Source organism: Phreatobacter sp. GW821-FHT04C01, assembly GCF_059420385.1.
Genome location: NZ_JBWKTP010000011.1, coordinates 56,140 through 111,477, shown reverse-complemented (window position 1 = coordinate 111,477; position 55,338 = coordinate 56,140). Strand labels below are relative to the sequence as shown.

The window sequence follows — 55,338 nt, the reverse complement described above, 5'->3', positions numbered from 1 at the left end:
AACTATTCGATCTTCTATACCTGCTACACCGCGGCGGTCATCGCCGGCCGGTTCCTGGTCAGCGGCTTCGTCAGCCGGCGCGAGCCGATGAAGATGACGATCCTGCTGCTGGCGGTGATGGTGCTGTCGATGCTGGCCTTCTCGGTCACCGCGGCCAATGTGCCGCTCTATGCCCTGAGCTCGCTGCTGTTCGGACTGAGTTACGGCCTGGTCTATCCGCTGATCCAGGCCCAGGCGGTCAATGCTTCGGACGCCAGCCTGCGGACGCGCACACTGGTCTATTTCTCCATGGCCTATTTCATCGGCTTTTTCGGCTTCCCGCTGATCGGCGGCCGGATCATCGTGACCGGCGGCTACCGGGTCCTGCTGCTCGTCCTGCTGATCATCGCCGGACTGGAGCTGGCCGTGGCCTGCTGGCGCTTCATGGCGGCCCGGCAAGGCGCCGCGGCACTCGCCGGGGCGGATCGTCCCAGTCCCGGCAAGGCCGAATGAGCGCGGTGTCCGCGGCTAGAGCCGCAGGTCCCGAAGGCGCGCCGGAAGGGTGGCGATCGCCGCCTCGTCGGCATTGGCGAAGGCGAAGCGCAAATGGCCGTCCTGCGCCGGGCCGAAATAGCTGCCGGGCAAACCCAGCACGCCGCGCCCGGTGGCGAGCGCCTCGGCGACGCGTTCGGCGCCGGCGCCTTCGAAGGGATGGCGGACATAAGCGAAATAGGCGCCGATCGACGAGATCGCCCAGCCCGGGCAGGCCTGCAGCACCGCCTGGAACGCGCCGATCCGGGCATTGATGGTGGTCCGCGTCTCGGCACGCCAGCCGGCCAGGCCCTCGATCGCCCAGGCGAGCGGCTCTTGCGCCGTTCGCGCCGGGCAGATCTGGAAGCTGTCGAGCACCTTCAGGACCTGGCCGAGCGCCGCAGGCCCCGCGGTGATGGCGCCGACCCGGTGGCCGGGGACCGCATAGGCCTTGGAGAAGGAATAGAGCTGGATCACCGTGTCGCGCCAGGCGGGATCGGTGAACAGGCCATGGGCGCGGTTGGTGCCGCTCGCCAGGAAGTCGCGATAGGTCTCGTCGATGATCAGCGCGATGCCATGCCGGCGCGCCAATGCGGCGAAGGCTGCAATGACGCCCTCCGGATAGATCGCGCCCGTCGGGTTGTTGGGGGTGACCAGGACGATCGCGCGGGTGCGCCCATCGATCAGGGCCTCCGCCACGGCCGGGTCCGGCACGAAGCCATCGGCCGCGTCGCAAGCGAGCGGCCGCGCCTCGATGCCGAGCATGTTCAGCGTCATCTGGTGGTTGAAATACCAGGGCGCGGGCAACAGCACGGCATCGCCTGCCTTGGCCACCGCCAGGACGGCGGCGAGGAAGGCGAGGTTGCAGCCGGCGGTGATCGCGACGTCGCCGGCCTCGATCCTTCCGCCATAGAGGCCGGTCATCTCGGCGGCGTAGCTTGCCCGCAGGGCGTCGTCGCCGAGGATCGGACCATAACGGGCGACATCGGGCCGTCCGGCGGCGGTGGCGAGCCGGTCGAGCAGGGCCTGCGGCGGAGGCGCCCCGGGGGCCGCCTGCGACAGGTCGATCGGCGCGCCAAAAGCACCGTCATAACGGGTCATCCAGGCGCGCGCCGCCGGGATCGGCGGCGTGCCGGTGTCGACGACATCGGGATTCAAAGCGAACAAAGGCTCACCAGGCGCCGGTATTGGGCATGGAGGCCCAGGGTTCGGCCGAAGGCTTGGCCTCGCCCTTCTGCAAGAGCTCGATCGAGATGTTGTCGGGCGAACGGACGAAGGCCATGACGCCGTCGCGCGGCGGGCGGTTGATCACCACCCCGGCCTGCTGCAGCTTGGCGCAGGTAGCGTAGATGTCGTCGACCTCATAGGCGAGATGGCCGAAGCTGCGGCCGCCGGTATAGGTTTCCGGGTCCCAGTTATAGGTCAGCTCGAGCAGCGGCGCGCCGCGGCTGCCGAAGGCCGCAGTCGTGGCCTCGGCGCCCTTCCGGTCGTCCGGGGCCGACAGAAAGACCAGGGTGAAGCGGCCTTTCTCGCTCTCGGTGCGGCGGACCTCAACAAGACCCAGCTTGTTGCAGTAGAAGTCCAGGGACTGGTCGAGATCGGTGACACGGACCATGGTGTGCAGGTAGCGCATGCGACCTCCCTTGAATGCAGAATGAGGGGTGAAGAATGGACGCGGAGTTGAAGACGGCGGCGCGCGATCTGGCAAGCCTTGTCAGGCAATCCAGCCGTGCACTGGCCTTCACCGGCGCGGGGCTTTCGACCGAATGCGGCATCCCGGATTTTCGCTCGCCGGGTGGCCTGTGGACGAAAAACAAACCGATCCCGTTCGAGGCCTTCCTGTCAAGCCGGGCCGCGCGCGCCGAGGCCTGGCGGCGCAAATTCGCCATGGACGAGAGCTTCCAGGCGGCGGTGCCCGGCCGCGGCCACCGGGCCTTGGCCGCCATGGTGCGGGCAGGGCAGCTCGCCGGCATCGTCACCCAGAATATCGACAACCTGCATCAGGATTCGGGCGTGCCCGGCGAGCAGTTGGTGGAACTGCACGGCAATGGCAGCTACGCGACCTGTCTCGCCTGCGCCAGGCGCTACGAATTGTCCTGGGTGCGCGCCAGGTTCGAGGCAGCGGACGGCGAGGCGCCGGACTGCACGGCGTGCGGCGGCCCGGTGAAGTCGGCGACGATTTCCTTCGGCCAGGCCATGCCGGAGGCCGAGATGCGCCGTGCGCTCGCCTGGACCATGGAAGCGGACCTGTTCATCGCGATCGGGTCCTCGCTGGTGGTCTACCCGGCCGCCGGCCTGCCGGCGACCGCCAAGCGCAACGGCGCGCGGCTGGTCATCGTCAACCGCGAGGAGACGCCGCTCGACGACATCGCCGATCTCGTGATCGCGGCCGACATCGGCACTTTGCTGCAATCGGTGATGGAACATCTGCCGATTGCGGGGGTTAACTGAACAATCGCAAGGTGGCATGCACCAAATGTGTTCGTAATCGGAACGCCACGCCATTTTGGGCTTTGCTGCCGCAGGGGCGATGTTATCCTTTTGTTAGAGAATCAGGCGGGGTGGGACCGGGGCCAACGGTTCCAGTAGAGCGGCGGTGAGCGTGATGACGTCGGACGGTTCCGATCCGGACGGCCAGGGCGGCAAGAACAATCTTCACGTGCGGGTCGACGCCCAGACGACCATTGATGAAGTGCCGGCTGATCTTGTCGAAATTTCCGGCACGATCAAATGGTTCGACGTGGCCAAGGGCTACGGCTTCATCGTGCCCGATGGTGGCGGCGCCGACGTGCTGCTGCATGTCACGAGCCTCCGGCGCGACGGTTTCCAGACGGCCTATGAAGGCGCGCGCATCGTGGTCGAGGCGACCGCCCGGCAGCGCGGCCTGCAGACCTTCCGCGTGCTGTCGATGGATGATTCGACGGCCATTCACCCCTCCCAGATGCCGCCGGCGCGCACCCATGTTTCGGTGACGCCGACCAGCGGGCTGGAGCGCGCCGAAGTGAAATGGTTCAACCGGCTGCGCGGCTTCGGCTTCCTGTCGCGCGGACCGGGCACGCCCGACATTTTCGTTCATATGGAAACCCTGCGTCGCTACGGCCTCACGGAATTGCGACCGGGGCAGTGGGTTCTCGTGCGTTATGGTGACGGCTCGAAAGGCCTGATGGCCGCGGAAGTCCGCCCCGATGGGACGCCTTTCCCGGTCTCGCATTGAGCTGAACGGGATAGCCCATGCTGATTGATCGCCGCGCGGTGCTGGCCACCGGGGTGATGATGGCGATCGCGCCGCGTCTTGCCGGGGCGCATGGCAAGCTGAACGAGCTGGTCATCGCCACACGGTCCGGGCAAAGGCATGGGTTCACGCTGGAATTGGCCAATTCGCCGGAGACGCGCGCGCGTGGCCTGATGTTCCGGCGCGAACTGGCGCTTGGCCGCGGCATGCTGTTCGACTTCGGGCCGGCCGAGTCCGATGTCAGCATGTGGATGAAGAACACCTATGTTTCTCTCGACATGGTCTTCATCCGTGCCGACGGCACGATTCGCCACATTGCCGAGAACACCACGCCTCTGTCGGAAGCGACGATTTCCGCGACCGGGCCGGTGAAGGGCGTGCTCGAGGTGGTGGCCGGCACGGCGCATCGCTTCGGCATCGCCGCCGGCGACTTGGTCGAACATCCCTATTTCGGCACGTGAGCGTGGCCGCGCTTGAACGGCGTGGCTTGCCGCGGCCCGGAGGCTCGGCTATTGCGAGGACGTCGGGGCGTAGCGCAGCCTGGTAGCGCGAGAGTTTTGGGTACTCTAGGTCGCTGGTTCGAATCCAGTCGCCCCGACCATTTCCGGCCCACTTGAGGAGGATTTCACGTGGTGGCCCGCATCTACCGACCCGCCAAGACCGCGATGCAGTCCGGCCAGGCCAAGACCAATGACTGGCGGCTCGATTTCGAGCCTGAGACGCCGCGTCTGGTCGAGCCCCTGATGGGCTATACCAGCTCGACCGACATGCGCCAGCAATTGCGCCTCGACTTCGCGACGAAGGAAGAGGCCATCGCCTATGCCGAGAAGAACGGCCTGGCCTACGAGGTCTCTGAGGCGGAAGACCCGAAGCGGCGGATCGCCGCCTATTCCGACAATTTCAAGTTCAACCGCGTCGGCGCCTGGACGCATTGAGCCTGCCAATACCGGCAGGACGCCGCAAGGGCGGTCTTGCCAAGCCGTTTCCGCGGGCCCATAGGGACCGCGCTCGCGCGTCGTTATCCGGTCCCGTAGCTCAGCTGGATAGAGCGACAGCCTTCTAAGCTGTTGGTCGCAGGTTCGAGCCCTGCCGGGATCGCCATCTACCTTCCAGCGTCTATTTGCCCTCGATTTTGCCCCGGGATTTGAGGCTTCGTTCATCCTGGCTATCGAATTGGCCCCCGATTTACTGGACAGCAGGCGGCGTCGCCTAGAATCCGGGAGCGTTTCCGGAGCCTTTCGCCATGTTGCCCAAGGCCTTCTATCTCCTGATGCTGCCGGTCGGCCTGGTGGCGGTCGCCAAGCCTGAGGCCTATTCGGTGTTGCTCGCCAAGGCCCTGCCGTCGCAGCAGCAATCGATGGCCGCGGCGCGCCCGCCGGCATCGCCTCCGAGCAGCGCCGCTGCGGTCAGCCCCAAGCGGCTCATTGCCAGCCGCGACGGCCATTTCCGGGCGCGTGCGCGGGCCGGCGGCCGCGATTTCGATGTGCTTGTCGACACCGGGGCCACCATCGTCGCGCTGACCTGGCAGACCGGACTGGACCTGAACCTGGTGCGGCCGGGCGAGATCATGGACGCCAGGATGCAGACGGCCAATGGCGTGGTTCTCGGCAAGCACGTCAATATCCCGCGTCTCGAGGTGGAGGGGCTGTCGGTCGCTTCGGTGCCGGCGGTGGTGCTGCCGCGGCAGGCGCTGACGACCAATCTGCTCGGCATGAGCTATCTGTCGCGGCTGCGCCGCTTCGAATTCGCCCAGAACGCGCTGATCCTGGAACAGTGACCGCGGCAATCCCGGTTCGGCGGGTTCGCCCGCCGACACCGGGCCCCCGGGCGGGCTCGCGGCGGCTCTCGCGCAAGGTCGGGCGCGGGGCGCCTCGTGGCGTCGATCGGGCGCGGCGCTATTCGGCCGCCAGCATCATCGGGGGCGCGATCCGGGCCAATTCATCGCCGAGCGCGGCGGCGGCTTCCCAGCAGAGGATGGCACAGGCATCCATGTCGCGCGCTTCGCAGTAGTCGGCGCAGGCCGCGCAGGCTTCGGCGCATTGGTGGACGAAATGCGGGGCAGCGCTGCCCCGCAGCGTCAAGATTTGCGCGGCCCGGCGGCAGAGCTCCGAACATTGCAAAAGGATGTGGCCGGTTTCGGACGGGTTCGAGCGAAGGATCTGCTTGATCGCTGCGGTTCGCGTCACGTTGAAGCAGTCGAAGCAGATGCGCGATACATCCGCCGCGCCGGTGTCTCTCGTTCGCATGTCTTGCGCTCGTATGTCTTGCGCTCGTAAGTCTTGGCGTAACATGGTCGCCTCCAGCATTGTGCAGAGCCAACGCGGGGTGCCGATGCCGGGTTCCATCGCGCCAGGCAGCGGGTATGCGGAGCGCTCTCGCGGGGCAGGGCGGGCGCGGGGCCGGGCGACGGCGGGATCACTGCCGCGGGCCGGTCGAAGACAAAGCGGGCCGGGCGCCCCGTTGGCTGGCGATCACTCTTTCGCGGCCGCGGCGGGCGTGGCTTCCTCGACCTTCAAAGGCGTCAGCCAGCGCAAGGTGACGACGGTAAACACCGTGACGACCAGGGCGACGTCATAGGCGCCGAGACCGACGGCGACGCCAATGGCACCGGTGGCCCAGAGGCTCGCGGCGGTCGCCGTGCCCTTCACCGAGTTCTTCAGCTTGAGGATCGCGCCGCCGCCAATGAAGCCGATGCCGGTGATCAGCCCCTCGATCACCTTGGACATGGCGTCGGGCGAGGCGCCGAGCTTGGCTTCGGCGGCCTGGATGAAGCCACAGCAGGCAATGGCGACGAGCGGGAAGGTGCGCAGGCCGGCGCTACGCTCCTCCTTCTCGCGGTCCCAGCCGATCGGCAGGGCCAGGAGATAGGCGGCGGCCAGCGCGGCGAGATGCGGGACCAGATCGAATTGCCCGGACGACAGGATCTTCTCGATCATCGGGCAGCCCCACGCGGAGACGTCCGCCCGGCCAGCTTCCGCGCCATCACTCGGAGACTTCCGAAAGCGCCTCGCGCATGTCCTGCAGCGCGGTCAGCTGCGTCTCGTGGTCCTCGATCTGCTGGGCGAGCGCCTCTTCCGAGGCCTGGCCGGAGACGGCCGAGGACCGGTTGGTCAGGTCGATGATCTCCTGGCGGAGCTTGGCGATGCGGTTGTCGATCTCGAACAGCTGGGCGGATTTGTCGGTCATCGTCGGCCTCCATTGGCCCGATAACAACGACGGTCCCGGCCAAACGGTTCCGCGATCGCCTGGCGGCGGCAGGCGGCTCCAGGCGCACGCGCCCGGATCAGCGCGGCCGGGCGGGCTCCGGTTCGAGGCGGGGCCAGCTCACGCGACGAATTTGACGCCGAGTTCGCCCGCAGCCCGCCGCGTCACCAGGCATTGCCGGGTGGTGTCGTCGACCTTGAGTTGGAACCGGTCGGGGACCTCGGCGGTGTTTTCCAGCACGAGCTTGGCGCCGCCGGCGGAGATATCGCGCACGCTGCATTCCAGCATCTTGCCGGCGCTGCCGACGATCCGGCCGGGCTTGATCACGCGGACGCGTTCGTCGAAGCGCCGCTCTTCCATGCCGACGATCCAGTTGTCGAGATTGCGCCCGACGCTGGCGACACCTTCGGCCGCCGTCTGCATGTTCAGCGAGATGTCGCGGGTCACCGCGCTCTGCTCCTCGATCGACCGGGTCGCCGAGCCGACGAAGCCCTGAACCGAACCGATCGCCGCGGTGATCGAGGCGAGCTTGCCGGCGACCTCGTTGGAGACGCCCTGCATCGCCACGATCTCGTCGGCGATGCGTGTCGTGGCCGATCGCGCCTGGTTCGCCAGGTTCTTCACCTCGGTCGCGACCACCGCGAAGCCGCGGCCGGCCTCGCCGGCGCGCGCCGATTCGATCGTCGCGTTGAGGGCCAGGAGGTTGATCTGCTCGGCCACCTTGGCGATCAGCTGGACCACCCCGTCCATCGACTGGGCGGCCTGCCGCAATTGGGCGGTGGCGCGGTCGGCGGCCTCGGTCTCGGCATGGATCTCGTCGACCGCCGCCTTGGACTGGTTCATGCCTTCGGCAATCTCCGAAATGGCGGCATTCATCTGTTCGGCCGCAGCCGCGACGGCTTCGACATTGCCCAGCGTCTCCTGCGCGGCGGCGACCGCGAGGGAGCGCGACGCCATGTTGGCGGTAATGTCGGTCGCATATTTCACCACCTTCACCGGCCGGCCGTCGAGGCCGAGGATCGGGCTGTAGATCGCCTGGAGCCAGACCATCTGGCCGGACTTGGTGAGCCGCTGGTAGATCGCCGACAGGGCTTCGCCACGGCCGAGCTTCTCCCAGAACGCCGCATAGTCCTTGCCTTGGGCGTAGCCCGGCTCGACGAACATGCGGTGATGGTGGCCACGCACCTCGTCGATCCGATAACCCATGGTCGCGAGGAAGTTGTCATTGGCTTCGAGCACGATGCCGTTGATGTCGAAGGCGATCACCGCCTGGGTCCGCCGGATGGCCGCGATCTGACCTTCGTAGTCGGCGTTGCGCCGCTTCTCCCCAGTCACGTCGACCGCGAACTTGACCACCCTGACCGGTTTGCCGTCGGCGCCGAGGATGGGATTGTAGGTTGCGCGGATCCAGGCTTCGTGGCCGCCCTTGCCGATGCGGCGATATTCGGCGGCCTGGAACTCGCCCCGGCCCAGCGCCGCCCAGAAGGCCCGATAGGCGGGTTGGTCGCGCTCTTCGGGGGCCAGGAAAATGCTGTGATGCTTGCCGACGATCTCGTCGCGGCGATACTTCACGACATCGAGGAAATTGTCGTTCGCGTCGAGGATCGTGCCGTCGAGATCGAAGGAGATGACCGCCTGGGAGCGATGGATCGCGCTGATCTGGCCGGCGTCGTCGAGCGCGCGGAGCTTTTCCGCGGTGATGTTGCTGGCGATCTTGACCACGCGAACCGGCCGTCCCCGCCGGTCGAGCACCGGATTGTAGGTCGCCCGCAACCAGATCGGCCGGCCCGATTTGCCGAGGCGGCGGTACTCCGCCGATTGAAATTCGCCGCGGCGGAGCTTTGCCCAGAAGGCCTCGTAGTCGGGCGACGCCGCGTCCTGCGGATCCATGAAGAGGCGGTGGTGCTTGCCGATCAGCTCCTGGCTGGAATAGCCGACGACCTCCCGGAAATTCTGATTGGCATCGAGAATGGTGCCGTCGAGGGCGAAGGTGATGACGGCAAGGGATTTGTCGACGGCATGCAATTGAGCGTCGGCATGGCTGGAAAGGAGCGAACGGAGCGGCACTGGTTCCATCCTCGTCAGGGGATGGCATCGACATACCGTTGCTTTGGTTAATCGACCCTTGTTATTCCCTAAGGTAATGATGGACCGCGCCAAATTCTTGTGCGGCGCAGCGTGCCACCGACGCGACAAGGAGGGCTTTGGCTCCCGGCTTGTCTGGCGTCAGTGTTCCCGGCGATCGCCGGCGGCGGTCTCGGCTTCGCGGCAGAGCTCGCGAAACCGGCGAACCACCTCTTCGAGCAACTGCGCGCGCGCAAGCGCCGGGTCCCTGGGCTTCTCGGACGGGGAGGTCCGGCTGAACTTGCTTGCCGCGTCGGCACAGCGCAGCCAGACCGCCTGGGCCACCGCCGGCAGGTCGTCGAAGCGACGAAAAGCGTGCGGGGGCTGGTCGGCGAAGCGCGCGACATAGATGGCCCGGGCGAGCGCCTGAGTGTCGGTCATCACTGTTCCCTCGCCAGTTCGCGCGCCGCAGCTTCGATCGCCAGGATCTCCCTCGTTCGACCGTGCCGGGTCAAGCGGTTTCGACGACCAGCCACAGGGGGCGGCGCGGCCGCGGCTCACGCGCTCGCGGTGGCCTGCAGCCTGCGGCGCGTCAGCCAGAGCACCAGGGTGGCGGCCCCGACCATCCAGACCTTGCCGAGCACCATGCCGGGAAGGAGGGCGACCGAGCCGAAGGCGAGCCAGAGGAACAGCGTGCTGTCGATCGCCGTGCCGACCAGGCTGGAGGCGACGACGGCGGTGATCAGCCGCCGCTTGGCAAGCGGGGTATAGACAGCGGTGTCGGCGAGTTCGGAGAACAGGAAGGCCGCGCCGGAGGCCAGCGCCAGCGCCGGCGGCGCGACGAACCAGGACAGCATGGCGCCGGCCACGACGCCGGCGAGCGACCAGCCGAGACCGAGCCAGCGCTGCACGAGGTCGCGCAGGACCAAGGCGAGGCCGACCATCAGCACGCCGCTCGGCGCCATCAGGCCGAAACCGACCGGGATGACGCAGGGGCCGCCGGGCACGCAGGTGGAGCCGACATTGCCGATGAGCCAGTTCGCCAGGGGAATGGTGGCGATGAAGCCGACGAGTGAGGCAATTCCGATCATGCGGGCCGGTTCCGTCTTCGGAAAAAGGATGTTCGGTGCAGCGCTTTACACCGCCGGCCAGGCCGCAGTCATGCCGGAAATGCCGAAGTCGCTGAAACGTGAGGTCTATTGCTGCCCGCTTCTCGCCGCCAGCGAGGATCGCGACTTGCACCAAGCGGCTGGTGGTCGCGAAGCGGGACGGCGTCGGTGACGCGATGCTGGCGGCAGGTTCCTGTCAGCATTCACTCTGCCGCTGCTTTGGGTTACGCGTGCGTCTCATGACCGTTCAGCAAAAGACCCTCGGAACGATGGGGCGGATTTTTCTTGTCGCCCTTGCTTTCTATCTCGGCGGCTATTTGGCGTTTCGCCAGATGCGGGCCGAAACATGGAGCAGGGACAGCCGACCTTATGTCATCTTTCCCGATGGGGCGGGGCGCGTGCTTTATTACCTTTGGCGGCCGCTTTCCTATCTTGATGGCCGAATGACCGGGATGGGGGCGCATATCGGCGTCCATCGCGACTGAGACGCCGCCTCGGGAGCGGACATGTTTCGCCATCTTCGCGCTCAATTAACCTTTCGCTGTTGCCATGCCACCAGTGACAGCAGTGATTCGTGAGAGCACACGCGTGGCCGAGATTATTCCGTTCCGACCCAAGCCCAAGGCCACCGAGGACGACAACGAGCTCGATCTGCTGTCCGCCGTGGACATCGCCATTCGCGATCTGCGCGACCTGTCGCGCCGGCTGCGCGGCAAGGCTTCGCGCCAGCAAGCGGAAGATTGCCGACAGATGCTCGAGCGCGCCTTCAACGCCGCCGTGTGATCTCGGCGGGCGGTTCGCGGGTGGTCGAACTCGCGCCGCACTTGCGTGACATCCCGGCGCGATCGGCGTAGGGAACTGCGCCCGATTTGAGAGTGACCGGCGCCGCCGTCCTGGCAGCCGGTTCTCAGGCGGAGACGCAATGAGCCCGATCGATACGCCGCCACTGACCGCCGAGCCCGCTTCGCGCCCGTCCCTGCGCGGGCGTTGGGAGGTCACGCGCGAAGCCTTCCTGGCCGGCATGCGGCGCCTCGGCCGGCCGGTCCGGCCGAATGCCGCTCCGGCCTTCCGGATCTTCGACAGCTGGGCGGTCTGGGCCTGCGCCGTCCTGGTCGGCGCCGCCGTGGTGCTGGCGGGCATGGCCTATGTCGACCCGGTCATCCAGAATGCCCAGCACGGCATTACCGGCTGGCCGGCGCGCTTCTTCGAAATCGTCACCGATATCGGCAAGTCGGGCTGGCTGCTCTGGCCGACCGGCATCGCCTTGATCGTCATCCTGGTCGTCCTGCCGCCGGTTCACAGCTTCGCCGACCGGGTGGTCCTGGCACTGGCGGCGCGGCTCGCCTTCCTGTTCATCGCGGTCGGCGGCTCGGGCCTGATCATCGCCGTCGTCAAGCGCCTCATCGGCCGTGCCCGGCCCCCTTATTTCGAGCAATTCGGCTCGCTGCATTTCGATCTGACCGCCTGGAAGGCGTCTTATGCGAGCTTTCCCTCCGGCCATTCCCAGACCGCCTTCGCCATTGCGGTCGCCTTTGCCTGCCTGTGGCCGCACTGGCGCAAGCTGCTGCTGACGGTGGCGGCCATCGTGGCGCTCAGCCGGATCGTGGTGGATGCGCATTATTTCACCGACATCGTGGTCGGCTCGGCCTGGGGCGCCTGGTTCACGCTGCAGACCCGCGACTGGTTCGCACGCCGCGGTTTCGTCTTCGCCCCCGGGCCGGAGCGCCGGCCATTCCCGATGCCGCGCCGGCGCGTCGTAGCCGCTCTCGCAACCCTCGGCCGCCGCCTGAAGCCGTGAGCGCGCCGGTCCAGTGGAACGATCTCGCGGCGAGCGCGGATGCGGCCTGGCAGGTGGTCGCCGCCGGCGTCGGCGATATCAGGGCCCCCTGGCACTTGCCAACCATCGCCACCGTCGACCGGCACGGCGCCGCCCGGCTCCGGACGGTGGTGTTGCGCGGCTGCGATCCGGCCATGCGGCGGATCCGCTTCCACACCGACAATCGCTCGGCCAAGGCCGGCGAGCTCGCCGCCGATCCGCGCATCGCCGTCCACGCCTATGACGCCGGCCTGAAGCTTCAGATCCAACTGGCGGGCAGGGCGGAGATCGTCTCGGCCGAGGGAGCGGGGCGGGCCGCATGGGACAGCGCCAGGCTCGGAAGCCGCGCCTGCTACGCGGTCGCGCCCGGCCCAGGCGCGACGATCGCCAGTGGCGGGGCCTATGCGATGCCGGCCGACGAAGCCGGCATCCTGGCGGGATCGGTGCATTTCGCCATGATCGAGGTAACCGTCGACCGGCTGGAATGGCTGCAGTTGCACGAGGCCGGCCACCGGCGCGCCATGTTCGGCTGGACCGGCGCCCGCTGGGACGGGCGCTGGCTGGTGCCTTAGCCGGCCGCCTTCATGCGGGCGAAACCGGCGGCGAGATCGGCCTGCAGATCGGCGACGTCCTCGAGCCCGATCTGGAAACGCAGCGGCGTGCCGCCAGGGTTCCAGGTCGTCGCGGTGCGGTATTGCGAGCAGTCGAAGGGCACCACGAGGCTTTCATAGCCGCCCCAGGAATAGCCCATGCCGAACAGCTCCAGGCCATCCAGGAAGGCGGCCAGGGCCTTTTCGGAAACCGGATGAAGAATCACCGAGAACAGCCCGGAAGCGCCTTTGAAATCGCGCTTCCAGATGGCGTGCCCGGGATGCGACGGGAAGGCTGGGTGCAGCAGCGTCTTGACCTCGGGGCGGGCCTGAAGCCAGGTCGCCATGGCCATGCCCTGGCGGCCGGCCTCGTCGAGCCGGAGCTTCATGGTGCGCAGGCCGCGCAGCGCCAGGAAGCAATCCTCCGGTGACGACAGGATGGCCATGGCGTCGAACGTCTCGCGCAGCGCCGGCCAGCAGCGCTCATTGGCCGTGACCAGGCCCATCAGCACATCCGAATGACCGCCGAGATATTTGGTGCCGGCTTCGATCGCGATGTCGGCGCCGCGCTCGTGCGGCGGGAACAGCAAGGGGGTTGCCCAGGTGTTGTCGACCAGCACGATGGCGCCGCGGGCATGGGCCACCTCGGCGATGGCCGGAATGTCCTGCATTTCGAAGCTCTGCGAGCCGGGCGCTTCCGTGAACACCGCCGTGGTGTTCGGACGCATCAGGTCGGCGATGCCGGCGCCGATCGTCGGATCGTAATAGGTGGTCTCGACGCCGAAACGCTTCAGCACCGTATCGCAATAGTTGCGGGTGGGCCGGTAGACGGAATCGGTGACCAGCAGGTGATCGCCGGCCTTCAGGCACGACTGCAGCGCCACCATGATGGCGGCGAGCCCCGAGGGCACCAGCACCGTGCCGGCGGCACCCGAAAGTTCGGTCCAGGCCTGTTCCAGCGACTGGCTGGTGGGCGTGCCCTTGGTGCCGTAGACGAAGCGCTGGCGGCGCGCCTTGAGCTCGTCATAGGTGGGGTAGAGCACGGTCGAGCCGCGATAGATCGGCGTGTTGACGAAACCGAACTGCTCGGAGGGGTCACGGCCGCCGAGGACGAGCCGCGTCCGCTCGGAGAAACGCTTGGTATCGGATGGGCCTGCCATGATCGCCTCGGGGAAAGCGAGCAAGGCCCGCGGAGGGTGGGAAGGCCCATTTCTCTGACCGCGATGATTGCCGTCAAGCCCTCGGCAAGCCCTTGACCCCCGTTCGGAGATGGCCTGTGATGCAGGAACGCGAGGTCTCCTGCGGTCTGGCCCCGAAATCGGGGCCGTTTCCGCGGGGAAGCGGGCGGCGGGGAGGGGAATGTCACGCCGGCCATTTTGCTCGCAAGCTCAACGACCGACCAATGAAAGAGTGGAAAGGCTGCCACCATGAAACGGATCGTCTCGACCCTCGCGCTTGGCGCGATTCTTGGATTTTCGGCAACCGCCGCGTTTGCTCAGGCGCCGGCGCCGAGCACGACGCTGCGCAATGTGCAGAACAAGGGTTATGTCCAGTGCGGCGTGACCCAGGGCCTGGCCGGCTTCTCGATGCCCGACAGCGCCGGCAACTGGACCGGGCTGGATGTCGACTTCTGCCGCGCGGTCGCCGCGGCCATTTTCAACGATCCGACCAAGGTGCGGTTCTCGCCGCTCTCCGCCAAGGACCGCTTCACCGCGCTGCAATCGGGTGAAATCGACATCCTGGCGCGCAACTCGACCTGGACGCTGCAGCGCGACACCGCGCTCGGCCTGAACTTCACCGGCATCAACTATTATGACGGCCAGGGCTTCATGGTGCGCAAGTCGCTCAACGTGAAGAGCGCGCGCGAATTGTCCGGCGCGTCCGTCTGCGTGCAGACCGGCACCACCACGGAACTGAACGTCGCCGACTATTTCCGCGCCAACAACCTGAAATACGAGCCTGTTGTGTTCGGCACGGCCGATGAAACGGTCAAGGCTTATGACGCCGGCCGGTGCGATGTGTTCACCACCGACGCTTCCGGCCTTTATGCCGAGCGCGTCAAGCTCGCCAAGCCCGATGATCACATCGTGCTGCCCGAAATCATCTCCAAGGAGCCGCTCGGTCCGGTCGTGCGCCATGGCGACGACCAGTGGTTCGACATCGTCAAATGGGTGCTCTACGCCCAGGTGACGGCGGAGGAACTGGGCATCACCAAGGCCAATCTCGACCAGATGCTGCAATCGACCAATCCGGAGATCCGGCGCGTGGTCGGCACCGAGGGCAATTTCGGCGAAGCCCTGGGCCTGACCAAGGACTGGGTCGTGCGCATCGTCCGGCATGTCGGCAATTACGGCGAGGTGTTCGACCGCAATGTCGGCCCGAACACGCGGCTGGGGATTTCGCGCGGCCTGAATGCGCTGTGGAACAAGGGCGGCCTGCAATACGCCCCGCCGATCCGTTAACAGCGCGCGATTACGACTGGACATGACAATCGTCCTGGGTCCACGATCCGGGACGGTTATCCGGTGAAGACAACCGACCCGCGGCGCCCCTGAACCGGGCGCCGGAAGGGTCCCTCACCGGGCCAGAGAAGGGGACGGCGAACATGACGGACGGCACATTGCCGGCTCGCGGGGTCGGTGCGCCCAAAGTGGCGTTCTTCAACAACCCGAAAATCCGCGGCACGATCTTTCAGGCCATCGCGCTCGGCCTGCTGCTGTTCCTGGCCTACAGGGGCATCACCAACGCCGCGACCAACCTGACCAATCAGCGCATCGCCGCCGGCTTCGGCTTCCTCGAGAATACCGCCGGTTTCGGCATTTCGCAGGCGTTGATCCCCTGGGCCGAGGCGATGTCCTATGGCCGGGCTTTCGTGGTCGGCCTGCTGAACACCTTGCTGGTCGCCGGCGTCGGCGTCATCCTGGCGACCTTGCTCGGCTTCGTGGTCGGCGTCGCCCGGCTGTCGCGCAACTGGGTGATCGCCAAGATCGCCTATTGGTATGTCGAGATCATCCGCAACCTGCCGCTGCTGTTCCAGATCCTGTTCTGGTATCTGGCCGTGTTGGCGGCCATGCCGGCGCCGCGCAATTCCCTGTCGATCTTCGGCACGGTCTTCCTCAACCAGCGCGGCATCACCATGCCGAAGCCGCTGTTCGAGCCGGGCGCCGGCTGGATCGGCATCGCGCTGATCATCGGCATCGTGGCCGCCTTCGTGGTCCGCTCCTGGGCGCGTAAGCGCCAGGACGCCACGGGCGAGCAATTCCCCGTCGTGCCGACCATGTGGGGCCTGATTCTCGGCCTGCCGCTGCTGGCCTATCTGGCGACCGGATTGCCGGTCGCCTTCGACCAGCCGGTCCAGGGCCGCTTCAATCTCCAGGGCGGCATGACCATCATCCCGGAATTCGTGGCGCTGCTGGTCGCGCTGGTCGCCTATACCGCGGCCTTCATCGGCGAGATCGTGCGCGCCGGCATCCAGGCGGTGAGCCACGGCCAGACCGAGGCCGGCCGCTCGCTCGGGCTGGCCGAGGGACGGATCCTCAACCTGATCGTCATTCCGCAGGCGCTCAGGGTGATCATTCCTCCGCTGACCAGCCAGTATCTCAACCTTGCCAAGAACTCGTCGCTGGCGGTGGGCATCGGCTATCCCGACATGGTGTCGGTCGGCGGCACGATCCTCAACCAGACCGGCCAGGCGATGGAGATCATCGCCATGTGGATGGGCTGCTACCTGACCATCTCGATCATCACGTCGCTGTTCATGAACTGGTACAACCGGCGCATCGCGCTGGTCGAACGCTGAGGGCCGGCCGATGACCTTGTCGACCACGACCTTCATTCGCTCGGAACTGGCGCAAGCGCTGCCGCCGCCGGCCTCCACCACCGGCGCCGTCGGCTGGCTGCGCACCAACCTGTTCTCGTCGATCCCGCATACGATCCTGACGCTCGTCGGCGGCTATATCGCCTTCCAGCTGCTCTGGATCTTCATCGACTTCACGCTGATCCGCGCCGTCTGGTCGGGCGCCGATCGGGACGCCTGCCTCGACGAGAAGGTCGGGCGCCATGTCGGCGCCTGCTGGCCCTTCGTGCAGGCGAAGTTCGCCCAGTTCATGTATGGCTTCTATCCGGTCGAGGAGCGCTGGCGGGTCAACCTGACCGGCATCGTCGCGCTGATCCTGCTGGTGCCGCTGCTGATCCCGTCGGTCGGCTACAAGGTGCTCAACGCGGTACTGTTCTTCGGCCTGTTCCCGATCCTCGCCTTCGTGCTCCTGCAGGGCGGCTCGCTGATCAATCCCTGGCTCGGCGTGATCGACTGGCTGATGATCCTGGCGGCCATCGGCCTGTTGATCGCCCACGTGCTCAGCCTGAGCGAGGCCGGCATGGACGAGCGCCTGCTGTTCGCCGGCTTCCTGGCGTTTATCGCGGGTGCAACCGCGATCTGGTACAGGCGGCCGGAATGGTTCGAACTGCACCGGCTGGTCGGGCTCGCCGTGCTGATCGGCTGCGGCCTGACCCTGGTCGAAGGCCGGGCCAACCTGCGCCTCCTGCTGTCGAGCGTCGCCGCGCTGGCGATCAGCTTCCTGATGTTCTTCATTCTGCAGCGAGGGACTTTCGACCTCCCGGCCTTGCCCGTGGTCGAGACCCGGCAATGGGGCGGGCTCCTGGTGACGCTGGTCGTGGCCGTCACCGGCATCGTCGCGGCCTTGCCCATCGGGATAGCGCTGGCGCTCGGCCGGCGTTCGAAACTGCCGATCATCCGCTTCCTGTCGGTCGGCCTGATCGAGCTGGTGCGCGGCGTGCCGCTGATCACCGTGCTGTTTTTCGCCACCTATATGCTGCCCTTGTTCCTGGAGCGCTCGCCCGATCCGCTGATGCGCGTGCTGGTCGGCGCCTCGATCTTCTCCGGCGCCTATATGGCCGAAGTCATCCGCGGCGGCCTGCAGGCGATCCCGAAAGGACAGTTCGAGGGCGCCCAGGCGCTCGGGCTGAACTATCCGCGCATGATGGGCCTGATCGTCCTGCCGCAGGCGCTGAAACTGGTCATTCCCGGCATCGTCAATTCGTTCATCGGGCTGTTCAAGGACACCACGCTGGTTTCGATCGTGGCGATCTTCGACCTGCTCGGCGGCATGCGCGCCGGCTTCACCGATCCGCAATGGGCGAGCCCGGTGACGCTCTATACCGGCTTCGCCTTTGCCGGGATCATCTATTTCTCGTTCTGCTATTTCATGTCCCGCTACTCGATCTTCGTCGAGAACCGTCTCAACAAGGGCCGCCGCCGCTAGGCCGCGCCGGTCCCGACAACAAAGTCTCCAGGAGTTCCGCATGGCCAGTCCCGCGCCCATGAAGATGCCGACGACGAGCAATGAAGTGGCCGTCGACCTGACCGGCGTGCACAAGTGGTATGGTGAGTTCCACGTCTTGAAGGACATCAACCTGACGGTCCGGCGCGGCGAGCGCATCGTCATCTGCGGGCCCTCGGGGTCGGGCAAGTCGACGATGATCCGCTGCATCAACCGGCTGGAGGAACATCAGCAGGGCAAGATCGTCGTCGACGGCATCGAGCTGACCAACGACCTCAAGAAGATCGACGAGATCCGTCGCGAGGTCGGCATGGTGTTCCAGCACTTCAACCTGTTCCCGCACCTGACCATCCTGGAGAACTGCACGCTGGCGCCGATCTGGGTGAAGAAAATGCCCAAGAAGGACGCCGAAGAGATCGCGATGCACTATCTCAAGCGCGTGCGCATCCCGGAACAGGCGCTGAAATATCCCGGCCAGCTCTCCGGCGGCCAGCAGCAGCGCGTCGCCATCGCGCGCGCGCTGTGCATGAGCCCGAAGATCATGCTGTTCGACGAGCCGACCTCGGCGCTCGATCCGGAAATGGTCAAGGAAGTGCTCGACACCATGGTGGGCCTGGCCGAAGAGGGCATGACCATGCTCTGCGTCACCCACGAAATGGGCTTTGCCCGCCAGGTCGCCAACCGGGTGATCTTCATGGATTTCGGCCAGATCATCGAGATGAACGAGCCGAACGAGTTCTTCTCGCACCCGCAGCACGAGCGCACCAAGCTGTTCCTCAGCCAGATCCTGCATTGAGGCGAGTGGCGAATAGCGAATAGGGAGTGGGGAAGGGCGGTCCGGCGAATTGGGCAGGTGATTGGCCTTGTCCCGCCAGCGAGCGAGCGCAGTCGCAACGAACCCTCTCCCATAGGGAGAGGGTGGCGCCGTCAGGCGCCGGGTGAGGGGCGTAAGCTCCGGGATTGCTGGCGGCGGGTGAGGTCCGCTCAGTGGCCGCGCGTCTGGTGTTCTGGCCGGTTCTGAGAGGGACGACCCCTCACCCGGCAGCTGACGTCAGGCAGAAGCAATTGCTTCTGCCGATGCCACCCTCTCCCTCTGGGAGAGGGTTGATTGACGCGCTCGCCGCTTCGGCCCCACTCGCCATTCGCCACTCACTATTCGCCCGTCTTCGCCGGCCCGGTCACGACCGGACAATCGTCGCGGCCGCCCCATTCGGCCCATGAGCCGTCATAGAGCCCGGCGGGCTGGCGGCCGACGGCATCCATGGCGAGCCAGAGGATGGCCGCCGAGACGCCCGAGCCGCAGCTGGTGATGACCGGCTTGTCGAGATCGACGCCGCCGGCTTCGAAGGCGGCCCTGATGGTTTCGGGCGAGGCGAGGCGGCCGTCCTTGACCACGGCGCCGAAGGGCACGTTGAGCGCGCCGGGCATATGACCGGATTTCAGGCCGGCGCGCGGCTCGGGCGTCTCGCCGCGGAAACGGTCGGCCGGGCGGGCATCGACCACCTGGACGCGGCCGGAGGCCAGCGCCTTCTTGATGTCGCCGAGATCGGCGACCGCGCCATGGTTGCGCCGGGCGGTGAAATGGCGCGGCGCACGCGCCCTGGCCGGTCCGGTCTCGACCGGGCGACCCTCGGCGAGCCATTTCGGCAAGCCGCCGTCCAGAATGAACACCCGCTCGATGCCGAAGGTGCGGAACATCCACCAGACCCTTGGCGCCGAGAACAGGCCGGCGCCGTCATAGATCAGCACCGACTGGCCGTCGCCGATGCCGAGCTTGCGCAGGGCCGCCGAGAAGGCCGCGGTCGGCGGCATCATGTGCGGCAGGTCGGAGTCCATGTCCTTGACGGTGTCGATATCGAAGCGCTGGGCACCGGGGATGTGGCCGCCGGCGAATTCCGCCTCGGCGTCGCGCTTCATCGTCGACAGGTAATAGGACCCGTCGATGATGACGAGGTCGGGCGCGTTGAGGCGCTCGGCGAGCCAGTCGGTCGAACGCAGCCAGGGCGAGGAAAGGGCGGTCATGCTGGGTTACTCCTTCAAGCGAACACGACGCGCACGCGCCGGTTCTGCTTGCCTTTTTTCTCGATTGCCGAAACGACCATGGGGCCGATTTCGCTTGTGCGCCGGACATGGGTGCCGCCGCAAGGCTGCAGGTCGAGGCCGGCAATGTCGACCAGGCGAACCTTGCCCGAGCCCATCGGCGGCTTCACCGACATGGTCTTGACCAGGCCCGGATTGGCCTCGAGCTCGGCATCGGTGATCCAGCGCTCGGTGACCGCCGCATCCTTGCCGATCAGCGCGTTCAATTTGGCCGTGATGTCGTCGCGGTCGAGGCCGGCCTCGGGAATGTCGAAATCGAGCCGGCCTTCGTCGGTGCCGACCGAGCCGCCGGTGACCGGATAGGGCAGCACCACCGACAGGAGATGCAGGCCGGTATGCATGCGCATGCGCCGGTGGCGAACCGCCCAATCGATCCGGGCGGTCACCGTGTCGCCGAGGGCGGGAGCCGCGGCGCCGGGCGCCAGGACATGGACAATGTCCTGCTTGGTTTCGCCATACACGGCGGTGACGACGGGCACCTCCTGGCCGGCCACCAGCAGAACGCCGGTATCGCCCGGCTGGCCGCCGCCGGTCGGATAGAACACGGTGCGATCGAGGGCGACGCCGATCGCGCCGTCTTTTTCGGTCAGGCCGGTCACCACCGCCTCGGCCTCGGTGCGATAGGCGTCGTCGCGAAACAGGAATTCAGTGGGCATCAGGGCACCGGAACCAGGTCGACCAGGGGAAGAGCCTTGCGCTCCAGCCATTCCGGCACCGCCAGCCCCTTCGACCGGAGGAAGGCCGGACTGTAGATCTTCGAGGCGTAGCGGAAGCCGTAATCGGCGAGAATGGTCACGATGGTATGGCCGGGTCCCAGATGGCGGGCGAGCCGGATCGCGCCGGCGACATTGACCCCGGTCGACGGCCCGACGCAGAGGCCCTCGTGGTCGAGCAAGTCGAACATGACGGGGATCGCCTCCTCGTCGGGGATCTGAAAGGCGATATCGACAGGCGCACCCTCGATATTCCGGGTCACCCGGCCCTGGCCGATGCCTTCGGTGATCGACGAGCCGGAGGATTTCAGTTCGCCATGGGTGAACCAGGAATACATCGCGGCGCCCATCGGGTCGGCGCAGCCGATGGTGACCTTGGCATCGAAGCCCTTGAGCGCCATGGCGATGCCGGCCAGCGTGCCGCCGGAGCCGATCGAACAGATGAAGCCGTCGATCCGGCCGGCGGTGTCGCGCCAGATCTCCGGGCCGGTGGTCTCGACATGGGCCTGCCGGTTGGCGACATTGTCGAACTGGTTGGCCCAGAACGCGCCGTTCGGGTTTTCCCGCGCCAGCCGCTCGGCGACCCGGCCGGAAACCTTCACGTAATTGTTCGGATTGGCATAAGGCACGGCCGGCACCTCGATCAGGCTGGCCCCGAGCTGCCTGAGCGCGTCCTTCTTCTCCTGCGACTGCGTTTCCGGAATCACGATGACGCAGCCGAGCCCGAGCGCGCGTCCGACCATGGCAAGCCCGATCCCGGTATTGCCGGCGGTGCCCTCGACGATCGTGCCGCCCGGCCGCACCAGCCCGCGGTCCATGGCATCCTTGATCAGGAACAGCGCGGCCCGGTCCTTGACCGACTGGCCGGGGTTCAGGAACTCCGCCTTGCCGAGAATGGTGCAGCCGGTGGCCGCGCTCGCGCGGTTGAGCTTGATCAGGGGCGTATTGCCGATGGCTTCGACAAGGGAGGCATGGATGGGCATGGCTGATATCCTGGGGATCGCTGGACGCTATCCGAGGCCCGGTCGCACCTCAACCCTGCCGGCCGGGTTATGTCCAAAGCGGTCAATGGCGGGTGTTGGCTGGCGTTTCGGGCCTTTTCAGCGTATGAGCACCGACCGTGGCCGGGGATGAAGAGCGCGCCTGTCGCGACTCGGCGATGGCGACGCACGGGATTTCGTGCAGGCGGTCGGATCGACATCGCCTGACGCCTCACGACGGGACGTGGTGCAAAATGACGCAGGCTGCCTGTGCATTTTCGACTGATCCGTGGCGTGTCCGATCTCGTAGCTCTGCCCATGGAACAAGGCGACGCGCATGCCCGATGGCAAGCGTGACGGCTGATCCGTAAGGAATTTGCCTTGATGATGCATTTCTTCGACGCCGAGGGTCGGCCGATCGACACGCTGCTTGCCGGTTATGTGGCGGGTACGCTGTCCCGCCCGCTCCACGTGCTGGTCGCGGCTCATCTGACGCTCGTGCCGCAAAGCAGGAGCTATGTCGACGCGCTGGAAATCCTCAAGGGCGACGCGCTGGAAGAGGCGGTGCCGGTGCCGGTCCGCGACCGGGACGCCAAGCTCGACGCGATCTTTGGGCGGCAGCCCGGCGAGGCGGCCGCGGATCTACCGCCCCAGGAGCCGGCCGACGACCTGCTGCCGGGCCCGCTGCGCGCCTTTGTCGGACGGCCCGGGCACGCGATACCCTGGAAGACCAAGCTCCCCGGCATCAAGGATCATGCCGTCGGCCCGAACCAGCGGGGCATGGCGCATCTGATCATGGTCAAGCCCGGCGGCACGATCCCCGGCCACACCCACGAGGGAACCGAAGTCACGCTGGTGCTGCGCGGCAGCTTCAGCGATGCCTCCGGCCTCTACCGGCGCGGCGATATCTGTTTCGCCGACGAGACGGTCGATCATCATCCGGTTGCCGACGCGGTCGAGGGCTGCGTCTGCTTCATCGTTTCCGACGCCCCCTTTCGCCTGACCGGCCGGTTCGGCCGGATCATCGAGCGGCTGTTCCGGCGCTGATGGCGGCCGGTTCCTCCGGCCTCCGGCTTCGAGCCGTCACGTCCTCGCATAGACGAGCTGGCGGACGTCGATGGTGCCGGCGCGAAAGCCGGCCTCGCAATAGGCGAGATAATAGGTCCACAACCGCTTGAAGCGCTCGTCGAAGCCGAGATGGGTGAGGTCCGGCCAGGTCGCGGTGAACTTGTCCGCCCATTCGCGCAATGTCCGCGCATAGTCGATGCCGAAAGCCCGCTCCTGCTGGAGATCCAGGCAGGCGTCACGCGGCAGCTCGCGCAGATGGGTGGCGGTCGGCAGCATGCCGCCGGGAAACACATAGGCCCTGATGAAGTCGATTTCGCGCAGGTAGTTCTGCCAGAGGCTCTCGGCCACGGTGATCACCTGCAGCCCGGCGCGGCCGCCGCTGTTCAGGCAGTCGCGCACCTTGGCGAAGAACGTGTTCCAATATTCGCGACCGACGGCCTCGAACATCTCGATCGAGGCGATGGCGTCGAACGAGCCGGTCTCGTCGCGATAGTCCTGCAGCTTGATGGTGACCCGGTCGGCAAGCCCGGCCTCCTGCATGCGCCGGGTGGCATAGGCGAATTGTTCCTCCGACAGGGTCAGGCCGGTGACACGCACGCCATATTCGGTGGCGGCGAGCTCGGCGAAGCCGCCCCAGCCACAGCCGATCTCCAGCACGTGGTCGCCGGGCTTCAGCTTGAGGGCATCGGCCAGCAAGCGGTATTTGGCCCGCTGGGCTTCCGGCAGGCTCGCGGCGCCGGCGCCGAAATAGGCCGAGGAATAGGTCATCGAGGGGTCGAGCCAGGCCCGGTAGAAGGTATTGCCCAGGTCGTAATGGGCCATGATGTTGCGCCGCGCCTGCGACTTGGTGTTGCGGTTGCGCCAGTGCCGGAAATGCTGCAGCAGGCGCGCCAGCGGGTTGTGCCGGGGCATATGGGCGACGGCGTCGATATTGACGCAGAAGATATAGAGCAGGCCCGCCGGATCGGGGCTGTCCCATTCGCCGCGAATGAAGGCCTCGGCGAAGCCGAGATCGCCGTCCAGCATCAGGCGCCGGGCGAAGCGATAGTCATGCACGATCATTTCGGCGCTCGGGCCGTCCTCGGTGCCCCGAAACAAGAGCCGCCGGCCATCGGGCAGGACCATGGTCAAGGTGCCCTGGCGGATCTTGAGCGGATAGCCGAGGGCGAAGCGGACGGCTGCCGGAAGCCCTTCGGTGGCCCGGCGCAAACTGTCGCGCGTGACTTCGATGGTCTGGCTCAGATCGGCGGGATAGCTGTCGATAGTCATAGGCCTGCTCGCTGCATGGCGGTGTCACAAGACGAACCGATCACGCCGCTAACGACGCTTGTCCGCTCGCTTCGGGCCTTTGGGAACGCAAGGCCGGCCCGAACGGATCGAGCGATGGCGGGGCAGGGCGCTGAAACATAAGTTAGGCCATTCGCCAGAAGCTTCAATGCCGCAATTCCCCGGTAATCCTGCCCCGCGCTGAATGCGGCGCTGCGTTACTGGATTACCCGGCCTCGGCCTCTTTCAGATGCGCGAAGGCCGCCAGGGCCTGTTCACGAGCGCGTGGGTGGTCGACGATCGGCCTTGGATAAGTGGTGCCGAGCGACACGCCGGCGCCGGCGAGGACGGCCGGGCGCGCCGTCCAGGGCTGATAGAGGGCGTCTGCGGGAAGCCCGGCCAGTTCCGGGACCCAGCGGCGGACATAGTCGCCGGCCGGATCGAATTTCTGCGCCTGAGCCGTCGGGTTGAAGATGCGGAAGAACGGTGCCGCGTCGGCGCCCGACCCCGCGACCCATTGCCAGCTCGCGGCATTGCTGGCCGGATCGGCGTCGACCAGGGTGTCCCAGAACCAGGCTTCGCCCGCCCGCCAGTCGATCCGCAGATGCTTCACCAGGAACGAGGCCGCGACCATCCTGACGCGGTTGTGCATCCAGCCGGTGTGCCACAATTCGCGCATGCCGGCATCGACGATCGGAAAGCCGGTCAGGCCGCGCTGCCAGGCGGCGAGACGGGCGTGGTCGCTGACCCAGGGAAAATGGTCGAAGCGCTTCTGGATGTTGGCGCTGGCGAGATCCGGCTGGTGGTAGAGCAGGTGATAGGAGAATTCGCGCCAGCCGATCTCGGAGAGAAACTTGGCCTGCCCCCGCGGTCCGCGCTGCTCGGCCGCCATCTGGGTCGCATGCCAGAGCTGGACCGGCGAGATCTCGCCGAAACGCAGATGCGGCGACAGGCGCGAGGTGGCGGCGAGATCGGGCCGGTCGCGATCGCCGGCATAGGTCGCGAGCTGCTCGTCGAGAAAGTCCGCGAGCCGCGCTTTGGCGCCGGCCTCGCCCGGCTGCCAGGCCGGGGCGAAACCCGCGGCCCAGTTCGGCGACCGTGGCTCGAGGTTCCAGTCATCGAGGTTCTCGCTGGCGACGGGGCCATCGAAGCCACCGATCGCCGCCGGTTCCGGCAGTGCCGCGCGCGGCTCGCCCTTGGCCTGGTGCGCCTTCCAGAACGGCGTGAACACTTTCATCGGCTGGCCGGCCTGCGACTTCACCGTCCACGGCTCGCGCAGCAGGGTGGCCGAGAAGCTTTCGGCCACGATGTGATCGCCGGTCAGCGCCGTCTTGATGCCGGCATCAACCGCCATGGCGGCCGCTTCATAGCGGCGGTTCCAGGTCACCAGCTTGGCGCCAATTTCGCGGGCGAGCCGCGGCACCACCTCGGCGGCCGGCCCCGACCGCAGGATCAGCCGGCCTCCCTTGGCCGCGAGCGCCGCGGCAAGGTGCCGCAAGCTCTGCGCCAGCCACCAGCGCGCGGCGCCGCCGCGCCGACGCTGGCCGGCGTGGCCGTCATCGAAGACGAACAGCGCCAGCACCGGCCTGCCGGAGGCGAGCGCGTGACAAAGGGCGGGATTGTCGGCAAGCCGCAGATCGTCGCGGAACCAGACAAGGGCAGGGGCAGGCACGTTCGGCATGGATGTCATCCGCCAGTTTACGCGCCGCCGGCGCCGCTGGATCATCGCGTTCGGCCCGCCGTGGGCAGCGCTCGCGATGCTGCTGCAGCGGTCGCGTTCTTGCCACAACAAAAGACATGCCGGCATCGGCGAGATGGTCGCAAGCGCGTGATGGCGACGGGGGGCGTCGAGAGGAACGCGCGGCCTTGGTTGATGCCCTGGCATGCGGTCATCGGCACGGTCGGATCGGTGGTCCGCGGGGGGCCAGCCGCTCTATTCGCTTTCATTGGATTTCGTGCCAATTTCTCCGGGGACGCGGGGAATTGGCATGCAAGTGAAAGTTTCTCAGGGATTTTTCAGTTCCTACAAATCCATTGCTTCGGCCCTGCAGGTCTCTGGTGTTACGGCGATCGTCCTCGCAAGAGGAAACTACCTGGAGAACCTGACCATTTCGGGCGCGGTGGCGATCAAGGGAGAACCCGGAGCGGTCATCACCGGCGACCTGCTGATCCAGAACGGCGCCCAGGTGCGGCTGGAGGGAGTGGTCGTCAAGGGGCAGATATGGGTCATCGATCAGGCCGATGTGGCGATTGAGCGGATCGACCTGGAGAACATGGCCAAGCCGGCACTGAAGGTGGCGGGGGCGGCACGGGTCTCGGTCCGCAATCTGACGGCCCGATCTGGAAGCAATGTCGTTTATCTGACCGGCAGCGCAGGCGGCAATTTCACGGACTGCACGTTCGAGCGCCAGCCGCATGGCGAGCCGTTGCCGGCTTTCGCAATCGATGGTCGGGCCAAAGCGACGATGGTGAACTGCGTCGTGAAGGCATCGGATGGGCAAGCGATTTGGGCCGCTGAGAACGCGACCCTGTCATGTCGCGGTTCGACTGCCGATTCTTCCGAGGGCCAAGGAATCCATTGTTCCGCCAGTGCCTTGGTCGAACTGACGGAATGCAAGGTGTCTTCGAAAGGAGCGCCCGGTGCCCGGATTACCGATGATGCCAAGATAACGATCCGGAAAGGCAGGATCGAAACGGCAAACCCGGACCGATATGCGATCGACGCGGATGGCCGGTCGCTGCTTACGGTCGAGGGAACCGAGATATGGCATCCTTCGACATTCTCCACCTTGTTGAAGGAGGGCGCGAGCGCATCGCTTCGGGCCGCAGTCTTGAACGGTGGTCTCGTGCTTCTCGATACGGCGTCGGCAACTGTTGATTCAGTCAAAATAGAAACTTCGGGAACCGCCATAAAATCCTATAATAAATCAAATTTGAAATTGAATAATACTGTGTTAGATGGAAATAAGGCCGTCGACAAGCCGATCATTTGGCTTCTGGGCGACAGTTCTTCAAGTATCAAGAAATTGACGATAAATTCCGCGGCCGGCGTGGCGTTGTATGCGCAAGATCGGTCCTCTGGCGAGATCGAGGACTGCACGTTCCGCAATACCGCTACGTCTTCGATTCAGCTGCGCGACGACACATGTCTTACATTTAATAACTGCGTCGTCGAAAACGCCGGCGTCTACGCGGTCTGGGGGCAGGGGGGCTCATCGAAATTCGAGAGGTGCCGATTTCTGGAATCCAACGATATGGGTGTCGCCTTGTCGGGCGGCTCAACCCTTTCGTTCAAGAATTGCACCGTGTCCGGGTCGAAACAGTCGGGGTTTTTGATCTTCGAGCGCACCTTCGGATTTATTGAAAAGTGCACGGCGGAAAACAACCGCTATTTTGGAATTATCGTCGGCGACACGTCCGATCCATCCATTTCTCAGTGCACGGTCGAAAACAATGCTGGCGGCGGCATAATGCTGACCGGAAGTGCGGTTGGCCGGCTCGAGCGAAATATCGTTCGCGGCAACGGCGGCGACGAGCAGATCGTGGTGCTGGAGGAGGCGCAGCCCCGCCTTATCGACAATGTCACGTCCGCCAAGATACGCGCGACCGCCGCCAATGAGCCGGTCGCATCGCCGCCGCTTCCGGCCCCGGACGCCGCCCAGATCTCCGAGGCGCGGCAAGCTCTGGACGCGATGATCGGGCTTGAAAAGGTCAAGACCGCGATCTCGGAGCTCGCCGCCTTCGTCGAGGTCGCGGCGCAGCGCCGGCAGCTCGGTCTCGGCACAGCCGAGCTGCCGACCTTGCACAGCATGTTCCTCGGCAATCCCGGCACCGGCAAGACAACCGTGGCGCGCCTTTTCGGTTCGATCCTGAAGGCGCTCGGGGTCTTGTCGAAAGGCCATGTCGTGGAGGTCGATCGCAGCGATCTCGTCGGCGAGCATATTGGCGAGACTGCGCTGAAGACCCGAGGCAAGATCGCGGAGGCACTCGGCGGCGTGCTGTTCATCGACGAGGCCTATGCCCTGCGGCCTGATCCGAGCGACAATCGCGATTTCGGCCGGGAGGCCATCGATACGCTTCTCAAGCAAATGGAGGATCACCGGGGCGAATTCGTCGTCATCGTCGCCGGCTACAGCGCCAAGCTGCTCGATTTTCGCCAATCCAACCCGGGCCTGAAGGACCGGTTCGGCTATATGTTCACGTTCGAAGACTATTCGCCCGATGAACTGATGATCATTTTCCGGCAACGCATCGCAAAAGAGGGTTTCATCGTCGCTCCTGACGCGGAGGCGCTTGTCATCGAGGAGTTCCGGGGCTTGCATGCGCAGAGGGACGAGACCTTTTCCAATGCCCGCATGGTGCGCGGCCTCGTCGACAAGATCTCGGTCAATCATTCGCAGCGCATTGCGCGGGTGCAGGCAGCTCAGCGCACCAAGGAGATGCTGAGCAAGATCGATCGCGCCGACATCGAGCCACTGCTCAGGTTCGCCAGCGGCTTCCAGGCGACTGAAGAGATCGACGTCGTTCTGCGCGAGCTGAACGAGATGATCGGCCTGTCCGCGGTGAAGGACCAGATCGTCCGTATCGCAAACATCGTGGAAATGGCCCAGGAGCGGCGCCAGCTGGGGCTCGGCGGCATGTCCACGCCGGTGCTTCACAGCGTCTATCTGGGCAATCCCGGCACCGGCAAGACCACTGTCGCCCGCCTCATGGGCCGGGTCCTGAAGGCGCTCGGGGTGTTGGAGCGCGGGCACGTCGTCGAAGCCAAGCGGAACGATCTGGTCGCAGGCTATGTCGGCCAGACAGCCGAAAAAACGCGCAAGGCCATCGATGCCGCGATCGGCGGTGTCTTGTTTATCGATGAAGCCTATGCGCTCTCGAAACATGGGGGAGCCGGCAATGATTTCGGCCAGGAAGCGATCGAAACCCTGCTGACCGAGATGGAGAACAGGCGCAATGCCTTCGTCGTCATCGCGGCAGGTTATCCGGGGGCAATGCAGGGCTTTCTCGATTCCAATCCGGGGCTCCGGTCGCGTTTCGTCAACCAGCTCGTTTTCGAAGACTACAAGCCCGACGAGCTCGCGACGATCTTCACGGGTTTGGGCGAGGCGGAGGGCCTTTCGCTTTCGCCTGGGGCGCGTCTCAAGCTCCTGCGGGAATTGACCGCCGTCTACGACGCGCGGGGCGAAGCCTTCGCCAATGGACGCACGGCCAGGAATTTGTTTGATCGAACCACGGAAAATCTGGCGGCGCGTGCGATGAAGGTGCCGCGGGAAATGCGCACCGCGGCCTTGCTCACGACCATCGAGGATGTCGACATACCCGCTGGGTAAGTCGCCCCCGACATTCGGGAAATGTCGCCGCGCGCGCCCGGCGCCAGCCCATGGGACGGCGAGGCTCAGGCGTTCTGGCGGCGCGGCTCGACCAGCCGCCGCACCACCAGTTCGAACTGCCGTGCGAGCCTCATGGCGCCGACATCGATGAAACGGTGAAACGGATAGGCGGCGGCGACGGTCGCGATGAGGACGAGCGCGATCGCGAGCGTCGAGGCGACGCCATGGCCCCAAGGGATCGTTGCCAGGTAGGCGGCCGAGCCGAGCGAACACATGATCGGGAAATGCAGCAGATAGACGGAAAAGGATAACCGTCCCAGCAGGGCCGGAATGCGCGAGGCGAGCCAGCGCGCCAACCAGGCGGTCGAGATGGCCGCGAGGACGACGCAGACGGCTCCGAGGCAGTGCACGGATCGTTGCACGGGGACGACATTGCCGCCCAGGGCGTCGATGATCCATCGATAGGCGGCGTTGTCCTCGAAGCCGCCGAGATAGAGACCGACCGGAAGCGCCGCGGCCTTCAGAAGGTGCGGTACGCCGGCCGGGTCGATCCGGCCGAGCAGCGTGCCGGCGGCGAAACAGAGATAGAAGGGCAGGTTGGCCTTTCCGGTCAGCACGATGGCCGCGAAAGTCCCGATGGCGAAGACCACCCAGCCGATCCGGCGCTCCTTCATGGCGAAGGCGAAGGCCAGATAGGACCCGATGAGTTCGATCGGCATGGTCCAGAGGGGCGAGTTCAGGGCGCTGCCGTGGAGCAGGGCGCCATAACTTGCTTCACGCAGCGCGGTGCCGATGGTGAGGCTGTCGGGATAATAGCCCGCCAGCCATGTCGAGTTGCTCAGCGCCGCGGCCGGCACATTGCGCATCAGCCCCGCGCCGAAGATCGCATAGGCAAACAGGACCGAGGCCGCGATGGGGATCGCCAGGCGCGGGACCCTGCGGATCGCCCGCGATATCAGCACCTGGGCGTCGCCGGTCTGGCTGTAGAGCCTGGTCAGGACGAGCCCGCTCAAGACGAAGAAGATGCAGACGGAGAAGCTGCCGTTGACCAGGGCGTTGAGCGGCGGCCATTCGAACGGCAGCAGGGGCCACCCGATCTCCGGCCAGGTCGCCTGCATTTGCGGATAGACGTCCTTGAACAGGCCCGGCTCGAAGGCGAACAGGGCGTGCGACAGGACGACGGCCAGTGCCGCGACGCCACGCAGCCCCTCCAGGGCGACCATGCGTTCCGAGACAAGTCCGGGCGAGCCGGGTTGAGTCATTGTCGATCCTGCCGGCATGGCGCGGCGGCGAACTGATCTGCGGCGAAGACAGCAGACAGCGCGACGAGCCTAGCCCGGATTGCGTGCCTCGGCTATGGCCGCTCCGAACGGTGCAGGGGCGCCCATGACGAAGCCCTGGTCAATGACGGCCTGCCGCCGCCGAGCGGCAGGGTGGGCGCCTTTGCCGAAAGACTCGAGCCCGACCTTGACGATCAGCCACAGGTTCGCGGGGCCGATGCGCCGAGCGCTCGCCTGTCGCTTCGTTCCGGTGGTCAGACAATTCCGCGCGCCATCAGGCGTTCGATGTCGGCGGGGGAGAGATCGAGCAGGCCGCCATAGATTTCGCCGTTGTGCTCGCCCGGCATCGGCACCCGCGTGTCGTGGCCGACCGCCGCGCCGCTGAACTTCAGCGGAAAGCCGGCTGCCAGCGGACCGGCCGCCGCGGGCAGGCTGGGATTGCGCACCGGCTGGAACATGCCGCGCTCGCGCAAATGATCCCAGGTCACGACCTCGTCGATGGTGCGGATCGGCCCGCAGGTGATACCGGCCTGGTCGAGAGCGGCGATGATCGCCGCGGTCGATCGAGTCTTGGTCCAGGTTGCGACGACCGCATCGACCTTGCCGTTGTTCTCGATGCGCCAGCCGGGATCCATGAAGTCGGGCGACGCCGTCAGGTCCTCGCGCCCCATGATCTTCAGAAGCTTGATCCAGTCGGCGGCGGTGCCGGCGCCGATCGCCACCGATCCGTCGACGGTCGGATAGGTGTTGAAGGGCGAGAACCGGGCGATCCGGTTGCCCTGGCGATGGTCAAGGCCCAGCGCGTCATAACATTCGAAGGGCTCGTCGAAGATCAGCGAGACCAGGCAATCGGCCATCGAGACATCGATGAACTGGCCCTGGCCGGTGGCATGACGCTGGTGGAGGGCGCCGAGAATGCCGGCGAGCGCGAACGTGCCGGCAATGCCGTCGGACAGGGAGGCCCCGGTCTTGCTCGGCACGCCTGAGGGATCGCCGGTAATGCTCATCATGCCGGTGGCGGCCTGGATCATGAGGTCGAAAGCCCCACGGTGCCGCTCCGGCCCGGTGGATCCATAACCGGTGATGGAACAATAGATCAGCCGCGGATTGACCGCCCTGAGCGTCGCATAATCGATCTTCAGGCGGGAGGTGACGCCGACCTTGAAGTTCTCCACCAGGACATCGGCCTCGCGGACGAGGCGCAGCAGGAGTTCGCGTCCCTCGGCAGCCTTGAGGTCGAGCGAAATGGATTTCTTGCCGCGCGCCCGCTTGAGATAGGCGATGCCGAGGTCATCTGCGGACCGGCGGTCGAATGTGACGCCCTCGGCGCCGAAAAAGGGCGGCGCACCGAAGGTCGGGTCGCCGCCGCGAGGCTCGTCGATCTTGATGACTTCCGCGCCCATACCGGCCAGGAACAGGGTGGCCTGGGGGCCGGACAGGAACCGGCTCAGATCCAGGACGCGAACGCCGGCCAGGATGGCTGCCTTGCCCTGGTCGGCCGCGGCGTCCCGCGCCTCGTGCGGCCTATCGGCCGGGTGGTTTTCGGTGCCCAAGTCGAACTCCCGCGAGTGCTTGTCCGCGCAACCCTCGCGGGGCGGGGGCCCCTCGTCCAATACCCTTTAGGTCCGGTTCGATATCTCCCGCGAATGCCTCGCGGCGCCGGTTTCTGCTAGCCTTGGCCGATGAACATCGAACTGAGACATATCCGCTATTTCGTCGCGGTGGCGGAGGAGCTGCATTTCGGCAAGGCCGCCGACCGGCTGGGCATCTCGCAACCGCCGCTGAGCCAGCAGATCCTGGCGCTGGAACGCGAAATCGGCGCGCGCCTGCTGGAGCGCTCCAATCGCCGGGTCGAACTGACCGAGGCCGGCAAGCTGTTCCTCAAGGAGGCGACCGAGATCCTCGGCAAGGTCGACAGCGCCGCGACGCTCGCCGGCCGCCTGCACCGGGGCCAGATCGGCGAGGTCAGGATCGGCTTCTTCGGTTCGGCGCCCTTCATCGACGCCTTTCAGCGGCTGATCTTCGATTTCCGCAAGCGGCATCCCCAGGTCAATCTCGTGCTGCAGGAAATGCCGAGCTATCAGCAGGTCGATGCGATCCTGGACGGTCGGCTCGATGTCGGTTTCGTCCGGCCGCTGGAGCCGCAGCCGGCGTCGATCGATTCGGTCGAGATCTGGCGCGAGCCGCTCATGGTGGTGCTGCGCTCCGACCATCCGCTGGCCGCCGAAGACCGGGATCTGGCGGTGGCCGACCTCGCCGCGGAGCCGCTTGTGCTCTATGCCGGCTCGATCGGCAGCGGACTGTATCAGAAGGTGGCGGACCTTTGCCGCGACGCCGGCTTTTCGCCCAATATCGCGCAGGAAGCCAATGCCACCCCGACCATGATGGGGTTGGTGGCGGCCGGCATCGGCATTTCCATTCTTCCGGCTTCGCTCGAACGACTGTCGTTCGAGGGCCTGCGTTTCCGGCCCTTGCGCGATGCCAAGGCGCAGACCGCCGTCTGGCTGGTCAAGCGCGGCGACGACCGCTCGACGCTGGTGCGCAACCTGTTCCAAGCGGCCGCCGCCTTGACCAAGGCGGGCAATGGTCGGCGATCGGACAGCACGGCGCGAGGCGGGTGAGTTCCGCTGCATCAAGATCGCGGCCTGTTGACCTCACGGCGTGTGGGGCCAAGGCGCGGCTCCTGCGGCCGGCCGATCCAGCGCTCATCGCCCGAAGGATAACGCTGGTCCTGGCCGGGCCTGTCCCGACCATCCACGACGTCAGCCTCGCCGCGCCGCTCCAGTCAAGAGCCATGCTTGCCTTGCGGCTGTATTAGCCGGCATCCCGCAGCGATGGATCCTTGACGAACACCTTCTGCGCGTGAAGCTCGGAGATCTCGGTCTCGGACAGGCCGAATTCCCTGAGAATCTCGGCATTGTGCTGGCCGAGCCGTGCCGCGGCGAGATGCTCCGGGGCCTGCCAGGCGGAGAAGCGGGCGGGCATGCCGGGAATCCTGAAGGCGCCGAGCAGCGGGTCGGCCACGGGGCGCACGGTGCCGCGCTCGCGCAGGTGCGCGAGTTCGATGACCTCGTCGAGAGCGAGCACCGGGGCTGATGGAATGCGCTGCGTCTCGAGCGCGGCGAGGCAGGCCTCGCGCGTTCCCGTCCTTGCCAGCCAGCCTTCCAGGATGTCCTTCAGCTGGCCGTTGTTCTTGCGCCGCGCGCTGGCGCTGGCGAAGCGTGGATCGTCCAGCAGTTCGGGCATCTGCATCGCCTTGACGAGCTGCGGCCATTGGTGCGCCAGCGACATCAGCGTGATGTATTGCCCGTCGCCGCACCGGAAGATGCCGGTCGGTCCGCCGTCCGGATGCTGCGAGCCGGTTCTTTGCTGGACGTAGCGGCCGCCGAGCATGGAGACCCGCGGAATGCTCGCCTCGTGCATGTGGAAATAGGTGTCGAGCAAGGTGCTTTCGACGTGCTGGCCTTGGCCGGTGCGCTCGCGGTGGAACAGCGCGGCGGCGATCGCCATGGCCGCGGAGACGCCGGTGGAGACGTCGCCGATCGCCATGGTCACCATGGCCGGGCTGCCGTCGGGATCGCCGATCATGCCGGTGACGCCGGCATAGGCCTGGCCGATATAGTCGTAACCCGGCTTCTCGCTGAGCGCGCCGGTCTGGCCGGCAAAGGATATCGAGCACATGACAAGGCGCGGATTGATCGCGTTCAGCGCCTCATAGGACAAGCCGGCCCGCGCCATCACGCCCGGGCTGAAATTCTCCACCAGCACATCGGCCTGGCCGATCATCGCCTTGAGGATGTCGCGGGCGGCCTGGCTCTTGAAGTCGAGCGCGATGCCGCGCTTGGAATGGTTGTGCTGAAAGAAATAGGTGCTGTGCGGAGCGGCATCGGCCGGCGCGTCCTTCGCTTTGACGCCCTGCACGCGCGAGCGGTCGCCGAAGGGCGCCAGTTCCACCTTGATCACGTCCGCCCCCATCTCGGCGAGCAGCCGCGAGGCGGTGGGGCCGGCGACAAACTGGGTCAGGTCGATGACTTTGATCCCCGAAAGCATCGGTCGCGCGCCGCTTGTCATGTCGTCTTCCCGTTGACGTCCGGCATCATTGCCTCGACTGCCGGGATATCCAGCGTCCGGCCAGGGGTCCAATACCGATGACGTCTTCATTGAGACGGCCGGCGACCTGTAACGGCCCTTCCAAGTCGTTCGGCGACTGAAACATGTCATCGATCGTCTTGGACGGCATTCCGGGCGTCCCCTACCGTCGGCCCATCCAACGAGGACGCCGCCCGGGGAGGGGACGCTTGATCAGGCTCTATTTCTGGCCGACCCCGAACGGCTACCGGATCTCGATCCTGCTCGAGGAGCTGGGACTGCCTTATGCCGTCGAGCCCGTGCATATCGGCAAGGGCGAGCAGTTCGCCGCCGATTTTCTCGCCATCAGTCCAAACAACAAGATCCCCGCCATCGTCGATCCCGAGGGGCCTGATGGAAAGCCCTGCGCGCTGTTCGAATCCGCGGCGATCATGCTGTATCTGGCGGAGAAGGCGGGCTTCCGCTTTCTGCCGCAGGCCGCCGCCGCGCGCTTCGACGTGATTCAGTGGCTGACATTCCAGGCCGCCAGCATGGCGCCGATGCTGGGGCAGGCCCACCACTTCCGGAAATATGCGCCGGAGCAGCTGCCCTACGCCATCGACCGCTACACGGCGGAAGCCGGGCGGCTCTACCGCGTCATGGAGAAGCGGCTGTCGAGCCACGACTACCTGGCGGGCGACTATTCGATCGCCGACATGGCAGCCTATCCCTGGCTGCGCGCCCATGCTTGGCAAGGCCAGACACTCGACGATTATCCGGCGATCCAGCGCTGGTACGCCGCGGTGCGGCAGCGCCCGGCGGTGCAGCGCGGCCTCGCGGTGCTGGGCGAGCGGCTCCGGAAGAACAAGGCGCCGCCCACCGGGGCTGCCTGGAACAACCTGTTCGGCAGCAACCAATTCTCGGACAAGCCGGCCGCCCAGGACGGCGAGGCTGCCCGCTGATCACGACTCTGGAGTTTTCGCCATGACCAAGACCATCGAGTTCTATTGGGACCTCGGCAGCACCAACAGCTATTTCGCCCTTCACCTGATCAAGCCGGTTGCCGCCAGGCACGGAGCGACGATCGTGCCGAGGCCGTTCAATCTCGGCCACGTCTTCCGCAAGCAGTCCTACGTCCTGATGGAGGAGCCGAAGGTCAAGCTCAGGGCGCGCAAGACCGATCTGATGCGCTGGGCCAGGCGCTACGACCTGCCGTTCCGCATGCCGGCCAAGTTTCCGATGAAGACCAGCCCGGCGCTGCGCGGCGCGCTCGCCATGCGCCGCTTCGGCAAGGAATGGGCCTTCATGGAGGCGATTTTCGCCGCCTATTGGGAACGCAACGACGCCTCCGTCGGCGAGGTCGAGGGGTTGAAGCCGATCGCGGCGGGACTGGGGGTCGATGTCGAGACATTCGCCCGGCTGGTCGAATCCGACGAGATCCGCGACGCGCTGGCTGCCGAAACCGACGAGGGGCTCGCGCGGGGCGTCTTCGGTGCCCCGACCTTTTTCGTCGGCGACGAGATGTTCTGGGGCAAGGACCGGATGGAGTTCATCGACGACGAACTGACATCGCCGTCGCCGCCGCGCGTGCCGCGCCAGCCCGCCGCCGCGAGCGCCTGAGCCGCGACCGGAGAAGGCCGTAGCGGCCCCAGGCGATCGTCGCGCGGATTGTCCGCGCGCCAATTGTCCGCGCGCCAATTGCCGGCGCGCCATGAGACGACGTCGAAGCAAGGCGGCGCAGACCGCCCTCGAGGAAACATCACGGGAGAATGACATGAAACGAAGCTTGGCCGCGGCGGTCGTCGCCATGGTCTCGGGAACCTGCGCGATCGCGGCGCCCGATGCCTATCCATCGCAGCCGATCGCCTTTCTCGTGCCCTATGCGGCGGGTGGGCCGACCGATACGGTCGCGCGCCTGCTCGCCGAGGCCATGGGGCGGCGGCTCGGCGGGCGGATCATCGTCGAGAACGTCGCCGGCGCCGGCGGCACGCTCGGATCCGGGCGCGTCGCAAAGGCCGAGCCCAACGGTTCCATGCTGCTGTTGAACCATATCGGCATGGCGACCAGCGTGGTTCTCTATCCGAACGCCAGCTATGACCCGGTGGCCGCCTTCGATCCGATCGGCCTGATCGTCGATGTGCCGATGACCCTGGTAGGGCGGGCGAGCCTGGAGCCCAATTCGCTCGCCGAACTGGTGTCGTTCGTCCGGCGCGGCGAGGGCCGCAGCACCTATGCCCATGCCGGCCCGGGCACCGCCTCGCATCTCTGCGGCACGATGTTCCTGGCGGCGACGCATATGACGGCGACGGCGGTGCCCTATCGCGGCACCGGTCCCGCCATGTCGGATCTCGTCGGCGGCCAGGTCGATTTCATGTGCGACCAGACCACCAACACGACGACCTTCATCCGAAGCGGCCATGTGAAGGCCTATGTGACGACCAGGGCCGCGCGCATTCCGACCTTGCCCGAGGTGCCGAGCGCCCCCGAAACCGGCTTCGCCACATTGGACCTCAGCATCTGGCATGGCCTCTATGCGCCCAAGGGCACGCCGCCCGAGATCCGGCGGAAGCTCGAGGCCGCTCTTGCCGCGGCCCTCGACGATCCCGCGCTGATCGCCCGGTTCGCTGAACTCGGCGGCATCGTGGTCGCGCCGGCCGAGCGCACGCCGGCGGCGCTGAGCACCAAGCTCGCCGCGGAAATCGCGCGCTGGCGGGGCGTGCTGGCACCGGCGCAATAGCGGGCCGCGCCATTCCGATGACGGCAAGAGAGCCGGCCGGCAACGGCCGGCCTTCGACGTTTGTGTGGGAACCACAACTCTTCACCTCTCCCCGGCGGGGAGAGGTAAAGAGCGGTGGTCCCAGTGCGCGCCTCAAGCTCCGACGGAGGCCGCGCGAGGCACCCGAAAGGCGCGGATTTGCGAGATGTGTGTGAACGCAGGCGCAAACGGGTGAAGGTCTACGCGCGTCAACCGTCGTCCGCGCCGCCTCAGGATGTGGCTGGCCGCGGCACCGGCCGGGTAAGCCCCATGACAGCGCTTCCCGCCATCGCCGTTTTCGCGCAACAAAAAAGGCGGAACGGACATTCGTCCGCTCCGCCTTTAAATTGGCTCCCCGGGCCGGATTCGAACCAGCGACCAACCGGTTAACAGCCGGTTGCTCTACCGCTGAGCTACCGAGGATCATCGCTTTCGCGAGTGAGCGGCGCGAATAACACAGGTCCCTCACGATTGCCAAGTGGCAAAGATGACGTGAAAGGATGGCGGGAGCGTGGCTACCGACTTGTCCCCAGGCCAACCGCAGGGCAGGAGCGGGTTTCGCCGGCTTTCGGCTGTCTTTTCGAAGGAAAAAAATGTGTCCGCCAGCGCCCCGACGACACTGACGGTCCTTGGCCGGCGTTTTCGGTTGCCGGACCGGCCCTGGCGCAGGCGCCTGCTGGGCTGGGCCTTCATTGCCGGCGGCGTGTTCAGCGCCTTGCCCGTCCTCGGTCCGTGGATGTTTCCGGTGGGACTGGCGATTCTGTCGGTCGACAGCCCGTTCTTCCGCCGCATGCGCCGGCGGCTGACCATCCGGATCGGCCGGCGCTGGCCGAAGCTGAACGCCTGGCTCAAGGGCCCGCGGGCCTGACCGGCCCGGGCGTCGGCGCCTCAGCCGCCGGGCGCGCCCTGGGTGTTGACGTAAAGCGCATAGATCGACTGGCTCGCCGCCATGAAGAGCCGGTTGCGCGAACGCCCGCCGAAACAGACATTGGCGCAGCGTTCGGGCAGCCGAACGCGGCCGATCAGCTTGCCGTCCGGGTTGAACACGTGAACGCCGTCGAGCTCGTCGCTGCCCATGCCCCAGCCGCACCAGAGGTTGCCGTCGATATCGCAGCGAAAGCCGTCGGGCGTTCCAGGACCGGCATCGATGAAGGTGCGCTGGTTGGCCAGCGTCGATCCGCCGACCACGTCATAGGCGAGAATCAGGCGGTTCGGCACGGCGCGCGAGGCGACCAGATAGAGCCTGGTCTCGTCCGGTGAAAAGCACAGGCCGTTGGGGCCGGCGATGCCGGTGGCCACCGCCCGCGTTTCGCCGGTGGCCGGGTCGAAGCGGTAGACGTTCTGCGGCGATTCGGGTTCGGCCTGGAAACCCTCGTAATTGCCGGCAATGCCGAAGGGCGGGTCGGTGAACCAGACCGAGCCGTCGGATTTGACCACGACGTCGTTCGGCGAATTCAGCCGCTTGCCCTCGAAGCGGTCGACCAGCACGGTGACGGTGCCGTCATATTCGGTGCGGGTGACGCGCCGGCCGCCATGCTCGCAGGTGACGAGCCGGCCCTGGCGGTCGCGGGTATTGCCATTGGCGTGGTCGGAGGGTTTGCGGAACACCGAGACGGCGCCGGTCTCCTCGTCCCAGCGGATGATCCGGTTGTTCGGAATGTCGCTGCACAGGAGATAGCGTCCGTCGCCGAACCAGACCGGTCCCTCGGCCCAGCGCAAACCGGTGGCGAGCCGTTCCACGGCCGCGCTGAAGATGCGGTATCTGGCAAAGCTCGGGTCGAGAATCTCGACGGCCGGGTCGGGATAGCGCTGGCTCGGCTGCCACATGGGGCGGTCCTTCCGACATCTGCGTGCTGCAAGGAGAGGGGCGGGCGTCAGGCGCCGGCGCGATCTTGCCCCTTGGGGCACGGCGAAAGCAATGCGCGGAACGCGCCGCGGCCGCCCGCGCAAGGCGCAGGGCGCATGCCCGTCCCACGGGGGCGATCACCATGACAGGATCGGAAGAAGGTGGAGGCCTCGCCCGGAATCGAACCGGGGTGCAAGGATTTGCAGTCCTCTGCGTAACCACTCCGCCACGAGGCCGTCCGGGATACTCGCCGGGCGAACCCGGCGCGGAGTGGGCTCGCTCTAGCACGCTGATCCGGGCACCGCAACCGAGCCCGTGACGGCTTCGCGCACGAGAACGCGCGCGATCTTCCTGACCTTGCAATCCGACCGTCTCCCCCGCTAAAGACGGGGCCGAGGCGGGTTTGAACCGCCGTAATCCGAGGATTTCGCGATGATCGATTTTGCGCGCGCTCGCCGGACCATGGTCGACACGCAGATTCGCGTGAACGATGTGACCGATGCGCGCATCATCGAGGCGCTGCTGTCGGTGCCGCGCGAGGCCTTCGTCCCCGAGGCGCGCCGCGAGCTCGCCTATATCGACGACGACGTGGCGGTGAACGAGGCGGCCCCGGGCAAGCCTGCGCGCTACCTGATCGAGCTGATGGTGCTGGCCAAGATGGTTCACGCCGCGGCGATCGGGCCCGACGACGCCGTGCTCGATATCGGCGTCGCCACCGGCTATTCCAGCGCCGTGCTGGCCAGGCTGGCGGCCAGCGTCGTCGCCCTGGAAGAGGACGAGGCTCTGGTCGCGGCCGCGCGCCAGGCGCTCGCGTCAGCGGGCAATGTCACCGTCGTCGCCGGCGCGCTCGCGCAAGGCGCGGCGCAGCAGGGGCCCTATGACGCCATTCTGCTGGAAGGCGTCGTCGAGGTGGTGCCCGAGGCGCTGCTCAGCCAGTTGAAGGACGGCGGCCGCCTGGTCGCGGTGGTCGGTGCCGGGCGCGCGGCGAAATGCCTCGCCCACACGCGAATCGGCAACGAGATCAGCGCGCGGCCGATCTTCGACGCGGCCATTCCACCCTTGCCGGGTTTCGCGGCTGTGCGTGGTTTCGTGTTTTAGTCGCATGAAGTGTGGCATTCGGGCCCCACTTCCTGTCTAATCGGCCCCATATCGAATCCGGGGCTTTCTTCGCCGTCCCGGAGCAGTTATCCCTTTATCCATAAGGTGCCCTGGGTCTTGGCGGATCGTCCAGGGTAACGCCACGAAGCAGGTGTTACATATGACCGGAGCCACGTTTACTCGTGTCGGCTCTGCGGCGGCTCTCACCGTCGCGATTCTCGCCCCGCTATTGTCGCCCGTCTCCGCGCGGGCTCAATCCATCGATCAGACGCTGATCCAGGCCTACCGGAACAATCCCGATCTGAATGCCGCCCGCGCCGGCGTCAGGGTGGCCAATGAAGGCGTGCCTGCGGCCCTGTCGGGTTATCGCCCGTCGGTGACCGCGACCCTCACGGCCGCCGGGCAATATGCCGATGCCGGCTCGGGTGCGAACGGACGGACCGGCGCACCGGCCTTCAACAGCGTCACGCGCTCCTTCGCGCGCTCGGCGACGCTGACCGCGACACAGCCGCTCTTCGACGGCAATCGTACGGTCAACAGCGTCCGCCAGGCCGACCAGAACGTGCTGGTCGCACGCGAGACCCTGCGCAACAGCGAGCAGACCGTCCTGCTGGCCTCCTCGACCGCGCATATGAACGTGCTGCGCGACCAGGCGACGCTCGACCTGCGCAAGCGCGCGGTGGAAGTGTTTCGCGAGCAGCTCCGGGCGACCCGTGACCGCTTCGCCGTGGGCGAGGTGACGCGCACCGACGTGGCTCTGGCCGAATCGGCGCTTCAGGGCGCGATCGCGACCGAAAGCCAGGCGCAGTCCGATCTCGCCAATTCCCGTTCGGTCTATGTCCAGCAGGTCGGCGTTCAGCCCGGCCGGCTGACACCGGCGCGGACCGTCGAACGGCTGCTGCCGCGTCAGCTGGAAGCGGCGATCATCGCCGGCCAGTCCGAGCATCCCGCGGTTCGCGGCGCGCGCTACGGCGCGGATGCCTCGCTCCTGCAGGTGCGCATCGCCGAATCGGCGCTCTATCCGACGGTCGGCCTGAGTGCGAGCCTGTTTCAGGGTGCGGAACAGTCGACCGGCGGTCAGGTGACCTCCGCCAGCATCGGCGCCACGCTGACCATTCCGATCTTCGCCAATGGCGGCCGCGACTACGCGACCATCCGCGGTGCCAAGGAAGCCTATGGCCAGCGCCGGATCCAGATCGAAACGGCGACCGCCAGCGTGCGTCAGGCCGTGGTCCAGTCCTGGGCGGCGCTCGAGGCGGCGCGGGCCCAGATCCAGGCCGCGGAAGTGCAGGTGAGTGCCCAGACGATTGCCGTCAACGGCATTCGCGAGGAATACAAGGTCGGCCAGCGCACCATCATCGACGTGCTGAACGCCACGCAGAACCTGTTCCAGGCCCGGGTTGCCCTGGTCCAGGCGCAGCGTGACCGGGTCGTTCTGTCCTATTCGGTGCTGGCGGGCATGGGGCGCCTGAATGCCCCGCGGCTGGCCTTGCGCACCGAGATCTTCGACCCGACGCAGCACTACCAGCAGGTCCGCGACCTCTGGCTCGGCGTGCGCACTCCCGACGGACGGTAAGCGCGCAAGTCGCGCTTTCCACCGTCTTTTCTTCGGCCCATCTTGGTTGTGGATCGTCAATCGCGCGATTAGCCCTGACTGCTGCCTCGGTGCATAGTTCCCCCAGTTGATTCGTGGTGATTCTCCCGTTCCCGAAGGGAGACGACTTGATCCCACGGTGTGAGTACAAGGGGGTGGACGGGGATGTCGCAGGCAGCGAAGGCTAACGAACCGTCAATGGAAGAGATCCTGGCGTCGATCCGCCGGATCATCGCGGATGACGAGCCGCCGAAGCCGGCACCGCCCAAGGTCGCAGCCGTCTCGCCGCCACCACCGCCGCCGCCCGCACCCAAGGCCGAGGAAGCGCCGAAATCGCAGGACGACATCGACGCCCTGCTGGCCGGCTTCGACGCGATGGAGGCCGAGCCCGAGCCGGCTCCCGCGCCCGCTCCGCCACCACCTCCGCCCGCACCTCCGGCGCCCGCACCGGTGGCGGTGAAGCCGGTCAAGGTCGCCGAGCCCGATATTCTCGAACTGAGCAAGGACGACGCCGTCGTCGAAGCGGTCGGCATGATCAAGCCGATCTCCCGGCGCGCCGACGTCGAGTTCATGGAAATGGCCGAGCCGCAGCGGCCGGCGCCATCGTTCGGCGGGCCCGTCGCGTCGCTGCCGGCCTCCGATCCGTTGCTGTCGTCCCAGGCCCATGCGGCGGTCGGGGCGGCTTTCGGTTCGCTCGCCAACACGATCCTGTCGAACAATTCACGGACCATCGAGGATCTGGTCAAGGACATGCTTCGGCCGATGCTCAAGACCTGGCTCGACGACAATCTGCCGCAACTGGTCGAGCGGCTGGTGCGGGCCGAGATCGAGCGCGTCTCGCGCGGCACGCCGCCGCGCTGAGAGAGGCGAGGGAAAAGCGCCGATAAATCGACCCTCCGCCAAAGGGAGAGGGGTTTCTTCGCTCACGCCGGCTTGGTGCGGGCGAGGCCGGCGCGGAACCAGAAGACGAGAGCCGGCAGCAGGACCGCGGCGCCCGCGAACAAGGGCGGCGCGCCGACATGGTCGTAGATCAGGCTGCAAAGCGCCACGCCGGCGGTCTGTCCGGCGAAGAAAAAGAAGGCGAAGGTGGCGATGCCGGCGCCGCGCGAGTCCGGGGTCATCTGGGTCGCATTGGTCTGCAGGGGATTGTGCAGCAGCACGAAACCGAAGCCGCCGACCGCGATGGCGGTGGCCACCAGCCAGAGCGGCGGGCTGAGCGCCAGCAGGCCGAAACTGACGGCAAGGAACACCGAGGCCATGCCGAGCACGCTGCGTTCGCCGAAACGGCCGAGCAGGAACGGCGCCGACCAGGAATAGGCGGCGGCGCCCGCCGCGCTCAGTGCGGTCATCGCGCCGATCGCGGTGTAGCTGATATTGTAGACGTGGCGAAGGTGGGCGCCGACAAAGGTGAAGGTGCCGTAGAACAGCACGGCCTCGATCGCCACGGCGCTCAGCACCACGCGCGCATAGGGAATGTTGCGCAGCGCCAGCATCTGGGCGAGCGAGCCGCGCACGCCGCCCGGAGGCGCCGGCGACCGGCGTGACAGGACCGGGTTGGTGCGCTGCTGGATCGCCAGCACGGTTCCCGCCGACAGCAGGAACAGGCCGGCCATGACGAACACCGATTGCCAGCCGAGCGCGTCGGCCAGCACGCCGCCGATGGCTTGGCCGCTGATCGCGCCGAAGCTGGTGAAGATCATGTAGCGCGCCAGCACCGCCTGGCGCTGGGCAAAGGGAATGGTGTCGCCGATGAAGGCGATGCAGTTGGGAATGATCGCCGCGCCGGTGAGACCGGCGAGGAAGCGCAGGATCGAGATCTGTTCGAGGCTCGTCGTGAAGGCGCAGCCGAAGGTGAACAGGCCGCTGAGAATGGCGCCCAGCGCCACCATGCGGACCTTGCCGTAGCGATCGCCGAGCGGACCGGTCAAAAGCTGGAAGCCGCCATAGGAGACGGCATAGGCGGTGATGACGATGGCAGCCTTGCCGGGCGTCGTGTCGAAGGCGTGGGCAAGCGTCGGCAGGAGCGGATCGCAGAAGCGAAGCGCCGCCGAAGAGGCGAAGGACGCGGCGCCGAGCAGGAACAGCGCGCGCCACGGAACCGTGTCCGCCTCGACTTCTTCGACTGCCGCTATTGTCATGCCTCAAGCTATGCGGCCGGCGGTTGCGTTGCGGCAAGTCGCACCGGCGCATGGCAGAAATGTTGACAGAGCGCGTTTCGGCCGGCTTTGTGCGCTCCCCATATCAAGCCAAGCGATCAATCGAAAAGCGCCATGCTCGAGAAGACCTATACGCCGAAGGATATCGAAGCCCGCATGTGGGCTGCCTGGGAGAAGGCCGAGGCCTTCCGGGCCGGCCGCCCCGAGCGCGCGGGCGCCGACCCCTTCTGCATCGTCATCCCGCCGCCGAACGTGACGGGCTCGCTGCATATGGGCCACGCGCTGAACAACACGCTGCAGGACGTGCTGTGCCGCTATGAGCGCATGCGCGGCAAGGACGTGTTGTGGCAGCCGGGCACCGATCATGCGGGCATCGCGACCCAGATGGTGGTCGAGCGCAAGCTTGCCAGCGAGAACAAGACGTCGCGGCGCAGCATGGGGCGCGAGGCCTTCCTGAAAGAGGTCTGGGCCTGGAAAGAGGAATCCGGCGACACCATCGTCAACCAGCTGAAGCGGCTGGGCGCGTCCTGCGACTGGTCGCGCGAGCGCTTCACCATGGACGAGGGCCTGTCCAAGGCCGTGCTCAAGGTGTTCGTCGATCTCTACCGGCAGGGCCTGATCTACAAGGACAAGCGGCTGGTCAACTGGGACCCGAAGCTGCTCACCGCCATTTCCGACCTGGAGGTGGTGCAGACCGAAACGCGCGGCAAGCTCTGGTATTTCGACTATCCGCTGGCCGATGACCCCGACGTCAAGGTGACGGTCGCCACCACCCGGCCGGAGACCATGCTGGGCGACACCGCGGTGGCGGTGCATCCGGACGACGAGCGCTGGAAGCCCTATGTCGGCAAGATGGTGCGCCTGCCGCTGGTCGGCCGGCTGATTCCGATCGTCGCCGACGACTATTCCGATCCGGAAAAGGGGTCGGGCGCGGTGAAGGTCACGCCGGCCCACGACTTCAACGATTTCGAGGTCGGCAAGCGCCACAACCTGCGCCAGATCAATATCTTCAGCGTCGAGGCAAGTCTTGCGCTCGCCGGCAACGAGGATTTCCTCGACGGGGCGGAGGGCGCCGATCTCGACGCCGTGCTCGCGCTCGACGGTCTCGACCGTTTCGAGGCGCGCAAGCGCATCGTCGCGATGATGGAGGAGCGCGGCCTGCTCGCCAAGATCGAGGACCATATGCACACCGTGCCACATGGCGATCGCGGCGGCGTGCCGGTGGAGCCGTTCCTGACCGACCAGTGGTATGTCGACGCCAAGACGCTGGCGAAGGAGCCGATCGCCGCGGTGCGTGACGGCCGTACCGTCTTCGTGCCGAAGAACTGGGAAAAGACCTTTTTCGAGTGGATGGAGAACATCCAGCCCTGGTGCGTGTCGCGCCAGCTCTGGTGGGGCCATCAGATCCCGGCCTGGTACGGGCCGGACGGCAAGGTTTTCGTCGCGCTCAGCGAAGAGGAAGCGCTGGCCTCGGCCGAGGAACATTACGGGGCTCGCACCGCGCTGACCCGCGACGAGGACGTGCTCGACACCTGGTTTTCGTCGGCGCTCTGGCCGTTCTCGACGCTCGGCTGGCCCGACGAGACCAAGGAGCTGAAGCGCTACTACCAGACCGACGTGCTGGTGACCGGCTTCGACATCATCTTCTTCTGGGTCGCCCGGATGATGATGCAGGGCCTGCACTTCATGAAGGAGACGCCGTTCCACACGGTCTATATCCACGCGCTCGTCCGCGACGAGAAGGGCGCGAAGATGTCGAAGTCCAAGGGCAATGTCATCGACCCCCTGGACCTCATCGACCAGTTCGGCGCCGACGCGCTGCGCTTCACCCTGACCGCCATGGCGGCCCAGGGGCGCGACATCAAGCTCGCCACCAACCGGGTCGAAGGCTATCGCAATTTCGCGACCAAGCTGTGGAACGCCGCGCGCTTCTGCGAGATGAACGAATGCCAGCGGGTCGCCGGCTTCGATCCGGCGCGCGTGCGCTCGACGCTCGCCCAGTGGATCGTCGGCGAGACCGCCAAGGCGATCGCCGAGACCGAGGCCGCGATCCAGACCTACAAGTTCAACGAGGCGGCCAACGCGGTCTATCGCTTCGTCTGGAACGTGTTCTGCGACTGGTTCCTGGAATTCGCCAAGCCGGTGTTCACCGGCGCCGACGAAGAGGCCAAGGCCGAAATCCGGGCCACGACGGCCTGGACGCTGGAGCAGATCCTCAAATTGCTGCACCCCTTCATGCCCTTCATCACCGAGGAGCTGTGGGGCGTGACCGGCGAGGTGGGACCGGCGCGTGACGGCGTGCTGGCGCTCGCCGAATGGCCCGGCTTCGCCGGCCTGGAGAATGGCGAGGCGGAAGCCGAGATCGGCTGGCTGGTCGATACCATCCAGGCGATCCGCTCGGTGCGCGCCGAAATGAACGTGGCTCCGGGCGCCCAGGTGCCCCTGGCGCTGGTCGCCGTGTCCGATCAGACCAAGGACCGGGCAAAGCGTTACGGCGATCTCCTGAACCGGCTGGCGCGGCTTTCCGAGGTCAGCGCGGTCGAGGCCGCGCCCAAGGGCTCGATCCAGCTGGTGGTGCGCGGCGAGACCATCGCGCTGCCGCTCGCCGGCATCGTCGACGTCGCGGCCGAGACGGTGCGCCTCGGCAAGGCGCTGAAGGAGGCCGACAGCGATATCGCGCGCTGCGACGCCAAGCTCAACAATACCAACTTCATGGCGCGTGCGGCCGAAGAGGTGGTCGAGGAGCAGCGCGAGAAGCGCGAGGAGGCGGTCGAGCGCAAGGCCAAGGTGGAAGCGGCCCTCGTGCGGCTGAAAGACGTGGCCTGAGGTCATGGCCCGTCGCCCGGTGAAACGGTCGGCCTGGGGCGCGCGAGCGCCCTTTGGCGACCCCTCCGGGGCAAAGGGCCTGTGGGCGCCGTTCAGCCGGGCGCCAGCCCACCGGCACGTCCGTTACCGGCTGGTGCTGCCGGGCTGGCGCGGGCGCGAATTCTCGGTCGCCTTCCTGTCGGACCTGCATCTGGGGTCGCATACCGGCGATCTCGCCCGGCTCGCAGCCATCCTGGCCGAGGTCGAGGCGAGCCGCCCCGACATGGTGCTGCTCGGCGGCGACCATATGAACATGATGGCGTTCGGCGGCGGGCGTATCCCGCCCGAGACCATTGCCGGCGCGCTGAAGTCCGTGTCGGCGCCGATGGCGACGGTGCTCGGCAATCATGACTGGGAATATGGGCTGGAGGCCGTGGCCGACGCTTTCGAGGCGGCCGGCATCGCGGTTCTGGAAAACCGCACGCTGACCATTCCGGTCGACGGCATGGCGGTCAGGATCGTCGGCCTCGCCGACGATATTCACGGCGAGCCGCAGGCGGCCCTGGTCGGTGCCGCACCGGGCCCCGAGATCGTCGTCTCGCACGATCCGGGCGTGATCGTGGACCTGCCCGACGGCTGCGTTCTGCTCGCCGGCCATGTCCATGCCGGCCAGATCCGGATTCCCGGCCTGCCGGTGCTGCATATGCCGGCGAGCCGGATCCCGCGTGCCATGGCCCATGGCCATCACCGGATCGGCCGACGGCACCTGATCGTCAGTGCCGGCCTCGGTTGCAGCGGCCTGCCGCTGCGATTGTTCGCGCCGCCGGAAGTGGTGACGGTGGTGTTTACGGCGGAGAGCCCGGCATGAGCTGGCTCCGGCGCGGCCTCAAGGCGGTCGCGCTGGGCCTCGCCTGTCTCGCCGGCGTCATCGTCGTGCTGACGCTCGTTTCGGCACACCGGGCCGATCCGGCGCTCTATCCGCCGAAGCCGGACCAGCCGTCGACGCTCGTGCACGTCGTTTCCCATGGCTGGCATTCCGGCATTGCCCTGTCACGCGCGGCGCTGAAGGCTGCGGCGGAGCGGCAGGGCCTGAGCAAGCTCGCCGCCGTGCTGGACCGCTTCGGCGCCTTTCCGGTTCTGGAGATCGGCTGGGGTGACGAGCGCTTCTACCAGGAGACGCCGACGGTCGCCGACGTCAATGTCAAAAGTGCGCTGCGGGCGCTGTTCCAGCCGGGCAATACGGCGGTGCTGCATGTGGTTGGGCTCGACCGGGCGGCGCCTGAGGTGTTCCGCCGTTCCGACATCTTGGGCGTCCGGCTGTCCGAGGCGGGGCTCGACCGGCTGGCCCGCTATTTCGATGCCGCGATCGCCCCCGATGCCGAGGGCCGGCCGCGCGAGATAGGGCAGGGGCTCTACGGCCCCAGCCTGTTTTATGCCGCGACCGGCACCTTCTCGGTGCTGCAGGTCTGCAACCATTGGGTCGGCCGAGGCCTGGGCGAGGCGGGCCTTCCCTATGCCTGGCTGCCGGCGATCCATCCGAAAGGGCTGTTCGCCGACCTGGAGTGGCGCGCCGGCGCCTTGCCGCTGCCCGCGCCCTGACACGGCAGGGCGTTCGCGCCCGTCTCGACAATCGGTGCTTTTCAGTACCGGGTCCGAAGTTTGTCCCGTTCGAGATTTCGCACGGGAAACACCTTCTTCACCTCTCCCCGGCGGGGAGAGGTCGGCGCGCAGCGCCGGGAGAGGGGGAGTTGTCGCTTCAGAACAATGCAATACGCGCTTCGCTTGGTGACATCTCGTTGCGCGCCTCGCCCCCTCTCCCGACCACTCGCTACGCTCGCGGCCGACCTCTCCCCGCCGGGGAGAGGTGAAGAGGTAGAGGTTCACGCGCCTATCGCGAAGGGGGCGAATTCAGGCGCTCTCGAGAGAACCATTCGCACGCGCCCTGACGTGGCAGGGCACTCGCTTTTTGTATCCTTTTTACAACACTTACAAATTGCCGAGAACCCTACGAACCGTTCACCATTTTCCGCCCCAATCCCGCCACAGCCCCACGCGACGAAATTGCCCTCAGAAGGCTGAAACGCAGCGGCCTTCGTCTCTGTGCATGCGTGGCCTTGTGAGTTCATGACTTTTCAAGCTTCCCGGACGATGGCAGGACAGGTTTTAACGCTTCCAAAGATGGGGGCGGCCATTGCATCTCCATGGGGAGCGAAATGACCACGTTCAAGTTCAACAAGGACAAGCTGCCGAGCCGGCACGTCACCGAAGGCCCGCAGCGCGCGCCGCACCGCTCCTACCTCTATGCGATGGGGCTGTCGCACAAGCAGATCCACCAGCCCTTCGTCGGCGTGGCGACCTGCTGGAACGAGGCCGCGCCCTGCAATATCGCGCTGATGCGCCAGGCCCAGGCGGTCAAGAAGGGCGTCGAATCGGCGCAGGGCACGCCGCGCGAGTTCTGCACCATCACGGTGACCGACGGCATCGCCATGGGCCATGCCGGCATGAAGTCGTCGCTGCCGTCGCGCGAGATCATCGCCGACTCCGTCGAGCTGTCGATGCGCGGCCATTCCTATGACGCGCTGGTCGGCCTCGCCGGCTGCGACAAGTCGCTGCCCGGCATGATGATGGCCATGGTGCGGCTCAACGTTCCCTCGATCTTCATCTATGGCGGCTCGATCCTGCCCGGCGTGTTCCGCGGCCGGCAGGTGACGGTGCAGGACCTGTTCGAGGCGGTCGGCAGGCATTCCACCGGCGAGATGTCGTCGGAGGATCTCGACGAACTCGAGCGCGTCGCCGCGCCGTCGTCGGGCGCTTGCGGCGCGCAGTTCACCGCCAACACCATGGCGACCGTGTCGGAGGCCATCGGCCTGGCGCTGCCCTATTCGGCCGGCGCGCCGGCGCCCTACGATATCCGCGACCAATTCTGCTACACCGCCGGCGAAAAGATCATGGAGCTCCTGGCCAAGGGCATCCGGCCGCGCGACATCGTCACCCGCAAGGCGCTGGAAAATGCCGCCACCGTGGTCGCCGCCTCGGGCGGTTCGACCAATGCGGCGCTGCACCTGCCGGCCATGGCGCACGAATGCGGCATCAAGTTCGACCTGTTCGACGTCGCCGAGATCTTCAAGCGCACGCCTTATGTCGCCGACCTGAAGCCGGGCGGCCGCTACGTCGCCAAGGACATGTTCGAGATCGGCGGCATTCCGCTGCTGATGAAGACCCTGCTCGACAACGGCTTCATGCATGGCGACTGCATGACGGTGACCGGCCGGACCATGGCCGAGAACCTCGCCTCGGTGAAATGGAACCCGGACCAGGACGTGGTCCGCCCGGCCAACAAGCCGATCACCAAGACCGGCGGCGTGGTCGGCCTGAAGGGCAATCTGGCTCCCGACGGCGCGATCGTGAAGGTCGCGGGCATGAAGAAGCAGAAGTTCAAGGGCCCGGCCCGTTGCTTCGACCGCGAGGAAGAATGCTTCGCCGCGGTCACCGCCCGCACCATCAAGGAGGGCGAGGTCCTGGTCATCCGCTACGAAGGGCCGAAGGGCGGCCCGGGCATGCGCGAGATGCTGGCGACCACCGCCGCGCTTTACGGCCAGGGCATGGGCGACAAGGTCGCGCTGATCACCGACGGCCGGTTCTCGGGCGCCACCCGCGGCTTCTGCATCGGCCATGTCGGTCCGGAAGCCCAGGTCGGCGGTCCGATCGCGTTGCTGAAAGACGGCGACATGATTGAAATCGACGCCGTCAAAGGAACGCTCAAAGTTCGCCTTACGGCCGCCGAATTGCGGGCGCGTAAAAAGGAATGGAAAGGCCCGAAGGACACAGAGTTCGGCTCGGGCGCCATCTGGAAATACGCACAGCAGGTCGGTCCTGCAGTTGACGGCGCGGTGACCCATCCGGGCGGCGCCGGGGAAAAGCACGTTTATGCCGATGTCTGAGGCCAGGAAGGTTCGCGCGTTGTTGTTCGCGCTGGCGGTGGCGGCAAGCCCCGCCGGCGTGACGGGCGCGTTTGCCTTCGACGGTCAGCCGACCACCGATCTGCGCTCGCCGCTCGACGCCTTCCGGGCGGGGGCGCGGGCGCTGCGCGATGGCCGGACAGAGGAAGCGGTCTCGTCGCTGCAATATGCGGCGAGCAACGGCCATGCGGCTTCCGCCTGGAAGCTCGGCCGCATGTATATGGATGGCGACGGCGTCGCGCAGAACGATCTCAAGGCGTTCGAGACGTTCCGGCGGATCACCATCGAGCGCGGCGACGAGAATCCGAATTCGCCGGATGCCCGGTTCATCTCGGCCGCCTTCGTCACCATGGGCAATTACTGGCTCGAAGGCATCCCGAACACCTATGTCCGGGCCAATCCGCAACGCGCTTTCGAACTCTATTTCTACGCCGCCTCGACCTTTGGCGACGCCGACGGGCAGTTCCGCCTGGGACGGCTGTTCCTGGAAGGGCAGGGCACCACGCGCGACCCGCGCCAGGCCGCGCGCTGGCTGTCGCTGGCTGCCGGCAAGAGCCACTACAAGGCCCAGGCCGTGCTCGGCCACATGCTGTTCGCCGGCCGCGACGTGCCGCGCCAGGCGCCGCGCGGGCTGATGTTCCTGACGCTCGCCAAGGAAGCGGCCAACGAGAGCGATACCTGGATCACCGAAATGTATGACGAGGCGATGCGTACGGCCTCGGACGACGAGCGCGGCGTGGCGCTGCGCATGGTCGAGGCCTGGCTGAAGACCTCGGCCCGTCGATAGAGGTCGCGATGAGCCTGGTCGAAACCCCGCGTTTCACGCCCCACGCCATCGACCATCCCGCCGAACCGCTGAAGCCGTTGAAGTTCCTGCGCACCCTGGTGCGCAATCCGCTGGAAACCTGGCCGCGGGCACTGTTCGAGGAGCCCGTCGTCTGGCTCGGCCTTGCCGGCCGGCCCGTGCTGTTCGTGATGGACCCGGGCCTGGTCGAAGAGGTTCTGGTGGCGCGCGCGGCGATCTTTCCGAAAGCGCCGATCATCCAGCGAACCATTGGGGCGGCGGTCGGCACCAAGTCGATCTTCACCGCCGAGGGGGCCGACTGGCGCTGGCAGCGCCGCGCCTCGTCGCCGCCGTTCCGCCACGAGAAGATCCTCGGCTTCGTGCCGGCCATGACCATGGCGGCGGAAGCGGCCGTGACGCGCCTCGAGCAGATGATCGCCGGCACGCCGGCGACGGTGGACGTGGCCGAGACCATGATGGCGACGACCTTCGACGTCATCGTCGAGACCATGCTGTCGGGCAAGGGCGGTTTCGACACCGAACGCTTCGGCGCCGAGATCACCCATTATTTCGATACGGTCAGTTGGGTCGCGGCGCTCACCGTGCTGCGCCTGCCGGCCTGGCTGCCTTATCCCGGCAAGCGCCGCGCGCGCGCCGGCAACCGCTTCCTCAAGGCCGAGATGGCGCGGGTCGTCGCCGAGCGGCGTGCCCATCCGGGCGCGACCCCCGATCTCCTCGATTTCATGATCCAGGCGAGCGACCCGGAGACCGGCCGCGCCATGACGGATGCCGAACTCGCCGACAACCTGCTGACCTTCGTGGTCGCCGGCCACGAGACCACCGCGCTGGCGCTGACCTGGGCGCTCTGGCTGACCGCCAACAGCCCAGGCGTCGAACAGCGCCTCATGGACGAGATCGCCGCCGTTGCCGGCGACGAGCCGATCGACGCGGCAGCCGCCGACCGGCTGGTGTTCACCAAGCAGGTGATCCAGGAGGCGATGCGGCTGTTCCCGCCGGCGCCGCTGATCCCGCGCATCGCCACCGAGGATACCGTGCTCGGCACCGAGGTGATCAAGGCGCGCACGCCGGTCTATGTGCCGGTCTATGCCATCCACCGGCACGCGATGCTGTGGAGCAATCCCGACAGTTTCGATCCGGACCGGTTCTCCGCCGAGGCCTCCAAGGGGCGGCCGCGCGGGGCCTATCTGCCGTTCGGCGCCGGGCCGCGCATCTGCATCGGTGCCTCCTTCGCCCAGATCGAGGCGGTGGTGATCTTCGCCACCATTCTCAGGAAGCTCCGCTTCACGCCCGTGCCGGGCCACCGGCCGAAACCGAATACGCGCCTGACGCTGCGCCCCGAGGGGGGCTTGCCCATGACGGTCGCCCGCCGCTGACGGTTGCGGCCACCGGCCGATGTGAGGCAGGCTGGCGCCAAGCGCCGGCGGAGCGCATCAGGAGGCCAGGATGGGTGAGGTCGAGACCAAGGCGAGCGCCTTTTCGGTTGTCCATGCCAGGGATGGCGCGTTCAAGGGCCAGGGCCTCAGGAACTTTTTCGTCTATCGCGACCTCGGCATCAAAGAGGCGACCGGCGGGCGGGTCGGCGCCCATGTCATCAAGGCGGTTCCCGGCGCCCATGCCGGCGGCGACAAGCACACCCACACGCTCGATTTCCAGATGGTCTATGTACTCAAGGGCTGGGTGCGCTTCTGGTATGAAGGTGTCGGCGAGGTGTTGCTGGAGCCGGGCTCCTGCGTGCATCAGCCGCCGGGCATCGTGCACCAGGAGATCGCTCATTCCGACGATCTCGAACTGATCGAGATCACCTTGCCGGCGGAATTCCCGACCCAGGGCGCGTGAGGCGATGGGCGCGGCCAGGCGCGGATCTTCAGATTTCGATTCCGAGTCCGGTTCTGGCCGCAAGCCGTTGTTCGATTTGGCCTTCTTGGCGTGGATCCGAGGGCAGGAGCCTGCCGGCAAACGCTCGACGTCATCCCCGGCCGACTGAGCGAAGCGAAGGAGGGGAAGGGGATCCAGGGGTTGCCGGGCCCTGCCGACAAAGCCGCAAGACCACGGCTGCACATGCGCTGAGGGCGCGGCCTGTTGGCTCCTGGATCCCCTTCCCCTCGCTTCGCTCGGCCGGGGACGACGTGGTGGTTCACGGCGCGAGGACAGGAGGGCGAGGTTGCCGATGAATGGCCTGCGCCCCGACCGCCCCACCACCGCACGCACCCTTATCGCGCCACCGGCGGTGGGGGTGCGGCCGGGGCATGGCCGGCATTGATCGCGATGCGGTGGGCCGTGGTCTCGTCGATCGTCCAGCCACCGCCCAGGGCCTGGAACAGGCTGACCGCCGCCAGGAGTTTCGCGAGCCGGACCTGGGCCAGCGCCGTTTCGGCGGTGAACAGGGTCTGCTGGGTCTGCAGCACGGTGATGAGGTTGACCGTGCCGGCGCGCAGCTGCGTTTCGGCGACCTGGAAGGCGCGCCGCGAATTGGCGACGACATCGGCCTGCAGCCGCTCCTGCAACGTCGTCTGCTGCAGGGCGATGAGGGCCTTGTCGACATCGGCGAAGGCCGAGATCACCGCCTTGCGATAGAGCTGCAGGTTTTGCAGCTGGACGCCCTTGGCCTGTTCCAGCTGGCTCTTCAGCAGATAGCCGTCGAAGATCGGCTGGGTCAGCCCGGCGATCATGCTGTAATACCACGCGCCGGGCGCGAACAATGACGACAATGCGCCGCTCTGATAGCCGGTCTGGCCGGTGAGCTGAATTTGCGGGAAGAAGGACGCGCGCGCGACCTCGACACTGAAATTGGACGAGGCCAGTTGCTCCTCGGCCTGGCGGACATCGGGCCGGTGGTAGAGCAATTGCGACGGCAGGCCCGGCGTCACGCGCGGGATCGCGATCTGGCTCATGCTGCCGCCGCGCACCTGGAGACGCTCCGGGGCGCGTCCGACCAGCACGGCGAGGGCGGCCATGTTCTGCCGAGACGTGACCACGAGCGGTGGAATCGTGGCGCGCTGGATGCCGACCAGCGCCGCCTGCTGCGACACGTCGAGCTGCGACGCGGTTCCCCCCGCGAATTGCAGCTTGATCAGGTTCAGGATGCGCTCGGCGGCGGCCACGTTGCTGCGGGCGATGCGCAACTGATCCTGCGCGGCCAGGATCTGGAAATAGGTGTTGGCGACGGTCGACAGCGCCGTGAGGGTGACGACATCGCGATTATAGCGGGCAACGATGGCGTTTTCCTCGGCCGCGTAGAACGCGGCGCGGTTCTTGCCCCAGAAGTCGACCATGTAGCTGGCGGTGAGGCCGAGGTTGAACTGCGAGAATGTCTGGGGGCCGAAGCCCGACGTGGCCGCGCTGCGTGCGCGCTCGGCGCTGCCGTTGCCGGTCAGCGAGGGAAACAGCGGGGCCCGCGACACCCCCGCCTGCGCGTCGGCCTGGACGATCTGGGCCATGGCGACCGCGATGTCGTAATTGCCGCTCGGCGCCAGTTCCATCAGCCTGGTCAATTCGGCCGAGCGAAAGCCGCGCCACCAGGTCTCCGACGGTGGCGCGGGCGGACCGGGCGTCCGGGGCGCTTCGCGGTACCGGTCGGGAATGTCGAGGGTCGGGTCAGGGCGCTCCGTGCCCAGCATGCAGCCGGACAGGGCGACACCGGCAAGCAGCAGGCAGGCGGTGGATGCCATGCGAAACCCGGCGCTGCCG

The 55,338-nt window shown here is 66.7% G+C and carries 52 protein-coding genes and 4 tRNA genes (2 of these 56 cut by a window edge); 34 read left to right on the top strand and 22 right to left on the bottom strand.

Annotation, left to right across the window (positions count from 1 at the left end; translation table 11 throughout):
* On the top strand, window positions 1–492 hold the 3' portion of the coding sequence (locus AC07WJ_RS31110) for an MFS transporter (RefSeq protein ID WP_494938599.1). The gene continues 741 nt to the left of window position 1, outside the view; only the last 492 of its 1,233 coding nucleotides appear in the window; its start codon lies off the left edge, out of view; its stop codon occupies window positions 490–492.
* Between the two features lie 15 nt (window positions 493–507).
* Here the strand turns inward: AC07WJ_RS31110 and AC07WJ_RS31105 are convergent, their stop codons facing one another.
* Together AC07WJ_RS31105 and AC07WJ_RS31100 are read right to left on the bottom strand one after the other, a co-directional pair.
* On the bottom strand, window positions 508–1,677 hold the full coding sequence (locus AC07WJ_RS31105) for an aminotransferase (RefSeq protein WP_494938598.1): 1,170 nt from the start codon (window positions 1,675–1,677) through the stop codon (window positions 508–510).
* Between the two features lie 4 nt (window positions 1,678–1,681).
* The gene (locus AC07WJ_RS31100) at window positions 1,682–2,143 is read right to left on the bottom strand and encodes a VOC family protein (RefSeq protein ID WP_494938597.1); all 462 of its coding nucleotides are present in this window, start codon (window positions 2,141–2,143) and stop codon (window positions 1,682–1,684) included.
* A 35-nt stretch (window positions 2,144–2,178) separates the two neighbouring features.
* On the opposite strand from AC07WJ_RS31100, the gene AC07WJ_RS31095 reads away from it, so the two are divergent.
* From AC07WJ_RS31095 to AC07WJ_RS31065, 7 genes are all read left to right on the top strand, one after another.
* Window positions 2,179–2,961, top strand: a complete 783-nt coding sequence (locus tag AC07WJ_RS31095; RefSeq protein WP_494938596.1) for an SIR2 family NAD-dependent protein deacylase — start codon at window positions 2,179–2,181, stop codon at window positions 2,959–2,961.
* Window positions 2,962–3,115: 154 nt separating this feature from the next.
* Entirely contained in the window at window positions 3,116–3,724 is a 609-nt protein-coding gene (locus tag AC07WJ_RS31090) for a cold-shock protein (protein WP_494938595.1), read from the top strand.
* Window positions 3,725–3,741: 17 nt separating this feature from the next.
* Window positions 3,742–4,203 (top strand): DUF192 domain-containing protein, encoded by a 462-nt coding sequence (locus AC07WJ_RS31085; protein WP_494938594.1) that lies wholly within the window; start codon window positions 3,742–3,744, stop codon window positions 4,201–4,203.
* 63 nt (window positions 4,204–4,266) lie between these two features.
* A tRNA-Pro gene (locus tag AC07WJ_RS31080) sits at window positions 4,267–4,343 on the top strand.
* A gap of 28 nt (window positions 4,344–4,371) precedes the next feature.
* Window positions 4,372–4,677: an ETC complex I subunit gene (locus AC07WJ_RS31075; RefSeq protein ID WP_494938593.1), complete on the top strand. Its 306-nt coding sequence runs from the start codon at window positions 4,372–4,374 to the stop codon at window positions 4,675–4,677.
* An 89-nt stretch (window positions 4,678–4,766) separates the two neighbouring features.
* Window positions 4,767–4,843, top strand: a tRNA-Arg gene (locus AC07WJ_RS31070).
* Between the two features lie 142 nt (window positions 4,844–4,985).
* Window positions 4,986–5,519, top strand: a complete 534-nt coding sequence (locus AC07WJ_RS31065) for a retropepsin-like aspartic protease family protein (RefSeq protein ID WP_494938592.1) — start codon at window positions 4,986–4,988, stop codon at window positions 5,517–5,519.
* 118 nt (window positions 5,520–5,637) lie between these two features.
* Here AC07WJ_RS31065 and AC07WJ_RS31060 read toward each other — a convergent pair whose 3' ends face one another.
* The 6 genes from AC07WJ_RS31060 to AC07WJ_RS31035 all read right to left on the bottom strand — a co-directional run bounded on the left by AC07WJ_RS31060 (window position 5,638) and on the right by AC07WJ_RS31035 (window position 10,101).
* Window positions 5,638–6,033, bottom strand: coding sequence for a four-helix bundle copper-binding protein (locus tag AC07WJ_RS31060; protein ID WP_494938591.1), 396 nt, complete (start codon window positions 6,031–6,033; stop codon window positions 5,638–5,640).
* Window positions 6,034–6,213: 180 nt separating this feature from the next.
* A complete protein-coding gene (locus AC07WJ_RS31055) occupies window positions 6,214–6,678 on the bottom strand; it encodes an MgtC/SapB family protein (protein ID WP_494938590.1) in 465 nt (154 codons plus the stop codon).
* A 46-nt stretch (window positions 6,679–6,724) separates the two neighbouring features.
* Window positions 6,725–6,928 carry a hypothetical protein gene (locus AC07WJ_RS31050; protein ID WP_494938589.1) on the bottom strand — a complete coding sequence of 68 codons (204 nt, stop codon included), beginning with the start codon at window positions 6,926–6,928 and terminating at the stop codon, window positions 6,725–6,727.
* A 138-nt stretch (window positions 6,929–7,066) separates the two neighbouring features.
* A complete protein-coding gene (locus tag AC07WJ_RS31045; RefSeq protein ID WP_494938588.1) occupies window positions 7,067–9,106 on the bottom strand; it encodes a PAS domain-containing protein in 2,040 nt (679 codons plus the stop codon).
* A gap of 66 nt (window positions 9,107–9,172) precedes the next feature.
* On the bottom strand, window positions 9,173–9,451 hold the full coding sequence (locus tag AC07WJ_RS31040) for a hypothetical protein (protein ID WP_494938587.1): 279 nt from the start codon (window positions 9,449–9,451) through the stop codon (window positions 9,173–9,175).
* A 116-nt stretch (window positions 9,452–9,567) separates the two neighbouring features.
* Window positions 9,568–10,101, bottom strand: coding sequence for a VUT family protein (locus AC07WJ_RS31035; RefSeq protein WP_494938586.1), 534 nt, complete (start codon window positions 10,099–10,101; stop codon window positions 9,568–9,570).
* Window positions 10,102–10,358: 257 nt separating this feature from the next.
* Between AC07WJ_RS31035 and AC07WJ_RS31030 the strand changes: the two genes are divergently transcribed.
* The 4 genes from AC07WJ_RS31030 (at window position 10,359) to AC07WJ_RS31015 (ending at window position 12,507) form a co-directional block, all read left to right on the top strand.
* Complete coding sequence (locus AC07WJ_RS31030) at window positions 10,359–10,604, top strand: hypothetical protein (protein ID WP_494938585.1); 246 nt, start codon at window positions 10,359–10,361, stop codon at window positions 10,602–10,604.
* A gap of 103 nt (window positions 10,605–10,707) precedes the next feature.
* Window positions 10,708–10,902 (top strand): hypothetical protein, encoded by a 195-nt coding sequence (locus AC07WJ_RS31025; protein ID WP_494938584.1) that lies wholly within the window; start codon window positions 10,708–10,710, stop codon window positions 10,900–10,902.
* A gap of 139 nt (window positions 10,903–11,041) precedes the next feature.
* Window positions 11,042–11,917, top strand: coding sequence for a phosphatase PAP2 family protein (locus AC07WJ_RS31020; RefSeq protein ID WP_494938583.1), 876 nt, complete (start codon window positions 11,042–11,044; stop codon window positions 11,915–11,917).
* Window positions 11,914–12,507 (top strand): pyridoxamine 5'-phosphate oxidase family protein, encoded by a 594-nt coding sequence (locus tag AC07WJ_RS31015; RefSeq protein ID WP_494938582.1) that lies wholly within the window; start codon window positions 11,914–11,916, stop codon window positions 12,505–12,507. The genes AC07WJ_RS31020 and AC07WJ_RS31015 overlap by 4 nt, the downstream gene beginning before the upstream one ends.
* Here AC07WJ_RS31015 and metC read toward each other — a convergent pair.
* Window positions 12,504–13,685: a cystathionine beta-lyase gene (gene metC / locus AC07WJ_RS31010; protein WP_494938581.1), complete on the bottom strand. Its 1,182-nt coding sequence runs from the start codon at window positions 13,683–13,685 to the stop codon at window positions 12,504–12,506. The genes AC07WJ_RS31015 and metC overlap by 4 nt on opposite strands.
* 267 nt (window positions 13,686–13,952) lie before the next feature.
* On the opposite strand from metC, the gene AC07WJ_RS31005 reads away from it, so the two are divergent.
* The 4 genes from AC07WJ_RS31005 to AC07WJ_RS30990 all read left to right on the top strand — a co-directional run bounded on the left by AC07WJ_RS31005 (window position 13,953) and on the right by AC07WJ_RS30990 (window position 18,621).
* Window positions 13,953–14,987: an amino acid ABC transporter substrate-binding protein gene (locus tag AC07WJ_RS31005; protein ID WP_494938580.1), complete on the top strand. Its 1,035-nt coding sequence runs from the start codon at window positions 13,953–13,955 to the stop codon at window positions 14,985–14,987.
* Between the two features lie 143 nt (window positions 14,988–15,130).
* Complete coding sequence (locus tag AC07WJ_RS31000; protein WP_494938579.1) at window positions 15,131–16,324, top strand: amino acid ABC transporter permease; 1,194 nt, start codon at window positions 15,131–15,133, stop codon at window positions 16,322–16,324.
* Between the two features lie 10 nt (window positions 16,325–16,334).
* Entirely contained in the window at window positions 16,335–17,807 is a 1,473-nt protein-coding gene (locus AC07WJ_RS30995; protein ID WP_494938578.1) for an amino acid ABC transporter permease, read from the top strand.
* A 40-nt stretch (window positions 17,808–17,847) separates the two neighbouring features.
* Complete coding sequence (locus tag AC07WJ_RS30990) at window positions 17,848–18,621, top strand: amino acid ABC transporter ATP-binding protein (protein WP_494938577.1); 774 nt, start codon at window positions 17,848–17,850, stop codon at window positions 18,619–18,621.
* Between the two features lie 356 nt (window positions 18,622–18,977).
* On the opposite strand, the gene sseA is transcribed toward AC07WJ_RS30990, so the two are convergent.
* Genes sseA through AC07WJ_RS30975 form a run of 3 tightly spaced genes read right to left on the bottom strand, consistent with a single transcriptional unit; the run spans window position 18,978 to window position 21,621 of the window.
* Window positions 18,978–19,847 carry a 3-mercaptopyruvate sulfurtransferase gene (gene sseA / locus AC07WJ_RS30985; protein ID WP_494938576.1) on the bottom strand — a complete coding sequence of 290 codons (870 nt, stop codon included), beginning with the start codon at window positions 19,845–19,847 and terminating at the stop codon, window positions 18,978–18,980.
* 14 nt (window positions 19,848–19,861) lie between these two features.
* Window positions 19,862–20,581, bottom strand: a complete 720-nt coding sequence (locus AC07WJ_RS30980) for an alanyl-tRNA editing protein (RefSeq protein ID WP_494938575.1) — start codon at window positions 20,579–20,581, stop codon at window positions 19,862–19,864.
* The gene (locus tag AC07WJ_RS30975; protein WP_494938574.1) at window positions 20,581–21,621 is read right to left on the bottom strand and encodes a cysteine synthase A; all 1,041 of its coding nucleotides are present in this window, start codon (window positions 21,619–21,621) and stop codon (window positions 20,581–20,583) included. The genes AC07WJ_RS30980 and AC07WJ_RS30975 overlap by 1 nt, the downstream gene beginning before the upstream one ends.
* Window positions 21,622–22,002: 381 nt before the next feature.
* On the opposite strand from AC07WJ_RS30975, the gene AC07WJ_RS30970 reads away from it, so the two are divergent.
* Window positions 22,003–22,665, top strand: coding sequence for a ChrR family anti-sigma-E factor (locus AC07WJ_RS30970; RefSeq protein WP_494938733.1), 663 nt, complete (start codon window positions 22,003–22,005; stop codon window positions 22,663–22,665).
* A gap of 36 nt (window positions 22,666–22,701) precedes the next feature.
* Here AC07WJ_RS30970 and AC07WJ_RS30965 read toward each other — a convergent pair whose 3' ends face one another.
* Together AC07WJ_RS30965 and AC07WJ_RS30960 are read right to left on the bottom strand one after the other, a co-directional pair.
* Complete coding sequence (locus AC07WJ_RS30965; protein WP_494938573.1) at window positions 22,702–23,955, bottom strand: class I SAM-dependent methyltransferase; 1,254 nt, start codon at window positions 23,953–23,955, stop codon at window positions 22,702–22,704.
* A gap of 223 nt (window positions 23,956–24,178) precedes the next feature.
* Window positions 24,179–25,633 carry a cryptochrome/photolyase family protein gene (locus AC07WJ_RS30960; protein WP_494938572.1) on the bottom strand — a complete coding sequence of 485 codons (1,455 nt, stop codon included), beginning with the start codon at window positions 25,631–25,633 and terminating at the stop codon, window positions 24,179–24,181.
* Between AC07WJ_RS30960 and AC07WJ_RS30955 the strand changes: the two genes are divergently transcribed.
* Both AC07WJ_RS30955 and AC07WJ_RS30950 read left to right on the top strand, forming a co-directional pair.
* Window positions 25,632–25,784, top strand: coding sequence for a hypothetical protein (locus AC07WJ_RS30955; RefSeq protein ID WP_494938571.1), 153 nt, complete (start codon window positions 25,632–25,634; stop codon window positions 25,782–25,784). The two genes, AC07WJ_RS30960 and AC07WJ_RS30955, sit on opposite strands and share 2 nt — an antisense overlap.
* Before the next feature lie 156 nt (window positions 25,785–25,940).
* Complete coding sequence (locus tag AC07WJ_RS30950; RefSeq protein WP_494938570.1) at window positions 25,941–29,285, top strand: right-handed parallel beta-helix repeat-containing protein; 3,345 nt, start codon at window positions 25,941–25,943, stop codon at window positions 29,283–29,285.
* 65 nt (window positions 29,286–29,350) lie between these two features.
* Here the strand turns inward: AC07WJ_RS30950 and AC07WJ_RS30945 are convergent, their stop codons facing one another.
* Window positions 29,351–30,547, bottom strand: a complete 1,197-nt coding sequence (locus tag AC07WJ_RS30945; RefSeq protein WP_494938569.1) for an acyltransferase family protein — start codon at window positions 30,545–30,547, stop codon at window positions 29,351–29,353.
* 272 nt (window positions 30,548–30,819) lie between these two features.
* Window positions 30,820–32,118, bottom strand: a complete 1,299-nt coding sequence (locus tag AC07WJ_RS30940; protein WP_494938568.1) for a CaiB/BaiF CoA transferase family protein — start codon at window positions 32,116–32,118, stop codon at window positions 30,820–30,822.
* A gap of 129 nt (window positions 32,119–32,247) precedes the next feature.
* On the opposite strand from AC07WJ_RS30940, the gene AC07WJ_RS30935 reads away from it, so the two are divergent.
* Complete coding sequence (locus tag AC07WJ_RS30935) at window positions 32,248–33,186, top strand: LysR family transcriptional regulator (protein WP_494938567.1); 939 nt, start codon at window positions 32,248–32,250, stop codon at window positions 33,184–33,186.
* 193 nt (window positions 33,187–33,379) lie between these two features.
* Here the strand turns inward: AC07WJ_RS30935 and AC07WJ_RS30930 are convergent, their stop codons facing one another.
* Window positions 33,380–34,615, bottom strand: coding sequence for a CaiB/BaiF CoA transferase family protein (locus AC07WJ_RS30930; RefSeq protein WP_494938566.1), 1,236 nt, complete (start codon window positions 34,613–34,615; stop codon window positions 33,380–33,382).
* A 248-nt stretch (window positions 34,616–34,863) separates the two neighbouring features.
* On the opposite strand from AC07WJ_RS30930, the gene AC07WJ_RS30925 reads away from it, so the two are divergent.
* The 3 genes from AC07WJ_RS30925 (at window position 34,864) to AC07WJ_RS30915 (ending at window position 37,370) form a co-directional block, all read left to right on the top strand.
* The gene (locus tag AC07WJ_RS30925; protein ID WP_494938565.1) at window positions 34,864–35,595 is read left to right on the top strand and encodes a glutathione S-transferase family protein; all 732 of its coding nucleotides are present in this window, start codon (window positions 34,864–34,866) and stop codon (window positions 35,593–35,595) included.
* A 22-nt stretch (window positions 35,596–35,617) separates the two neighbouring features.
* The gene (locus tag AC07WJ_RS30920; RefSeq protein ID WP_494938564.1) at window positions 35,618–36,253 is read left to right on the top strand and encodes a 2-hydroxychromene-2-carboxylate isomerase; all 636 of its coding nucleotides are present in this window, start codon (window positions 35,618–35,620) and stop codon (window positions 36,251–36,253) included.
* 154 nt (window positions 36,254–36,407) lie between these two features.
* Window positions 36,408–37,370, top strand: coding sequence for a tripartite tricarboxylate transporter substrate-binding protein (locus tag AC07WJ_RS30915; protein ID WP_494938563.1), 963 nt, complete (start codon window positions 36,408–36,410; stop codon window positions 37,368–37,370).
* Window positions 37,371–37,736: 366 nt separating this feature from the next.
* Here the strand turns inward: AC07WJ_RS30915 and AC07WJ_RS30910 are convergent.
* A tRNA-Asn gene (locus tag AC07WJ_RS30910) sits at window positions 37,737–37,811 on the bottom strand.
* A 172-nt stretch (window positions 37,812–37,983) separates the two neighbouring features.
* Between AC07WJ_RS30910 and AC07WJ_RS30905 the strand changes: the two genes are divergently transcribed.
* Window positions 37,984–38,256, top strand: a complete 273-nt coding sequence (locus tag AC07WJ_RS30905) for a hypothetical protein (protein ID WP_494938562.1) — start codon at window positions 37,984–37,986, stop codon at window positions 38,254–38,256.
* Window positions 38,257–38,276: 20 nt separating this feature from the next.
* Here the strand turns inward: AC07WJ_RS30905 and AC07WJ_RS30900 are convergent, their stop codons facing one another.
* Window positions 38,277–39,215, bottom strand: coding sequence for an SMP-30/gluconolactonase/LRE family protein (locus tag AC07WJ_RS30900; protein WP_494938561.1), 939 nt, complete (start codon window positions 39,213–39,215; stop codon window positions 38,277–38,279).
* 181 nt (window positions 39,216–39,396) lie between these two features.
* Window positions 39,397–39,470: transfer RNA gene (locus tag AC07WJ_RS30895), tRNA-Cys, on the bottom strand.
* Window positions 39,471–39,666: 196 nt separating this feature from the next.
* Between AC07WJ_RS30895 and AC07WJ_RS30890 the strand changes: the two genes are divergently transcribed.
* From AC07WJ_RS30890 to AC07WJ_RS30880, 3 genes are all read left to right on the top strand, one after another.
* Complete coding sequence (locus AC07WJ_RS30890; protein ID WP_494938560.1) at window positions 39,667–40,332, top strand: protein-L-isoaspartate O-methyltransferase family protein; 666 nt, start codon at window positions 39,667–39,669, stop codon at window positions 40,330–40,332.
* Window positions 40,333–40,492: 160 nt separating this feature from the next.
* Entirely contained in the window at window positions 40,493–41,908 is a 1,416-nt protein-coding gene (locus AC07WJ_RS30885; RefSeq protein ID WP_494938559.1) for a TolC family outer membrane protein, read from the top strand.
* A 183-nt stretch (window positions 41,909–42,091) separates the two neighbouring features.
* Window positions 42,092–42,787: a PopZ family protein gene (locus AC07WJ_RS30880; RefSeq protein WP_494938558.1), complete on the top strand. Its 696-nt coding sequence runs from the start codon at window positions 42,092–42,094 to the stop codon at window positions 42,785–42,787.
* A 62-nt stretch (window positions 42,788–42,849) separates the two neighbouring features.
* Here AC07WJ_RS30880 and AC07WJ_RS30875 read toward each other — a convergent pair whose 3' ends face one another.
* The gene (locus AC07WJ_RS30875; protein WP_494938557.1) at window positions 42,850–44,064 is read right to left on the bottom strand and encodes an MFS transporter; all 1,215 of its coding nucleotides are present in this window, start codon (window positions 44,062–44,064) and stop codon (window positions 42,850–42,852) included.
* A 132-nt stretch (window positions 44,065–44,196) separates the two neighbouring features.
* Between AC07WJ_RS30875 and AC07WJ_RS30870 the strand changes: the two genes are divergently transcribed.
* From AC07WJ_RS30870 to AC07WJ_RS30840, 7 genes are all read left to right on the top strand, one after another.
* Complete coding sequence (locus AC07WJ_RS30870; protein ID WP_494938556.1) at window positions 44,197–46,908, top strand: valine--tRNA ligase; 2,712 nt, start codon at window positions 44,197–44,199, stop codon at window positions 46,906–46,908.
* Window positions 46,909–46,912: 4 nt separating this feature from the next.
* Window positions 46,913–47,755 carry a metallophosphoesterase gene (locus AC07WJ_RS30865; RefSeq protein WP_494938555.1) on the top strand — a complete coding sequence of 281 codons (843 nt, stop codon included), beginning with the start codon at window positions 46,913–46,915 and terminating at the stop codon, window positions 47,753–47,755.
* Window positions 47,752–48,486: a DUF2459 domain-containing protein gene (locus tag AC07WJ_RS30860; protein WP_494938554.1), complete on the top strand. Its 735-nt coding sequence runs from the start codon at window positions 47,752–47,754 to the stop codon at window positions 48,484–48,486. Before AC07WJ_RS30865 ends, AC07WJ_RS30860 begins: the two co-directional genes overlap by 4 nt.
* Window positions 48,487–49,100: 614 nt before the next feature.
* The gene (ilvD, locus tag AC07WJ_RS30855) at window positions 49,101–50,828 is read left to right on the top strand and encodes a dihydroxy-acid dehydratase (RefSeq protein ID WP_494938553.1); all 1,728 of its coding nucleotides are present in this window, start codon (window positions 49,101–49,103) and stop codon (window positions 50,826–50,828) included.
* 19 nt (window positions 50,829–50,847) lie between these two features.
* Window positions 50,848–51,633 carry a tetratricopeptide repeat protein gene (locus AC07WJ_RS30850; RefSeq protein WP_494938552.1) on the top strand — a complete coding sequence of 262 codons (786 nt, stop codon included), beginning with the start codon at window positions 50,848–50,850 and terminating at the stop codon, window positions 51,631–51,633.
* A gap of 8 nt (window positions 51,634–51,641) precedes the next feature.
* Window positions 51,642–53,024, top strand: a complete 1,383-nt coding sequence (locus AC07WJ_RS30845; protein WP_494938551.1) for a cytochrome P450 — start codon at window positions 51,642–51,644, stop codon at window positions 53,022–53,024.
* A gap of 70 nt (window positions 53,025–53,094) precedes the next feature.
* Window positions 53,095–53,487, top strand: a complete 393-nt coding sequence (locus AC07WJ_RS30840; RefSeq protein WP_494938550.1) for a cupin domain-containing protein — start codon at window positions 53,095–53,097, stop codon at window positions 53,485–53,487.
* Window positions 53,488–53,861: 374 nt separating this feature from the next.
* Here the strand turns inward: AC07WJ_RS30840 and AC07WJ_RS30835 are convergent, their stop codons facing one another.
* Window positions 53,862–55,338, bottom strand: the 3' portion of a protein-coding gene (locus AC07WJ_RS30835; protein ID WP_494938549.1) for an efflux transporter outer membrane subunit. The gene runs 41 nt beyond the window's last position; the window shows 1,477 of its 1,518 coding nt (coding positions 42–1,518); its start codon lies off the right edge, out of view; it ends in the stop codon at window positions 53,862–53,864.

What these genes read in the sequence shown, in the direction of transcription:
- AC07WJ_RS30870 (WP_494938556.1), top strand. Translation starts at nt 44,197, where the DNA reads ATGCTCGAGAAGACCTATACGCCGAAGGATATCGAAGCCCGCATGTGG.
- AC07WJ_RS31005 (WP_494938580.1), top strand. Translation starts at nt 13,953, where the DNA reads ATGAAACGGATCGTCTCGACCCTCGCGCTTGGCGCGATTCTTGGATTT.
- AC07WJ_RS30930 (WP_494938566.1), bottom strand. Translation starts at nt 34,615, where the DNA reads ATGCTTTCGGGGATCAAAGTCATCGACCTGACCCAGTTTGTCGCCGGC.
- AC07WJ_RS31090 (WP_494938595.1), top strand. Translation starts at nt 3,116, where the DNA reads ATGACGTCGGACGGTTCCGATCCGGACGGCCAGGGCGGCAAGAACAAT.
- AC07WJ_RS31060 (WP_494938591.1), bottom strand. Translation starts at nt 6,033, where the DNA reads ATGTTACGCCAAGACTTACGAGCGCAAGACATACGAGCGCAAGACATG.
- AC07WJ_RS30960 (WP_494938572.1), bottom strand. Translation starts at nt 25,633, where the DNA reads ATGCCGAACGTGCCTGCCCCTGCCCTTGTCTGGTTCCGCGACGATCTG.
- metC (WP_494938581.1), bottom strand. Translation starts at nt 13,685, where the DNA reads ATGGCAGGCCCATCCGATACCAAGCGTTTCTCCGAGCGGACGCGGCTC.
- AC07WJ_RS30920 (WP_494938564.1), top strand. Translation starts at nt 35,618, where the DNA reads ATGACCAAGACCATCGAGTTCTATTGGGACCTCGGCAGCACCAACAGC.
- AC07WJ_RS30875 (WP_494938557.1), bottom strand. Translation starts at nt 44,064, where the DNA reads ATGACAATAGCGGCAGTCGAAGAAGTCGAGGCGGACACGGTTCCGTGG.
- AC07WJ_RS30965 (WP_494938573.1), bottom strand. Translation starts at nt 23,955, where the DNA reads ATGACTATCGACAGCTATCCCGCCGATCTGAGCCAGACCATCGAAGTC.
- AC07WJ_RS30900 (WP_494938561.1), bottom strand. Translation starts at nt 39,215, where the DNA reads ATGTGGCAGCCGAGCCAGCGCTATCCCGACCCGGCCGTCGAGATTCTC.
- ilvD (WP_494938553.1), top strand. Translation starts at nt 49,101, where the DNA reads ATGACCACGTTCAAGTTCAACAAGGACAAGCTGCCGAGCCGGCACGTC.
- AC07WJ_RS31085 (WP_494938594.1), top strand. Translation starts at nt 3,742, where the DNA reads ATGCTGATTGATCGCCGCGCGGTGCTGGCCACCGGGGTGATGATGGCG.
- sseA (WP_494938576.1), bottom strand. Translation starts at nt 19,847, where the DNA reads ATGACCGCCCTTTCCTCGCCCTGGCTGCGTTCGACCGACTGGCTCGCC.
- AC07WJ_RS30885 (WP_494938559.1), top strand. Translation starts at nt 40,493, where the DNA reads ATGACCGGAGCCACGTTTACTCGTGTCGGCTCTGCGGCGGCTCTCACC.
- AC07WJ_RS30890 (WP_494938560.1), top strand. Translation starts at nt 39,667, where the DNA reads ATGATCGATTTTGCGCGCGCTCGCCGGACCATGGTCGACACGCAGATT.
- AC07WJ_RS30995 (WP_494938578.1), top strand. Translation starts at nt 16,335, where the DNA reads ATGACCTTGTCGACCACGACCTTCATTCGCTCGGAACTGGCGCAAGCG.
- AC07WJ_RS30915 (WP_494938563.1), top strand. Translation starts at nt 36,408, where the DNA reads ATGAAACGAAGCTTGGCCGCGGCGGTCGTCGCCATGGTCTCGGGAACC.
- AC07WJ_RS30840 (WP_494938550.1), top strand. Translation starts at nt 53,095, where the DNA reads ATGGGTGAGGTCGAGACCAAGGCGAGCGCCTTTTCGGTTGTCCATGCC.
- AC07WJ_RS31040 (WP_494938587.1), bottom strand. Translation starts at nt 9,451, where the DNA reads ATGACCGACACTCAGGCGCTCGCCCGGGCCATCTATGTCGCGCGCTTC.
- AC07WJ_RS30845 (WP_494938551.1), top strand. Translation starts at nt 51,642, where the DNA reads ATGAGCCTGGTCGAAACCCCGCGTTTCACGCCCCACGCCATCGACCAT.
- AC07WJ_RS31035 (WP_494938586.1), bottom strand. Translation starts at nt 10,101, where the DNA reads ATGATCGGAATTGCCTCACTCGTCGGCTTCATCGCCACCATTCCCCTG.
- AC07WJ_RS30865 (WP_494938555.1), top strand. Translation starts at nt 46,913, where the DNA reads ATGGCCCGTCGCCCGGTGAAACGGTCGGCCTGGGGCGCGCGAGCGCCC.
- AC07WJ_RS30980 (WP_494938575.1), bottom strand. Translation starts at nt 20,581, where the DNA reads ATGCCCACTGAATTCCTGTTTCGCGACGACGCCTATCGCACCGAGGCC.
- AC07WJ_RS30990 (WP_494938577.1), top strand. Translation starts at nt 17,848, where the DNA reads ATGGCCAGTCCCGCGCCCATGAAGATGCCGACGACGAGCAATGAAGTG.
- AC07WJ_RS31055 (WP_494938590.1), bottom strand. Translation starts at nt 6,678, where the DNA reads ATGATCGAGAAGATCCTGTCGTCCGGGCAATTCGATCTGGTCCCGCAT.
- AC07WJ_RS31050 (WP_494938589.1), bottom strand. Translation starts at nt 6,928, where the DNA reads ATGACCGACAAATCCGCCCAGCTGTTCGAGATCGACAACCGCATCGCC.
- AC07WJ_RS30955 (WP_494938571.1), top strand. Translation starts at nt 25,632, where the DNA reads ATGGATGTCATCCGCCAGTTTACGCGCCGCCGGCGCCGCTGGATCATC.
- AC07WJ_RS30950 (WP_494938570.1), top strand. Translation starts at nt 25,941, where the DNA reads ATGCAAGTGAAAGTTTCTCAGGGATTTTTCAGTTCCTACAAATCCATT.
- AC07WJ_RS30945 (WP_494938569.1), bottom strand. Translation starts at nt 30,547, where the DNA reads ATGACTCAACCCGGCTCGCCCGGACTTGTCTCGGAACGCATGGTCGCC.
- AC07WJ_RS30935 (WP_494938567.1), top strand. Translation starts at nt 32,248, where the DNA reads ATGAACATCGAACTGAGACATATCCGCTATTTCGTCGCGGTGGCGGAG.
- AC07WJ_RS30860 (WP_494938554.1), top strand. Translation starts at nt 47,752, where the DNA reads ATGAGCTGGCTCCGGCGCGGCCTCAAGGCGGTCGCGCTGGGCCTCGCC.
- AC07WJ_RS31100 (WP_494938597.1), bottom strand. Translation starts at nt 2,143, where the DNA reads ATGCGCTACCTGCACACCATGGTCCGTGTCACCGATCTCGACCAGTCC.
- AC07WJ_RS31000 (WP_494938579.1), top strand. Translation starts at nt 15,131, where the DNA reads ATGACGGACGGCACATTGCCGGCTCGCGGGGTCGGTGCGCCCAAAGTG.
- AC07WJ_RS31095 (WP_494938596.1), top strand. Translation starts at nt 2,179, where the DNA reads ATGGACGCGGAGTTGAAGACGGCGGCGCGCGATCTGGCAAGCCTTGTC.
- AC07WJ_RS31030 (WP_494938585.1), top strand. Translation starts at nt 10,359, where the DNA reads ATGACCGTTCAGCAAAAGACCCTCGGAACGATGGGGCGGATTTTTCTT.
- AC07WJ_RS30970 (WP_494938733.1), top strand. Translation starts at nt 22,003, where the DNA reads ATGATGCATTTCTTCGACGCCGAGGGTCGGCCGATCGACACGCTGCTT.
- AC07WJ_RS30880 (WP_494938558.1), top strand. Translation starts at nt 42,092, where the DNA reads ATGTCGCAGGCAGCGAAGGCTAACGAACCGTCAATGGAAGAGATCCTG.
- AC07WJ_RS30975 (WP_494938574.1), bottom strand. Translation starts at nt 21,621, where the DNA reads ATGCCCATCCATGCCTCCCTTGTCGAAGCCATCGGCAATACGCCCCTG.
- AC07WJ_RS31065 (WP_494938592.1), top strand. Translation starts at nt 4,986, where the DNA reads ATGTTGCCCAAGGCCTTCTATCTCCTGATGCTGCCGGTCGGCCTGGTG.
- AC07WJ_RS31020 (WP_494938583.1), top strand. Translation starts at nt 11,042, where the DNA reads ATGAGCCCGATCGATACGCCGCCACTGACCGCCGAGCCCGCTTCGCGC.